Annotated in this window: 51 protein-coding genes and 1 tRNA gene (2 of these 52 only partly in view); 35 read left to right on the top strand and 17 right to left on the bottom strand. The window is 52.9% G+C overall.

What is annotated here, in order from left to right; translation table 11 throughout:
- On the top strand, positions 1 to 467 hold the end of the coding sequence (locus AC6I9Z_RS00525; RefSeq protein ID WP_461457988.1) for an alkene reductase. 631 nt of this gene lie to the left of the window's left edge; 467 of the gene's 1098 nt are visible here — the last part of the coding sequence; its start codon lies off the left edge, out of view; the stop codon is at positions 465 to 467.
- An 18-nt stretch (positions 468 to 485) separates the two neighbouring features.
- On the opposite strand, the gene AC6I9Z_RS00520 is transcribed toward AC6I9Z_RS00525, so the two are convergent.
- Together AC6I9Z_RS00520 and AC6I9Z_RS00515 are read right to left on the bottom strand one after the other, a co-directional pair.
- Positions 486 to 941: a DUF1465 family protein gene (locus AC6I9Z_RS00520; protein WP_461457990.1), complete on the bottom strand. Its 456-nt coding sequence runs from the start codon at positions 939 to 941 to the stop codon at positions 486 to 488.
- 161 nt (positions 942 to 1102) lie between these two features.
- Positions 1103 to 1306 carry a YdcH family protein gene (locus tag AC6I9Z_RS00515; RefSeq protein ID WP_461457992.1) on the bottom strand — a complete coding sequence of 68 codons (204 nt, stop codon included), beginning with the start codon at positions 1304 to 1306 and terminating at the stop codon, positions 1103 to 1105.
- A 191-nt stretch (positions 1307 to 1497) separates the two neighbouring features.
- Here AC6I9Z_RS00515 and AC6I9Z_RS00510 point away from each other — a divergent pair, with 191 nt between their 5' ends.
- The 8 genes from AC6I9Z_RS00510 to AC6I9Z_RS00475 all read left to right on the top strand — a co-directional run bounded on the left by AC6I9Z_RS00510 (position 1498) and on the right by AC6I9Z_RS00475 (position 10824).
- Positions 1498 to 1656 carry a YdcH family protein gene (locus tag AC6I9Z_RS00510; protein WP_109354217.1) on the top strand — a complete coding sequence of 53 codons (159 nt, stop codon included), beginning with the start codon at positions 1498 to 1500 and terminating at the stop codon, positions 1654 to 1656.
- 182 nt (positions 1657 to 1838) lie between these two features.
- The gene (locus AC6I9Z_RS00505; protein ID WP_461457995.1) at positions 1839 to 2858 is read left to right on the top strand and encodes an NADP-dependent oxidoreductase; all 1020 of its coding nucleotides are present in this window, start codon (positions 1839 to 1841) and stop codon (positions 2856 to 2858) included.
- 104 nt (positions 2859 to 2962) lie between these two features.
- Positions 2963 to 5245, top strand: a complete 2283-nt coding sequence (gene ptsP / locus AC6I9Z_RS00500; protein ID WP_461457997.1) for a phosphoenolpyruvate--protein phosphotransferase — start codon at positions 2963 to 2965, stop codon at positions 5243 to 5245.
- Between the two features lie 177 nt (positions 5246 to 5422).
- Positions 5423 to 6292, top strand: coding sequence for a helix-turn-helix domain-containing protein (locus tag AC6I9Z_RS00495; RefSeq protein WP_497811096.1), 870 nt, complete (start codon positions 5423 to 5425; stop codon positions 6290 to 6292).
- Positions 6293 to 6406: 114 nt separating this feature from the next.
- Positions 6407 to 7282, top strand: coding sequence for a tol-pal system YbgF family protein (locus AC6I9Z_RS00490; RefSeq protein WP_461458001.1), 876 nt, complete (start codon positions 6407 to 6409; stop codon positions 7280 to 7282).
- Between the two features lie 25 nt (positions 7283 to 7307).
- The gene (gene tilS / locus AC6I9Z_RS00485; RefSeq protein WP_461458003.1) at positions 7308 to 8255 is read left to right on the top strand and encodes a tRNA lysidine(34) synthetase TilS; all 948 of its coding nucleotides are present in this window, start codon (positions 7308 to 7310) and stop codon (positions 8253 to 8255) included.
- Between the two features lie 157 nt (positions 8256 to 8412).
- Positions 8413 to 10365 (top strand): ATP-dependent zinc metalloprotease FtsH, encoded by a 1953-nt coding sequence (ftsH, locus tag AC6I9Z_RS00480; protein WP_461458005.1) that lies wholly within the window; start codon positions 8413 to 8415, stop codon positions 10363 to 10365.
- An 87-nt stretch (positions 10366 to 10452) separates the two neighbouring features.
- Positions 10453 to 10824, top strand: coding sequence for a hypothetical protein (locus AC6I9Z_RS00475; RefSeq protein ID WP_461458007.1), 372 nt, complete (start codon positions 10453 to 10455; stop codon positions 10822 to 10824).
- Positions 10825 to 10907: 83 nt separating this feature from the next.
- Here the strand turns inward: AC6I9Z_RS00475 and AC6I9Z_RS00470 are convergent, their stop codons facing one another.
- Entirely contained in the window at positions 10908 to 12215 is a 1308-nt protein-coding gene (locus AC6I9Z_RS00470; RefSeq protein ID WP_461458009.1) for a hemolysin family protein, read from the bottom strand.
- A 182-nt stretch (positions 12216 to 12397) separates the two neighbouring features.
- On the opposite strand from AC6I9Z_RS00470, the gene AC6I9Z_RS00465 reads away from it, so the two are divergent.
- Both AC6I9Z_RS00465 and AC6I9Z_RS00460 read left to right on the top strand, forming a co-directional pair.
- Positions 12398 to 13072, top strand: coding sequence for a YiaD family glycine zipper/OmpA-like lipoprotein (locus tag AC6I9Z_RS00465; RefSeq protein WP_461458011.1), 675 nt, complete (start codon positions 12398 to 12400; stop codon positions 13070 to 13072).
- Positions 13073 to 13179: 107 nt separating this feature from the next.
- A complete protein-coding gene (locus AC6I9Z_RS00460; RefSeq protein WP_461458013.1) occupies positions 13180 to 13947 on the top strand; it encodes an SDR family NAD(P)-dependent oxidoreductase in 768 nt (255 codons plus the stop codon).
- Positions 13948 to 13951: 4 nt separating this feature from the next.
- Here the strand turns inward: AC6I9Z_RS00460 and AC6I9Z_RS00455 are convergent, their stop codons facing one another.
- Positions 13952 to 15184: a UbiH/UbiF/VisC/COQ6 family ubiquinone biosynthesis hydroxylase gene (locus tag AC6I9Z_RS00455; protein WP_461458015.1), complete on the bottom strand. Its 1233-nt coding sequence runs from the start codon at positions 15182 to 15184 to the stop codon at positions 13952 to 13954.
- A 194-nt stretch (positions 15185 to 15378) separates the two neighbouring features.
- Between AC6I9Z_RS00455 and AC6I9Z_RS00450 the strand changes: the two genes are divergently transcribed.
- The 7 genes from AC6I9Z_RS00450 to AC6I9Z_RS00420 all read left to right on the top strand — a co-directional run bounded on the left by AC6I9Z_RS00450 (position 15379) and on the right by AC6I9Z_RS00420 (position 24192).
- Complete coding sequence (locus AC6I9Z_RS00450; RefSeq protein WP_461458017.1) at positions 15379 to 17682, top strand: FtsK/SpoIIIE family DNA translocase; 2304 nt, start codon at positions 15379 to 15381, stop codon at positions 17680 to 17682.
- A 71-nt stretch (positions 17683 to 17753) separates the two neighbouring features.
- Positions 17754 to 18383, top strand: coding sequence for a LolA family protein (locus AC6I9Z_RS00445; protein ID WP_461458019.1), 630 nt, complete (start codon positions 17754 to 17756; stop codon positions 18381 to 18383).
- Between the two features lie 288 nt (positions 18384 to 18671).
- Complete coding sequence (gene xth / locus AC6I9Z_RS00440) at positions 18672 to 19466, top strand: exodeoxyribonuclease III (protein WP_461458021.1); 795 nt, start codon at positions 18672 to 18674, stop codon at positions 19464 to 19466.
- The gene (gene ribA / locus AC6I9Z_RS00435) at positions 19467 to 20543 is read left to right on the top strand and encodes a GTP cyclohydrolase II (protein ID WP_461458023.1); all 1077 of its coding nucleotides are present in this window, start codon (positions 19467 to 19469) and stop codon (positions 20541 to 20543) included.
- Entirely contained in the window at positions 20540 to 21046 is a 507-nt protein-coding gene (locus AC6I9Z_RS00430) for a L,D-transpeptidase family protein (protein ID WP_461458025.1), read from the top strand. Before ribA ends, AC6I9Z_RS00430 begins: the two co-directional genes overlap by 4 nt.
- 122 nt (positions 21047 to 21168) lie before the next feature.
- Positions 21169 to 21981: a universal stress protein gene (locus AC6I9Z_RS00425; RefSeq protein ID WP_461458027.1), complete on the top strand. Its 813-nt coding sequence runs from the start codon at positions 21169 to 21171 to the stop codon at positions 21979 to 21981.
- 132 nt (positions 21982 to 22113) lie between these two features.
- Positions 22114 to 24192 carry an EAL domain-containing protein gene (locus AC6I9Z_RS00420; RefSeq protein WP_461458029.1) on the top strand — a complete coding sequence of 693 codons (2079 nt, stop codon included), beginning with the start codon at positions 22114 to 22116 and terminating at the stop codon, positions 24190 to 24192.
- A 9-nt stretch (positions 24193 to 24201) separates the two neighbouring features.
- Here the strand turns inward: AC6I9Z_RS00420 and AC6I9Z_RS00415 are convergent, their stop codons facing one another.
- The 4 genes from AC6I9Z_RS00415 to AC6I9Z_RS00400 form a co-directional block, all read right to left on the bottom strand.
- The gene (locus tag AC6I9Z_RS00415; protein WP_461458031.1) at positions 24202 to 24840 is read right to left on the bottom strand and encodes a helix-hairpin-helix domain-containing protein; all 639 of its coding nucleotides are present in this window, start codon (positions 24838 to 24840) and stop codon (positions 24202 to 24204) included.
- A 192-nt stretch (positions 24841 to 25032) separates the two neighbouring features.
- The gene (locus tag AC6I9Z_RS00410; RefSeq protein WP_461458032.1) at positions 25033 to 25797 is read right to left on the bottom strand and encodes an OmpA family protein; all 765 of its coding nucleotides are present in this window, start codon (positions 25795 to 25797) and stop codon (positions 25033 to 25035) included.
- A gap of 207 nt (positions 25798 to 26004) precedes the next feature.
- Entirely contained in the window at positions 26005 to 27771 is a 1767-nt protein-coding gene (locus tag AC6I9Z_RS00405) for a vWA domain-containing protein (RefSeq protein WP_461458034.1), read from the bottom strand.
- A gap of 106 nt (positions 27772 to 27877) precedes the next feature.
- The gene (locus AC6I9Z_RS00400) at positions 27878 to 28681 is read right to left on the bottom strand and encodes a M48 family metalloprotease (protein ID WP_461458036.1); all 804 of its coding nucleotides are present in this window, start codon (positions 28679 to 28681) and stop codon (positions 27878 to 27880) included.
- 218 nt (positions 28682 to 28899) lie between these two features.
- On the opposite strand from AC6I9Z_RS00400, the gene AC6I9Z_RS00395 reads away from it, so the two are divergent.
- From AC6I9Z_RS00395 to AC6I9Z_RS00385, 3 genes are all read left to right on the top strand, one after another.
- A complete protein-coding gene (locus AC6I9Z_RS00395; RefSeq protein WP_461458038.1) occupies positions 28900 to 29538 on the top strand; it encodes an isochorismatase family protein in 639 nt (212 codons plus the stop codon).
- A gap of 4 nt (positions 29539 to 29542) precedes the next feature.
- Positions 29543 to 30724 carry an FAD-dependent monooxygenase gene (locus AC6I9Z_RS00390; protein ID WP_461458040.1) on the top strand — a complete coding sequence of 394 codons (1182 nt, stop codon included), beginning with the start codon at positions 29543 to 29545 and terminating at the stop codon, positions 30722 to 30724.
- A 147-nt stretch (positions 30725 to 30871) separates the two neighbouring features.
- Complete coding sequence (locus tag AC6I9Z_RS00385) at positions 30872 to 31279, top strand: hypothetical protein (protein WP_461458042.1); 408 nt, start codon at positions 30872 to 30874, stop codon at positions 31277 to 31279.
- A gap of 41 nt (positions 31280 to 31320) precedes the next feature.
- On the opposite strand, the gene purD is transcribed toward AC6I9Z_RS00385, so the two are convergent.
- Positions 31321 to 32601 carry a phosphoribosylamine--glycine ligase gene (purD, locus tag AC6I9Z_RS00380; RefSeq protein WP_461458044.1) on the bottom strand — a complete coding sequence of 427 codons (1281 nt, stop codon included), beginning with the start codon at positions 32599 to 32601 and terminating at the stop codon, positions 31321 to 31323.
- On the opposite strand from purD, the gene xseA reads away from it, so the two are divergent.
- The 3 genes from xseA (at position 32600) to AC6I9Z_RS00365 (ending at position 35261) form a co-directional block, all read left to right on the top strand.
- The gene (gene xseA / locus AC6I9Z_RS00375) at positions 32600 to 34078 is read left to right on the top strand and encodes an exodeoxyribonuclease VII large subunit (protein WP_461458046.1); all 1479 of its coding nucleotides are present in this window, start codon (positions 32600 to 32602) and stop codon (positions 34076 to 34078) included. The genes purD and xseA overlap by 2 nt on opposite strands.
- Before the next feature lie 92 nt (positions 34079 to 34170).
- Positions 34171 to 34380 (top strand): DUF2093 domain-containing protein, encoded by a 210-nt coding sequence (locus tag AC6I9Z_RS00370; protein ID WP_109354185.1) that lies wholly within the window; start codon positions 34171 to 34173, stop codon positions 34378 to 34380.
- The gene (locus tag AC6I9Z_RS00365) at positions 34380 to 35261 is read left to right on the top strand and encodes a M23 family metallopeptidase (protein ID WP_461458047.1); all 882 of its coding nucleotides are present in this window, start codon (positions 34380 to 34382) and stop codon (positions 35259 to 35261) included. The genes AC6I9Z_RS00370 and AC6I9Z_RS00365 overlap by 1 nt, the downstream gene beginning before the upstream one ends.
- 60 nt (positions 35262 to 35321) lie before the next feature.
- Here the strand turns inward: AC6I9Z_RS00365 and AC6I9Z_RS00360 are convergent, their stop codons facing one another.
- Positions 35322 to 35879 (bottom strand): hypothetical protein, encoded by a 558-nt coding sequence (locus AC6I9Z_RS00360; protein WP_461458049.1) that lies wholly within the window; start codon positions 35877 to 35879, stop codon positions 35322 to 35324.
- A gap of 388 nt (positions 35880 to 36267) precedes the next feature.
- Here AC6I9Z_RS00360 and AC6I9Z_RS00355 point away from each other — a divergent pair, with 388 nt between their 5' ends.
- Positions 36268 to 39276: a TonB-dependent receptor plug domain-containing protein gene (locus AC6I9Z_RS00355; RefSeq protein WP_461458051.1), complete on the top strand. Its 3009-nt coding sequence runs from the start codon at positions 36268 to 36270 to the stop codon at positions 39274 to 39276.
- 108 nt (positions 39277 to 39384) lie between these two features.
- Entirely contained in the window at positions 39385 to 39684 is a 300-nt protein-coding gene (locus AC6I9Z_RS00350; RefSeq protein ID WP_461458053.1) for a hypothetical protein, read from the top strand.
- A 75-nt stretch (positions 39685 to 39759) separates the two neighbouring features.
- Here AC6I9Z_RS00350 and AC6I9Z_RS00345 read toward each other — a convergent pair whose 3' ends face one another.
- From AC6I9Z_RS00345 to AC6I9Z_RS00335, 3 genes are all read right to left on the bottom strand, one after another.
- A complete protein-coding gene (locus AC6I9Z_RS00345) occupies positions 39760 to 40803 on the bottom strand; it encodes a hypothetical protein (protein ID WP_497811093.1) in 1044 nt (347 codons plus the stop codon).
- A gap of 37 nt (positions 40804 to 40840) precedes the next feature.
- Entirely contained in the window at positions 40841 to 43438 is a 2598-nt protein-coding gene (gene clpB, locus AC6I9Z_RS00340; protein ID WP_461458057.1) for an ATP-dependent chaperone ClpB, read from the bottom strand.
- 89 nt (positions 43439 to 43527) lie between these two features.
- A complete protein-coding gene (locus AC6I9Z_RS00335) occupies positions 43528 to 45126 on the bottom strand; it encodes a leucyl aminopeptidase (protein ID WP_461458059.1) in 1599 nt (532 codons plus the stop codon).
- A 114-nt stretch (positions 45127 to 45240) separates the two neighbouring features.
- On the opposite strand from AC6I9Z_RS00335, the gene AC6I9Z_RS00330 reads away from it, so the two are divergent.
- Positions 45241 to 47424, top strand: a complete 2184-nt coding sequence (locus AC6I9Z_RS00330; RefSeq protein WP_461458061.1) for an acylase — start codon at positions 45241 to 45243, stop codon at positions 47422 to 47424.
- Between the two features lie 19 nt (positions 47425 to 47443).
- Here the strand turns inward: AC6I9Z_RS00330 and AC6I9Z_RS00325 are convergent, their stop codons facing one another.
- Both AC6I9Z_RS00325 and AC6I9Z_RS00320 read right to left on the bottom strand, forming a co-directional pair.
- Positions 47444 to 49783, bottom strand: coding sequence for a thiamine pyrophosphate-binding protein (locus AC6I9Z_RS00325; protein ID WP_461458063.1), 2340 nt, complete (start codon positions 49781 to 49783; stop codon positions 47444 to 47446).
- A 99-nt stretch (positions 49784 to 49882) separates the two neighbouring features.
- Positions 49883 to 49959, bottom strand: a tRNA-Pro gene (locus AC6I9Z_RS00320).
- Between the two features lie 301 nt (positions 49960 to 50260).
- Between AC6I9Z_RS00320 and yajC the strand changes: the two genes are divergently transcribed.
- The 4 genes from yajC to AC6I9Z_RS00300 are packed head-to-tail and all read left to right on the top strand — an operon-like array spanning position 50261 to position 53613.
- The gene (yajC, locus tag AC6I9Z_RS00315) at positions 50261 to 50590 is read left to right on the top strand and encodes a preprotein translocase subunit YajC (protein WP_461458065.1); all 330 of its coding nucleotides are present in this window, start codon (positions 50261 to 50263) and stop codon (positions 50588 to 50590) included.
- Positions 50591 to 50618: 28 nt separating this feature from the next.
- Entirely contained in the window at positions 50619 to 52223 is a 1605-nt protein-coding gene (gene secD, locus AC6I9Z_RS00310; protein WP_461458067.1) for a protein translocase subunit SecD, read from the top strand.
- 12 nt (positions 52224 to 52235) lie between these two features.
- Entirely contained in the window at positions 52236 to 53219 is a 984-nt protein-coding gene (secF, locus tag AC6I9Z_RS00305; RefSeq protein ID WP_461458069.1) for a protein translocase subunit SecF, read from the top strand.
- Positions 53220 to 53232: 13 nt separating this feature from the next.
- Positions 53233 to 53613, top strand: coding sequence for an MTH938/NDUFAF3 family protein (locus AC6I9Z_RS00300; RefSeq protein WP_461458071.1), 381 nt, complete (start codon positions 53233 to 53235; stop codon positions 53611 to 53613).
- Here the strand turns inward: AC6I9Z_RS00300 and AC6I9Z_RS00295 are convergent.
- A complete protein-coding gene (locus AC6I9Z_RS00295; RefSeq protein ID WP_461458072.1) occupies positions 53610 to 54785 on the bottom strand; it encodes a glycosyltransferase in 1176 nt (391 codons plus the stop codon). The genes AC6I9Z_RS00300 and AC6I9Z_RS00295 overlap by 4 nt on opposite strands.
- Positions 54786 to 54808: 23 nt before the next feature.
- A complete protein-coding gene (locus AC6I9Z_RS00290) occupies positions 54809 to 55372 on the bottom strand; it encodes a helix-turn-helix domain-containing protein (RefSeq protein ID WP_461458074.1) in 564 nt (187 codons plus the stop codon).
- 102 nt (positions 55373 to 55474) lie between these two features.
- Here AC6I9Z_RS00290 and AC6I9Z_RS00285 point away from each other — a divergent pair, with 102 nt between their 5' ends.
- From AC6I9Z_RS00285 to fghA, 4 genes are all read left to right on the top strand, one after another.
- The gene (locus tag AC6I9Z_RS00285) at positions 55475 to 55996 is read left to right on the top strand and encodes a DUF6456 domain-containing protein (protein ID WP_461458076.1); all 522 of its coding nucleotides are present in this window, start codon (positions 55475 to 55477) and stop codon (positions 55994 to 55996) included.
- A 105-nt stretch (positions 55997 to 56101) separates the two neighbouring features.
- On the top strand, positions 56102 to 57211 hold the full coding sequence (locus AC6I9Z_RS00280; RefSeq protein WP_461458078.1) for an S-(hydroxymethyl)glutathione dehydrogenase/class III alcohol dehydrogenase: 1110 nt from the start codon (positions 56102 to 56104) through the stop codon (positions 57209 to 57211).
- A 23-nt stretch (positions 57212 to 57234) separates the two neighbouring features.
- Positions 57235 to 57627 (top strand): VOC family protein, encoded by a 393-nt coding sequence (locus AC6I9Z_RS00275; RefSeq protein WP_461458080.1) that lies wholly within the window; start codon positions 57235 to 57237, stop codon positions 57625 to 57627.
- Positions 57603 to 57671, top strand: the 5' end (the start) of a protein-coding gene (gene fghA, locus AC6I9Z_RS00270; protein ID WP_461458082.1) for an S-formylglutathione hydrolase. It continues 789 nt past the right edge of the window; the window shows 69 of its 858 coding nt (coding positions 1-69); its start codon is at positions 57603 to 57605; its stop codon lies beyond the right edge, outside the window. Before AC6I9Z_RS00275 ends, fghA begins: the two co-directional genes overlap by 25 nt.

Below are 57671 nucleotides of genomic sequence, written 5' to 3'. Positions count from 1 at the left end.
AGCGTCTGGTTGACGTCTGGGGCAGTGACCGGGTTTCCGTAAGGCTCTCTCCCAATGGCGATTCACAGGGCGCGGACGATGCGACACCGGTCGAGACCTTTACCGCTGCTGCCAAATTACTCGACGGCATTGGCATCGCGTTTCTTGAATTGCGTGAACCACCTGCACATGGCACTTATGGCAATACTGATGTGCCGGCGGTTAGCCCCGATATCCGTCCGGTATTCAGCAAACCTCTGGTGCTCAACAGCGATTATTTTTATGATAATGCGACAGAGGCTCTGGCAAATGACAAAGCCGATGCGATCAGCTTTGGCCGAACCTTCATGACCAATCCCGACCTGCCCGAACGTTTCCGCATTGGTGCAGAACTCAATCCGATCGATTTCACGCCGACATGGTATAGTCAGGGCGCGGAAGGTTATGTGGATTATCCAACAATGGAACAGGCCAAAGCAACCGCCTGACCAGATCAGATTATGAAATCAGAAGGAGCTTTTGAGTCGTCGGAACATATCATGGACCGGCGGCTCCGAGATATCCTCATACCCAAGCCGTGCCGAAAGACGTTGCAGGCGCTGAAACAGCTCTTCGCTTGAATCAATTATTTCACGTGCCTCGTCAGGAAACAGAGCGACCATTGGACCATCGCTGGCTGCAGCATAGCCCAGTTCGCGGTTATGGTTCCATGCCTCGCCATCCGTCATATCTTCGCCATGCAACGCTCGTTGGTTTAGCAGCCACGCGATGCAATGCATCAAACGCGTTGTGACCTTTAAAGACTCGCAGGAAAAAGATACAGACAGCGCTGCTTTGTCTTCGCACTGGTCATTAAAGCGGCCGGATTCAAAATAGGACCGCGCTTCGTCAGCAAGTACCATAGACTCGGTATAGAGCGCATCCAGTAATTTGGGCGTTATTAATGCTTCGCTGTCAGCCATGCCCGATGGTGTAGCAAATATTTTGTGAGCAGGGACAGTTAAAATTTGCTGGTCAAAGGGTTAATTTGCAAGATGTTTCAATGTGACACGCGGCCCACCCGCGGGTTAATGGGTAGACAGAAACAGTTAACATGGCCGAACCGGCGCAATTATGCGCCTGATCAGGCAATAATATCCGGTATCAGCTGATTTTCGATCTGGATGATGCGGTCCCGCAGGTGCAATTTGCGCTTCTTGAGACGTGCGGCGCGCAATTGATCATGACTGCCTGATTCCATGAGAGCCGTGATCGCATCGTCCAGATCACGGTGCTCTTGCCTCAGTAGTTCAAGCCGCTGCCGCAACTCCTGATCGCTTATCGCCATAATGGATCCATTCGCCCCTTGCATGCCTGCAACAAATTTGTAATCTTCACCCTATTCATGGTTCATGTCGAAACCAAGACATTAATATCCATGGTCATCGTCTCCGCTTGATGACAAGCGCAAGGCAAATGAAAAGGGACACCCGCAGCCACTTTCAACCCAGCAACACTATAAAAAATCAGGAGAATATTATGGATCAGAATCATCTGTCAGCCCTACGCGGAAAACACGAGGCCCTGGATCGCCAGATTAGCGAAGAAGAGGCCCGCCCGGTTCCAGATACGATTCGACTTCATGACCTGAAGAAACAAAAGCTGCGGTTGAAGGAAGAGTTGCTAACGGATGCCTGATCCAAATTTATGATCAGTTTTTGTGTTTCAGTCTGGTTCATCAGACCATATTTTCGATATGCCCCTGGCACCCGCAAGCCCGTCTGAATTGCATCGATCTATCCAGTTAAAACATTCAAGTCATTGACTTACTCCCTGGTTTCCCCAAGGTTTGGGAGATCGATAATGAGAGGATAAGTCCCATGACTACAAATCAGGTTTGGTATTTGCGCAAACGCCCCGTCGGCAAGATTGCCGATGGAGATCTTGAACTGGTCACGGAAGAAATGGGCCCGCTGGGACCGGACATGGTTCGGGTGCGCACTGTTTACCTGTCCCTTGATCCCACCAACCGTATTTGGATGAGTGATATGGATGGCTATTTGCCTCCGGTGCCGATCGATGATCCCATGCGCGGTGGCGGTATTGGTGTTGTGGAAGAAAGCAACTTCGACGCCATACCGGTCGGCGCACTGATCAACACAGGCCTGTCTACCTGGGCTATGTATAATGACATTCCCGGCGGCATGGCGAGCATGCTACCCGCGATTCCCGGCGTGCCACTGACCGCTTACATGGGGCCATTGGGTGCAACCGGCATGACCGCCTATTTTGGTCTGATGGATATCGGCAAACCAAAAGAAGGCGAAACGCTGGTTGTTTCTGCTGCCGCAGGCGCGGTTGGTTCTATGGTAGGGCAAATCGGTAAAATTCACGGATGCCATGTCGTTGGCATCGCAGGATCTGATGATAAATGCCAATGGCTTACGGAAGAAGCGGGATTTGACGCTGCGATCAACTACAAGACCGAAGACGTCGGTGCCGCATTGGACAAGCATTGTCCGAACGGGATTGATATTAACTTTGAAAGTGTCGGTGGTGAAATCATGGATGCGGTGATCGCGCGCCTGAATGATTTTTCACGCATGCCGCTCTGTGGACTGATATCCACCTACAATGATACAGACGGATCTCCCGGTCCATCCAATTTTGCCAATCTGTTAATGCGGCGAACCACGTTACGCGGATTCATTATCCTGGATTATTTTGACCGTTTTCCTGAAGGCGCACAGGCGATGGCCGGATGGCTGATGGAAGGACGTCTGAAATTCGAAACAGATGTGGTGCAGGGCCTTGAAAACGCACCCGCTTCTCTCGAACGGTTGTTCACGGGCGCCAATCTGGGCAAGCTTGCTGTACAAGTGGGTCCAGAACCGGACTAAACCGAGATAGTGGTTAACCACAAGTCATGGGATGACATACATTTTTTGGCCTTTTGACCGTTTTGCATGTCGCGCCTTCGGGAGGTTTCTGCTAGGTCATTCCTATGGCCACCAAACATACGTCCAGTCCTGTAACAGCCCGTAACATATTGACCGGGCTCAGGTCGATTATGGCCTCGCCGGGTAATGCGCAGACAAAACTGAATCATGTCGTCGAAACCATTGCGGAGGCGGTGAGCAGTGAGGTCTGTTCGATATATTTGCGCCGTGAAGGCGTGCTGGAATTATACGCCACACGCGGCCTTAATCAGGAAGCGGTACATGTCACGAAGCTGGCATTTGGTGAGGGACTAACGGGCTATATTGCCAAAAATGTCGAAACCTTGAATCTTGATGAAGCGGCCAGCCATCCGGATTTTCAATATCGCCCGGAAACAGGTGAAGAGAAATTCCACAGTTTTGCCGGCGTGCCGATTATCCGAAACCAACAGGCCGTCGGCGTGTTATGTGCCCAGCATATGGAACCGCGCAAATATTCCGAAGAAGAGATTGAGTCTTTTCAAACGGCTGCGATGGTGCTTTCTGAACTGATTGCCAATGCAGAACTGATCGATGTGGAGTCGGTGGATGCCCCGGAAGCCCGTAACAATGGGGCGGACCGGCTCAGTGGACTGCAACTGGTCAAGGGTAAGGCGAGCGGCTTCGCCGTCTTTCACCAGCCGCGCGTAAAAATCGAACATACTGTCGCTGAAGATATCGAAGCCGAAAGACACCGGGTCTATTCCGCCTTTGACAAGATGCGTAGCCAGATTGACCATATGACCAATCAGGCGGAATTCGGGGTCGGCGGTGAACATGAAGAGGTGCTGCAAACCTACAAGATGTTTGCTTATGACGAAGGCTGGAGCCGCCGGATCAACGAAGCGATTGACAGCGGCCTGACCGCCGAAGCCGCCATTGAGCGTGTGCAGCAACATACCCGTATGCGGATGCGGCAGATAGATGACCCGCTTTTGGCCGAACGGATGCATGATCTGGAAGATCTCGCAAATCGTTTGCTGAGAATAGTCTCCGGTCAAATGGGCACGGCGGCAACCATGGGCTTGCGGCAGGATACAATATTGATTGCCCGCAATCTCGGACCTGCGGAATTGCTCGAATATGATCGTCGGCGTTTGAAGGGTGTGGTGCTGGAAGAAGGATCACTAACCGCCCATGTCACCATCATCGCGCGGGCAATGGACATCCCGATATTGGGACAGGTTAAGAATATCCGCCAGATTGTTCGCGAAAATGATTATTTGTTGCTGAATGTCGATGACAATGCGCTGTTTGTACGGCCAGGCCAATCGATGCAGGATGCGTTTGAAGCACAGGTTGAACTGACCCAGAAAAAGCGGGCGGCTTATACCGCGCTTAAAGATGAAGAGCCGATAACCAAAGATGGCACGCGGATCACGTTGAATATCAACGCCGGCTTGCGTGACGATATGGGGATGCTGAATCTCACGGGCGCCGATGGCATTGGGTTGTTTCGGACAGAGTTTCAGTTTCTTGTCGCTGCCACTATGCCAGGCCGTGCTGGACAATTGCGCTTCTATCGCGATGTGCTGGATGCGGCAGGTGACAAGCAGGTTATTTTCCGCACCGTCGATATCGGCGGGGATAAGCCTTTGCCTTATTTCCAAACGAGTGAAGTCAAGGAAGAAAATCCGGCCATGGGCTGGCGCGCGTTACGCATTGGCCTAGAGCGGGACGCCTTGATGAAAGTGCAAGCGCGCGCGCTCATTGAGGCTGCCGCCGGACGGAAACTCAACGTGATGTTTCCGATGATTGCCGAGCCATGGGAATTCGACGAAGCCAAGACTGTGTTTGAAAAACAGCTGGAATTTTTGCGCAGCCGCAAGAAACAGTTACCACTGTCCATCCGTTACGGCGCTATGCTTGAAGTTCCGGCTTTGGCGGAGTGCCTGGACCAGATGGCACCACGGCTGGATTTTTTGTCAATTGGTACCAATGATCTTACACAATTTCTCTTTGCCGCCGATCGCAGCAACCCGAAATTGGCCGAGCGGTTCGACTGGTTGAGTCCGGCCATATTGCGCTTCATTGGCCGTGTTTCCAAGCAAGCCGATGAACTGGACATTGAGCTGGGCGTTTGCGGTGAAATGGGCGGACGGCCGATGGATGCGCTAGCGCTGTTGGGGCTCGGCATAAAGCGTTTGTCAATTACACCTGCATCTGTTGGCCCGATCAAGGCTATGGTTCGCTCGCTTGATCTGGGCGCAGCACAGGAACAGCTTAATGCGATGCTATCAGGTCCGCCAAGCGACCCCCGAACCACACTGCAAGAATGGGCCCTCGAGCATCAGGTGGACATCGGTTGACTGTCCATATGTAACAATTGGTATCGACGGTTTTCTTGAAAGCCCGGAGATCTCGTCATAATGGTGATATCAGTAGGCTGGAAATATTGATAATCATTGACTTTTCATCGCTCCAGTGGCTTTTTCTGAATCATCAGTGAAAATCGGGGTCGCACCGCGAACCGGCCAAAGGAGAGTATGATGGCCGAAGAAAATGATGCAGAAGAAATAGAGCAGGAAAATGCCGAGTTAAACTTGCACAGCGTGGGTGACATGTTGCGTCATGCGCGAGAGCAAAAAAATCTGAATATTGAAGATATTGCCAAGACAACGCGGATTCCGCAGCGGCACCTAGAGTCCATTGAAACTGGAGATTTCGCTGCTCTGCCTGGCCGCACCTATGCGATTGGTTTTGCCAAGTCCTACGCCCGAACCGTGGGCCTCAGTGAAGTGACAATCGGTAGTCAATTACGCGAAGAGATGGATGATCAGGGTCATAGTGCCTATGAACCGGAAACAAGCGGTTACGCGCCGGCTAATCCGAGTAATATTCCTCCCAAATATCTCGCGTGGACGGCTGGTGGCATCGCTGCAGTCTTGTTGATCGGGTTTTTGGTTTGGCGAACTTTGTTTTTGGAACCTGCCGATTTCATAGATGAAGGACCCGGAGCTGAATTTACCGAGAGCGAGACCATAGATGGCACGCTGGACGGTACGATTGATCCAGTTGGCCCAACACCGTCTGACACAGGTACGGTCACTTTGACTGCAACCGAGACTGTCTGGCTCAAGATATACGACGAAGATGGTGAGCGCCTGTTTGAAAAGGAAATGTCAGCCGGTGAACAATATTCGGTTCCCGCTGATGCCAAAGGCCCCCAAATTCTGACGGGACGACCTGATGCCTTGACCGTCACTATTGATGGCGCCGTAGTTGCGCCACTGGGCACAGCAGATCGTACGATTAAGGACGTCGGTATTAGCGCGGCCGCGCTACTCGCACGAACCGATCCCGGTGGATCAACTACGAACGGCGAACCCGCAAGTGAACTGGATACCACGCAATAGCAGGGTCATATGGCTGTGAAACATCAATCTCACTCAACGTAAATCTATTTACTTTTCCACGGCATCTATGGTTAACGTAAAACAAATCTTTGGCCATATGTTTGGAGGCTCCTTATGAAACCCGTCCTGTCATCGACGTTATTCGCCGCGCTATCGGCCAGCCTTTTGATTGCGGCTCCTGCTGCTGCGCAAAATAACAATGTCGACAAGCGTGTCGACCGGTTGGAACAGGAAATGCGGGCGGTTCAGCGTAAGGTATTTCCTGGTGGTTCCTCTCGGTTTTTCGAACCCGAAATCAGACCTGATGCTGATACCCCGACGACTCCATCGACAACAACAACTGCCGTTTCTGACCTGATCGCTAGAGTTGATACGCTCGAACGCAGTCTCGCAAACTTGACTGGTCAGGTTGAGCAGAATGATTTTCGTATCAGGCAGATAGAGGATAAAATGGCCGCTGCGGTGCCGCCGGTCAGCACCAATCCCGGCGCACTATCGACGACGCCATCGGGCGGATCTGTTACGGAAGATACGGGAAGCGCCAGCCCCGATCCTGAACGCGTAAGCGGCGTTGCATCCATCGTGATGCCTGATACCGGCGATGCCGGCGAAGACGCCTATATTTACGGCTATCGGCTGTGGGAAGCGAAATATTATCCTGAGGCCCAGACGCAGCTCAAGAAAGCGGCAGCCGATCATCCCAAGCACCGCCGTGCCAGTTTCGCCAAAAATCTGCTGGGCCGTGCTTATCTCGACGACGGTAAACCGGCCTTGGCCTCTGTTGCCCTTTATGAAAATTATCAGGAACTGCCTCGCGGTGAACGGGCACCTGACAGTCTTTATTTTCTCAGCACAGCCTTGGTCCAACTGGATAAAAAGGCCGACGCTTGCCGCGTGCTGTCAGAATTACAGGAAGTGTATCCCAGCGCAGCATCCGGTCGCCTCAGTGCGCGGGTTGCACGGGGCAAGGCAGCGGCGGATTGCAGCTAATAATGCGTCTCTTTCAGCGCACCCCATGATGGAGCAGGCTCTTGTTGATCGCTTCCGTGAAGCGGTGACGATGCTTGTGCCTGACTTCGAAAAAAGTGATGACAAGTTGGGTCTCGCCGTTTCGGGTGGACCTGATAGCCTTGCCTTGTTGCTGCTCGCCAATAGCTGCTTCCCGGGACGGATTGCTGCCGCAAGTGTCGACCATGGGCTGCGCCCGGAGGCTCATGCTGAATGCCAGTTTGTCACCGACATATGCGCTGACCGAGCGATTCCGCATCAGATATTGAAGCCATCTTTTCCCATTCGCGGCAGTATTCAGGCAGAAGCCCGAAAAGCGCGCTATGCCTTGCTCAACGCCTGGATAGAGAGTCGAGGTATCGCATGGCTCGCTACTGCCCACCATGCAGACGACCAGCTTGAAACGCTTGTTATGCGGATAATGCGCGGTAGCGGTATTGACGGTATGTCTGCAATCCGCGCCAAACGTGGTCCCATCATTCGCCCGTTACTTAGCTTCCCAAAAAATATGCTGACCCAGTTTGTGACGGCTCAAGGAATTACACCGGTTGATGATCCTTCCAACAAAGATCAGAGCTTTGACCGTGTCCGGGTAAGGGATGCATTGTCGCGGTTGTCAGGTTTTGATGTAAGCCTCGCTAACCAAAGCGCCGCTGCGCTGGATGATGCGCGGACCGCGATACATTGGATGGTCGACAAATTGGCGGCAACCCATATCCAGAAAAATGAAGATGGCTGCACACTCGACAATCATGACTTCCCCCATGAAATTGTGCGGCGATTGCTCCTGAGATGCTTGCATGTCTGCGATCCGGCATTGTCGCCGCGCGGCAGCCAGTTGGAGCCGCTGATCAAGGGGCTGGAACAAGGTGAAACCCAGACTATTGGAAATATATTGTGCAAGGGCGGAAAGGTCTGGACCTTCTCTGCTGCACCGGAACGCAATAATAGATAAACATTTCAGTATTTTAGCGGAAAATCACCATTTACGATCAGACTGATCAGCAAAAACATTCGGCCTTATATTGTCATCCTAGGCAAAACTCCTATCTTTAAGGGACAGATTCGGTTGGAATAACCGCTGACGATACCAAGACAGGACAGCAACTATCATGAATGACGAACAGGATCCCAAGGAAAATCCCTGGATGAAGAGTATGCTCATCTGGGCAGGCGTGATTGTCGCCCTGTTGCTCACTGTCTCCATGTTTGGTGCCGGTGCCGGTGCTGATTCTGGTGAAGCAATCAGCTATTCCTCGTTCCGTGCGAAAGTTGCCGAGGGCAGCGTCCAAAGCGTCGCGATTGCCCCGGACAAGATTACTGGTGAGCTGACCAACGGAGACAAGTTCGCCACAACGCCCGTTGGCAATGATCCCAGCCTGGTCAAATTGCTTGATGAAAAAGGTGTAGAGTATAGTGGCCAAGCCGAAGAAAGCCCAAGCATCTGGCAGTATCTTTTGATTCAGTCGCTACCGTTCCTGCTTATTCTCGGCATAGCGTTTTTCGTGTTGCGCCAAATGCAAAAAGGTAGCGGTTCTGGAGCAATGGGCTTTGGCAAATCCAAGGCCAAAATGCTGACCGAAAAGCAAGGCAAGGTTACCTTTGAAGATGTCGCCGGCATCGATGAAGCGCGCGAAGAACTGGAAGAAATCGTTGAATTCCTGAAAAATCCAGGTCGCTTTGCGAAACTGGGTGGGCAAATTCCAAAAGGCGCGTTGCTGGTAGGTTCACCGGGTACCGGTAAAACTCTGCTGGCCCGCGCAATTGCTGGTGAAGCTGGGGTGCCTTTTTTCACCATTTCCGGTTCAGATTTTGTGGAAATGTTTGTCGGCGTTGGTGCGAGCCGTGTTCGCGACATGTTTGAGCAGGCGAAGAAAAATGCACCTTGTATCGTTTTCATCGACGAAATTGATGCCGTTGGTCGCCATCGTGGTGCTGGCCTTGGCAATGGCAATGACGAGCGCGAACAGACGCTGAACCAGCTCTTGGTCGAAATGGATGGTTTTGAAGCGAATGAAGGTATCATTATCATCGCCGCGACCAACCGTCCTGACGTTCTCGACCCCGCATTGTTGCGTCCGGGCCGCTTTGATCGCCAGGTCGTCGTGCCGCGCCCAGATATTGAAGGTCGTGAAAAGATCCTCGAAGTGCACATGAAGAAAGTACCACTGGCACCCGATGTGAATGCACGCACGATTGCACGCGGTACGCCCGGTTTCTCCGGTGCTGACCTCGCGAACCTCGTCAACGAAGCCGCCTTGATGGCTGCTCGGCGCGGGAAGCGCCTCGTGGCTATGGACGAGTTTGAGACCGCTAAAGACAAGGTCATGATGGGCACCGAACGTAAATCCATGGTGATGACCGAGGATGAGAAGAAAATGACCGCTTATCATGAAGCCGGTCACGCGATTGTGGCGGTGCATGAGCCTGCCTCTGACCCGATCCATAAAGCCACGATCATTCCGCGCGGCCGTGCGCTTGGCATGGTTATGCGCTTGCCGGAGCGGGACAGCTACAGCTATCACCGTGACAAGATGCACGCCAATATGGCTGTGTCGATGGGCGGCCGTGTCGCGGAAGAAATCATCTTTGGCTACGACAAAGTGTCTTCCGGAGCATCAGGCGACATTCAATATGCGACGAAGCTCGCGCGCGATATGGTCACACAATGGGGTATGTCCGACGAAATGGGTCCGTTGCAATATGAAGAGGAGCAAGGCGAGACCTTCCTTGGCTATTCGCAATCCCAGCGCGTTCATATGTCCGACGAAACGGCAAAGAAAATCGATAGCGAAATTCGCGGTATCGTTGATGCAGGCTATGACCGGGCTAAGGACGTGTTGACCAAGCACGAAGATCAGCTGCATTTGCTGGCCAATGCGCTGCTTGAGTATGAAACCTTGTCGGGTGACGAGATTGACTCGCTGGTCGAGAATGGCAAGTTTGAACGGCCCGACGGCGATGTCGTGAAGCCATCTTCGGTTCCTACAATTGGTACATCCATCCCGAAAGCGGGCAAAAAGCGGAAAGGCCCATTTGGCGATCCGAAACCTCAGGGGGCTTGAATCATGATTGTATCAGGTGGGTAGTCACCTGCTATTCAGATAAACAGACACAAAAGGCCTCCTCAAGATTTGAAGGAGGCCTTTTTCATGAAGCAAGTAATTCCATTCATCGTTGGCGCGATGACTATGTCAATAACCGTCCCCGCATCCGCCATGCCCGTCTCCGAATTTCTGCCCAAAGCCGACAAGCTGATGAATGCTGGCATGGGGGGCATGTTCTCAAAGCATCGCAAACCAGTGATGGCGGAAATGAAAAAAGTCACCAATGGTTATCGCGCTGATATCAAGGCAGCCCGTGCGTCTGGTAAAACGCCCTCCAGCTGTCCGCCGTCCAAAGGCAAGGGGCGTCTCAACGGCAAGGAATTTCTTGCGCACCTCAAATCCATTCCGATGGAGCGGCGCGATATGGAAGTGAAGACCGCCTTTCGCGATTTCATGAAAATCAAATATCCATGCTGAAGGATGCAAAGCGGCATCGTCCGAAGCAATCGGCAACTATTACAGCGAGTTGATCTTCTCCGCTTCGATAGCTGTGCGCAGTCCTAGTCGATGTCTGGTTTAGAAGCCCGAACAATTAACTTGTCAATTTTGCGGCCGTCCATGTCAATTATTTCAAAAACCCAGCCCTGGTCCTCAAAATTCTCTCCTTCTTCCGGCAGGCGCCGTAGTTGGTTCAAAGCATGTCCGGCAACTGTGGCATAATCCCGGTCATCGGGCAGTTTAATACCGAGGCGATCCGCCAATGCATCCATAGACATCGCGCCAGATACAAGAAAACTGCCATCTGCGCGCTCAATCAGGCTGCGCTGAGTCTTTTCGTCTTGATCGGAGACAAATTCACCTGCGATCGAACGAAGCAGGTCATTGGGAGTTACAATCCCTTCAAAATGACCATATTCGTCATGAACCAAGACCATTGGTACGTCAGCTTCCCTAAGGATATCGAGCGCATCCAATGCATCGAGCTGATCCGGAACTTTTTCCAGCGGGCGCATCAATTTATGCAAATCGAGCATCTGCCCGCTAAACTGTGCGGCGACTATATCGCGCGCTACAACAACGCCCTTAATCTCATCCACTGAATCCTCCGCCACCGGCCAACGGCTATGTTGCGATTCAATCAACATCGCGTGAATTTCTTCAGTGGTCGCGCTGATATCCAACCAATCGACCTCTGTCCGCGGTGTCATCACTTCTCGGATTGGCCGGTCGGCCATGCGCACGACGCCCGCGATAACGGCTCGCTCATGTTCTTCGATAACACCCGACCGCGTGGCTTCAGCAAAAACCATCTGTAACTCATCTGCGGTCACGTGATTGGCCTGGTCCCGTTTGAGGCCGAGTACCCGAAAGATTAATGCACTTGTGCCATCAAGCAGCCACACCAATGGTGCGGCTACTCTGGCGAGTAAGTCCATTGGCGGTGCCATGACGACGGCAATTTTTTCGGCTGAACGGAGCGCAAATTGTTTGGGCACGAGTTCGCCAATAACTAGCGAAGCAAAAGTCGTCAGCCCGATAACCAAAGCGAAACCGATACTGACAGACAGTTCTTGGCCCATACCCAGAGCTTGCAAACGCTCCGCGACCGGTCCGCCGAGGCTGGCTCCGGAAAAGGCGCCGGCGACAATGCCGATCAATGTGATTCCAATTTGTACCGTGGACAAAAACTTACCGGGATCGCCGGCCAAACGTAGAGCAATTCTCGCGCCTCGGCTCCCTTGATCTGCTGCAGAATGGAGATATGCCTTACGCGCGGAAACAATGGCTAGTTCCGACATTGCGAAAACGCCATTAATCAGCACTAGTACGACAATGATCGCAACATCAAACCAAGGAAAAGCTGTCATATTGTCCAATAGAAAGGGAATAAGCCCGAAAGAAACCCTATAGCCATATGTTTTACAAAATATCAAATATGCTTTGATGCCGCCCTGATAATTTTGGGTTCATCTTATCTATGGTTAATTACGGCTATCGCGCCGGGAAGGGGAAGTATATCCCAACGGCGCTTCTATGAGGGACTAAAAATATGCGTAGCAAACAAGCATTTATTGCGGCACTTTCGTTAAGCGCACTCGCCTTTGCGAGCGGCTGTACAACCAACCCAGAGACCGGGAACCGGGTTCTGTCTAAAGCAGCCATTGGTGGTATTGGCGGCGCACTGGGCGGTTATCTGCTGGGCGATATTATCGGCGGTCGTAATGATCGTACAGAAAAGATCATAGGTGCTGGCCTTGGCGGCCTCGCTGGTGCGGGCGTGGGCTATTATATGGATGAGCAGGAAAAGAAACTGCGTCAGCAAACCGCTGGTAGCGGTGTCGATGTGACCCGTGACGGTGACAATCTGATCTTGAATATGCCGTCCAATGTTACTTTTCCGGTAAACAGCGCGGCCATTGAACCTGAGTTTCAACAGACTTTGGGTGATGTTGCCAATACGCTGTCACAATATGAGAAGAGCTATATCGACGTTTATGGTCATACCGACAGCACCGGCACGGATCAGTACAACCAATCGCTGTCCGAACGGCGCGCTTTGTCGGTCGCCAACTTCTTGAGCAATAGCGGCGTCCAGCGTGCACGAGTTGAAACCCGCGGATTTGGCGAAAGTCAGCCGATCGCGACCAACAGCACCGAGGAGGGGCGCTCTGCAAACCGCCGGGTCGAGCTGAAAATCGTACCGATCCGGGAGCAAGACCTCTAGCGCAGCGCACTATCCGCTTGCCATGACAACAAACATTAGGGCATCCCTTTCCTGAAAACAGGATGAGCCAAATAGTTATAGGCCAATAGTTTAAGGGATGCCCTAATATGACCACCCCAAATTTTTCCATCGACCTGACTGGACGTACTGCCATTGTTACCGGGGCGTCTGCTGGTCTGGGACGCCGTTTTGCAAATGTCTTGGCGGCTTGTGGAGCAAAGGTTGCTTGTACGGCCCGGCGCAGGGAAAAGCTGGATGAACTGGTGGACGAAATCACCCAAGATGGCGGCAATGCACAGGCTTTCGATCTGGATGTCCGGGACGCGGAGCAACTGAAAGCAATTATTCCGTCCGTCTCTGAAACACTCGGGCAACCTGATATACTGGTCAACAATGCTGGAATTGTGGACGCCGCTCGCGCGGTGAAGATGTCTACGGAATTGATCGATGACGTTCTCGATACCAACATGCGCGCCGCCTACATATTGTCCTGTGAGTTTGCGCGACCTTTGATCGAACAAAAGATGCCCGGGCGGATCGTTAATATCTCCTCGATAGCTGGCACGCATTATGATGGTCATGGCGCTGCACTTTATTCGACCACCAAGGCTGGAATATCAAGAATCACAGAGGCGCTGGCGGTCGAATGGTCCAGATTCTTCATCAACGTCAATGCGATTGCACCGGGGCTTTTTGCAACCGATATGTCGGATGGAATGACCAGTCGAATGGGTAATTTTTACGAGCATTTTCCCCGCAAACGTATATGCCAGCCGGATCAGATGGATAGCACATTGCTTTATCTATTATCGCCGGCATCAGAATGCGTGACTGGCACCATAATCAAAGTCGATGACGGCCAAGGGCCGCGATAAATAGCTAGATTAAATCACCCATAAGCAATTGCGGCAAATCACCACTTTCGCCGCGCGCTTCCGCCATGAACTGGTCTTTGAGGGGTGGGATGCGTTGCACTATGCCAATGCCAAAGCGGCGGATCGCTGAAGATGTATCGCCGGGCAATCCAAAAAGCCGCGTGAGGACGTCTGTAGCGGCTGACATCATAAGATTGTCCAGCCCGCGCCAGCGGTCATATCGAGCCAATATCTGTGCATCCCCCAGATCGAGGCCTGTACGGGCGCCATCGACAATGCACTCGGTTAATGCTGCCACATCGCGCAGACCCAGATTGAGTCCCTGACCAGCAATCGGGTGGATCCCATGTCCTGCATCGCCAACCAGGGCAAGACGCTGGGCGATGAGTTCTGCGCTGTGATGAAAACCGAGCGGATAGGCCGCGCGGTCGGATTGCAAGGTCATTTGACCTAAAAACCCACCAGTTTTCTTCATCAACTCTGCTTCAAAGGCCCGATTGTTGATCTTGGCCAAAGCCGGTCCGTCTTTGCGCGCAACCGTCCAGACAATGGCCGAGCGATGACTTCCATCCTGATTGTCGCGCATCGGCAAAACGGCGAACGGCCCGGAGGGATAGAAAATCTCATAAGCCGTATTTTCGTGCGGTTGCTCATGCGTCACTGTGCACACAATAGCGCTATGGTCATATTGCCATTTTGCCATGACGATACCGGCGTCGTCGCGTATCGCGCTTCCACGGCCATCGGCCGCGATCAGCAACGGAGCGACCAATTGTTCTCCACTTTCCAGAGTGACAGAAACATGATGATCACCACGGTTGCTTTGTTGCACTTGTGTCGAAAGATATAGATCAATCTGGTCGTGTGTCTGTGCAGCTTCAAACAATGTTCGCTGCAAAACCGCATTTTCAATCATCACGCCGAGCGGCCCGTCATTTTCATCAGGCGTAAAGTCAAGCTTTCCGGGTTTTAGGCCATCGTTGATCAGAATTCTGTCAATATCGCACCCATGTGGCTCCAGCTTCTCTGATAGGCCAATCGCTGCAAATATATTCCAGCTGGCGCTGTTGATAGATGAAACTCGCCCGTCATTTTGCGGATCCATTAAATGGGCCGGCGCTGCGCGATCAATCACAGTCACGCGCAATCCATGAGCCGCAAGAGTCAAAGCTTGGGTCAAACCAATCAGGCCAGCGCCCAATATGATTACATCGCTCCGCTTTTCACTACCGGTCATATTCGCGCCTCTATTTTGTCGTTCGCTGTCCATAGGATAAGCGCCAGCGGATCGAAAAGAAAGCTGTTCGGGTAAATTATCATCAACAAACTTGCCGGAAAACTTGACGCGGAGTCACCGATTCGCGCAAAGGAAACGATAGTTAATACGGGTTTGGCCATTTGTACCCAGATGGCAGACCCCGGGAGTAGAAAATGGCCGGAAAAGCAAAGGAAGCCAATTGGCGAGAAGTGATGCGGGCCAGCCTGCTACGCAGCGGCGCGCTGATCGGTGCCGTTTTCCTAAGCCTCGTGGCCGTTTTTCTGTTTCTTGCTTTTGTGAGCTATTCGCCCAGCGATCCTTCGTTGAATACTGCGGCTGGCAGCGTCGAGCATAACTGGATGGGCATTGCCGGATCTTACAGTTCTGACCTGCTTTTGTCTCTGATAGGTGTTCCGGTGATATTATTCCTGCCGCTGATATTGATTTTCGCCAATCGCTTGTGGCGCGATATTCCGCAGGTTGAGTGGAAAAAACAACTGCTTTGGTGTTTGATTGCTGCCTTTCTGATCGGAACGGGTTTGTCATTGTGGTTTCCTGACAGTCAGGCGGATTTGCCATCGGGCTGGGGCGGACTTGCCGGCATGGTTTCTGCCAAAGGTATCAATGCTGGTTTGACCGCTATTTCAGAGAGCTGGAGCGGCGTTGTTTCGGGTGTGTTGACAGCGATCACTGTAACCGGCGGTCTAGTGCTTGGTTATTTTAGCTTGCGGCTCGACAAGCCTCTGTTGTCCATGCCCCAGATCAAATTGCCGCGCTTCAAATCGGCTGAAGAAGATAGCGGCCTGGTTATCGAGCCTGAGGGCGCTGCCCCAGCGAAACCGAAAAAGCCGCCCGCTCCACGCAAAGAAGTCAAACCGGATAACCGGCCACCGCCGGAAATTAGCGACCGGGCGCTGCCTCCTAAAAAAGCGAGCCTATCGAGCGGTAAACAAGGCGATTTCTTTGGCCCCTACTCGCTGCCATCAATCGATCTTCTGACACCGCGGCCCGAAGAAGCCAATAATGTCATCGACAAGGCCGGACTGGAACGCAATGCGCGTTTGCTTGAATCCGTTCTCGACGATTTTCATGTGAAGGGCACAATCAACGCCGTGCGGCCGGGGCCTGTGGTGACTATGTATGAACTGGAGCCTGCTCCTGGCATCAAAGCAAGCCGCGTGATCCAGCTTGCCGAAGATATTGCACGAAATATGTCCGCGCTTTCCGCCCGTGTGGCCGCGATACCGGGCCGAACCGTCATGGGTATTGAACTACCTAACGCACAGCGTGAATCCGTTGTTCTGCATGAAATGATCGGCAGCGACAGTTTTCAGGATCAAACCGGTCAGCTTCCAATCATTCTCGGCAAGAATATCTCCGGTGACCCGGTAATTGCTGATCTTGCGCCGATGCCGCATCTGTTGATCGCGGGTACGACGGGTTCCGGTAAATCCGTTGGCCTTAACTGTATGATCGTATCGCTGCTTTACCGGATGACGCCGGATCAGTGCAAAATGATCATGATCGATCCGAAGATGCTGGAACTCAGCACCTATGACGATATCCCGCATTTGCTGTCGCCTGTTGTAACCGAACCGGCCAAGGCTGTCCGCGCACTAAAATGGGCGGTGGAGCAAATGGAGGAACGCTACCGGATGATGTCGTCCATCTCGGTGCGCAATCTTGCCAACTATAATGAGAAGGTCAAAGCTGCCAAAGCAAAGGGTGAGCCATTGGGTCGCAAGGTCCAGACCGGCTATGATCCGGAAACATCGCGGCCCATCTACGAAGAAGAACAGCTGGATTATGAAGTCCTGCCGCAAATAGTGATTATCGTGGATGAGCTTGCTGATTTGATGATGACCGCCGGTAAAGAGGTTGAATTCCTCATCCAGCGCCTTGCCCAAAAAGCGCGTGCAGCTGGTATCCACCTTATCATGGCAACCCAGCGTCCATCGGTCGACGTCATCACCGGTGTGATCAAGGCTAATCTGCCGACACGGATCAGTTTCCATGTGACGTCCAAGATCGATTCGCGTACTATCCTTGGCGAACAGGGCGCCGAACAGCTTCTCGGCAAAGGTGACATGCTTTATATGCCTGGTGGCAAACAGCTGACCCGTGTCCATGGCCCATTTGTGTCCGATGACGAAGTCCGCCTGATCGCCGATCATTGGCGCGCGCAAGGATCACCGGAATATATTCAGGCGGTAACCGAAGAGCCGGAAGATGGCAGCTATGCTCTGGATGGCGCAGATCTTTCCGACAGCAAGGAGGACCGGCAATATGCGCAGGCCTGCCAGATAGTCTTTGAAAGCCAGAAAGTCTCGACCAGCTGGCTCCAGCGGCAGCTTAGAATCGGTTATAATACAGCAGCGCGTATCATCGACCGGATGGAAGATGACCAGTTTATTAGCCCGCCCAACCATATTGGCCGCCGGGAAGTGCTGCGCGATCAAAATGGTGAAGTGATCTAAAAGGCGACAATTCAGGTGATGTTCAATCGCTTCTTGTTAGGCGTTGCGGAGATTTTTCAGGAGTTTTCAATATGTTGAGATTTGCTTTTCTGCTCGCAGCTGCGCCTTTGGCGTTTACCGCCAGCGTGCCAGCGACAGCCCAGCAAAGCCCCGCCGATGATATCAACGCGATTTCGGCCCATCTGCGCGCCATGACCACCATGACTGCCAGTTTCACGCAAACCGACCGCAGTGGGCGGCTATTGCCCGGGAAACTGACATTGAAACAGCCGGGCCGGATACGCTTTCAATATGGCAAGGAGGCGAATCTGCTGATTGTCGGCGATGGCAAGGCGTTGACGATGATAGATTATGAAGTGAATCAGGTTCAGCGCTGGCCGATAAGGAACAGCCCATTGGGCGCGCTGCTCAATCCTGAACGGGATTTATCCAAATATGGAAAAATCATCCCGACTCGTAATCCAGATGTGTTGAGCGTTGAGGTGCGTGACCCGAAACGGCCTGAATATGGCGTGATTACAATGGTTTTTACCAAGATCGCCGGCGCCCCTGCAGGTCTACGCCTGGATGGCTGGGTATCTCTCGATTCGAAGAATAATCGGACATCTATTCGGCTTTCCGATCAAAAATTCGGCGTTCCGGTAGCCAACAACGCTTTCAAATGGACTGATCCGCGCCGAAAAAGACGCGGTAGGCGATGAACGGAGGCGCGGCCTCGACCAGCGGAAGCCCTGACAGCTTTTGTTCATCTAAGCGACAGAAACGCGGTTCTATAACGGTTACAGGATGAGATGAGGCGATCAGGTTTTCCCCCTGTTACCTGATTATATAAACTTCGGACCATCCTATGCGTGACGAACGCGAGTTAGCCCTCACCTCCTAAATGCCCCCGGAGGTGAGGGTTTTTCGTCTCTAACCTATCAAAAAATATGAGAATTGGTCGGGCTTTTGGCTTGGGTTTTCTGGCTATCATGGCTAGGGATTTAGCGATGAGTGATACCCTGAAAGTCGTTAGCTGGAACATTAACAGCGTCCGCGCCCGAATCGAAATTGTTGAGCGATTCTTGAAGGAAGAAGCCCCCGATGTGCTTTGTCTGCAGGAAACCAAGGTCCGTGATGACCAGTTCCCGGAAGGTGTTTTTCGCCAGCTGGGCTATAATCACCTGATATTAAACGGTCAGCCTATGCATCATGGCGTTGCGATGATCAGCCGAGTGCCGCTCCATAAAGATGAACGATTTGACTGGCAGGCCAATGGCGAGGCTCGCCACGTCGGCGCGCGTCTGGAAAATGGCGTACGTATTGAGAATGTTTACATCCCGGCAGGCGGAGAGATTCCCGACCGTGATGAAAATCCGAAATTTGGTCAAAAACTGGATTTCTACCAGCGGATGACGGACTGGTCCGCAGCGCTTGACACACCAACGATTCTACTGGGTGATTTCAACGTGGCGCCGCTCGAAGCGGATGTCTGGAGCCACAAACAACTGATCAATGTGGTCAGTCATACGCAGATAGAAATTGACGTGATGGCCAAATTGCAGGCCGCTCATGACTGGGTTGATATCGGCCGTAAATTCATTCCCGATCCCGAGCGGCTTTATACATGGTGGAGTTACCGCGCCCGGGACTGGCGGGCCTCGGATAAGGGGCGCCGGTTGGATCATGTCTGGGTTAGCCCGGAGCTGGCCAACAAGGCGACCAGCCATATTGTTCATGAAGACGCTCGTGGCTGGACCAAACCGTCGGACCACGCGCCTCTCATAACGGAGTTCAAGTTTTGAATGACGTCCCCTGCTGCCTTTGACTCAACAGGCGCGAGGCGCGCTGCAAGAGCGATAGATGCGCTGCGCCGGGGTTGGCCAATAGGCATTGAAATAGAAGGCGGAATGCTGAACCTGCTTCCTGTCGAAACCACCGATCTTGATCAGTATCTATCTTCACAGGCCAATATTACGTTGCTGATCTCGTCAAGCCGGGCTGATACACTGAAGTTGCTGAACCAGCGTGCTGCTGCTGATCCAGCACTACCGGTTCAAATCAACCTGCCGGGGCCGGTCAATGCTGCAGAGATTATGGCGATAGTTGATCCCGTGCTCGATATGCAGCACCCAATGAAAGGCCCTTTCCGTAGCGAAGAATTAAACCATCCTAAAGCGGCCAAAGCGGCTATGGAGCTGGCGCGGCATGGTGGATTGCTGCCAGCCTTTTTAGTGGTAGACGAACCGGCGGAAGACCGGTTGCGTATCGAAGACGCAGAGACCTATGCCGACTCCAACGCGCTGGTCATCAGCGCTCATGCCAAATTACCCGTTGCCGCCAATACAAAGGCCCATATTTACGGGTTTCGCAGTGATGCTGATTCCACCGATCATGTTGCCTTGGTCGTCGGCGAACGCGATGATACGACGCCGATCGTGCGGCTGCATAGCGAATGCCTGACCGGTGATGTTCTGGGCAGTCTGAAATGCGATTGCGGACCTCAACTCCACACTGCACTGGCCCGGATGAGCGAAGCCAACTGGGGTGTGCTGCTATATTTACGCCAGGAAGGACGCGGAATCGGTTTGATCAACAAGCTGCGCGCCTATGCTTTGCAAGATCAAGGTTTTGATACGGTTGACGCCAACCAGCGGCTTGGCTTTGCCATAGATGCCCGGGATTTCTCGATCGCCGCACGGATGTTGGAATTGCTCAATATTCCCACGGTAAAGCTACTGACCAATAATCCGGAAAAGGTCGAAGGCCTGCAAGGTTGCGGAATAGCTGTTGATGAACGCCTGCCGGTGCAAATCACCGCCAATCCGCACAACGAATTCTATCTCGACACCAAAAGGGATCGTACAGGTCATAAGCTTTGAACGTCCTGCAAGTTGATACGCAGTCACGGAAGCTCACATTCCATGATGAGATAATGGATTGCGCCATTGGACGCTCGGGAGCCTGCCCTTCTGAACAGAAGCAAGAGGGTGATGGTTGCACACCGCTGGGGCGATGGCCCATTCGTACCGTTTTCTTTCGCCCCGGTCGAAGCTTTCCTTCATCGGCGGTCAAATTGCCCTGGCGCTGGATTGGCCGGCAGGATGGTTGGTCTGATGATCCGTCTGATCCATCTTATAATCGGCCGGTGCGATTGCCTCATGGCTTTAGCGCGGAAAACCTGGTCCGCGATGATCCACTTTATGATGTGATTGTTGCTTTGGGGCACAACGATGCGCCGCCCGACCCGGGCAAAGGCAGCGCAATTTTCCTCCATATCTGGAATGATGCCAAACCAACCGAAGGTTGTGTCGCAATTGCGCGTTCAGATATGGACCGTTTGTTGCCGCAGCTAATGCCGGATGATATGGTGGAAATCAGCTGAACGCCTGATTGGGTCAAAGCCGATAAATAATCCCAGGATATTTTGCGCCAGATCAATGCTGCGCCAAATGACAGGCCGATAATCGCTTTTTTCGTTGCAACGGAATGACCGGGAGAGAAGCCTTGAAAACGATATTATTGCATGTGTTTGAAGATAGCGGATTTGAATCGCGCTTGCAGGTCGCGCTCGACATCGCTCGCAGTAATGAAGGTCATCTGACCTGCGTGCAGCCGACGACGCAATTTGCGCCAATGTCTTTTGGGCCGATGGGCGGTGATTTTGTCACGGGCATCAATTTTGAAGATATGGATGCGGCAGAACGCGCTCATCGGGAAAAGATAGAAAAGCACCTGAAGGAGGAGGACGTGTCTTGGGACTGGCAAACCGGTCTCGGCGATCCGGCAACATTGCTCACTGAACGGAGTCGCCTTGCTGATCTGGTCGTCCTCAGTCAATCATATGGCAAACGGAATGCCGGTGATGAACCTCTGCCAATAGCAGGCGATGTCGCGGTGCACGCTCATTGTGCTGTCTTGGTTGTTCCCACTGAAAATATGTCCTTCGACTGTCAGGGGCCGATAGTGGTGGCATGGAACGGGTCTGCTGAAGCCGCCAAGGCTTTGCGATTAGCCTTGCCGATGCTAAAAATGGCTAACGATGTCCATATCGTCACCGTTGGCGATGAAGACGTAGACTTCCCGCACACTGCCGCTTCGACTTTTTTGGCGAGACATGGTGTTTCGACCACATTGCATGAACTAAAGGGAAAAGGGAGTGAAGCTTCTGACATCATTGGGGGTTTCGCCATGGGTCAGAATGCAGTTGCCCTCATCATGGGGGCCTATGGACATAGCCGATTGCGGGAGACCTTATTCGGCGGTGTGACGAAAAATCTGCTCAATGATACGAAAATCCCTTTGCTGATGGGGCATTAGCGCATCGCTCTGACTTGGTTGGGCGCCCCTTTGAAGCCATGTCACGCAAATGAAAATTCGGACTTCCCGAGAGCAGTGAAAAGCTGGCCATAGATACTTAAGCAAAGCGCGGAATAACCGTTCAATTGCTATATGGACAATATTGACATTCAAAGGGACGGACTGCGTTTCAAGAGCCTGGCAGATATCTCTCCGGCCGGCATTTTTCTGACAGATTGTTCGGGCAGTTGTACATATGTCAATCAGTCTTGGATGGCGCTTTCCGGACTGAGCGCTGCAGAAGCTCATGAATATGGTTGGGCAAATGCCCTTCATCCCGACGACAGGGAGCATGTGTTGGCGGAATGGGACAGGGCGGTTCGAAATGACCAGGTGTTTAGCCTGGAGTTTCGGTTCCAAAAACCAAATGGTGAATCAGTCTGGATTTCCGCTCTTAGCAGCCCCTATGGAGACGAAGATGATACCCCGCTAGGTTTTGTCGGCTTGTGTTTCGATGTAAGCGGGCAAAAGGCAATGCAGATCGAAATCGACAACGCCAATCGCTTGTTCCGCAAAGCAGAACAGATTGCTCAAATTGGTACATGGCGGCTCGACGTACATAGCTATCAGCTTTTCTGGTCTGAGCAGATTTTCGCCATCCATGACCTTCCAGAGGGTCCGGTCCCTCCTTTGGGCAAAATGCTGGAATTTTATCCGGGTCATGAAAAATCGCGTCTGACCGAGACGATCAAGCAAGCCATAGAAAGTCAGACGGCATTTGATTTGGAAACTGGTTTTGTGACAGCCAACAATCAACAGAAGAGGGTTCGCAATATCGGAGAGCCCCAGTTCGAGAATGGCAAACTGACATCGATTATTGGTGTTTGCCAGGATGTGACCGATAAGTTCCAACTGGAAGAAAAATTGCGTTTGGCGGCCCAGCTTGATGATTTGACAGGGATCGCAAACCGAAAAATGTTTGTCGAAACAATATACCGGATGACAAATCAAAAGGATCGCTCGGAGGATGGGGATGGCGGCATTGTATTGATGCTAATCGATCTTGATGATTTTAAACGGGTGAACGATGATCTTGGCCATCCGGCTGGCGATGAACTGTTGATACAGGTTGCCGATCGGCTATCAGCCGTTGCCGGTACCGAGCTTGTGGCGAGGATTGGTGGCGATGAATTTGCTGTCGTCAAGCGCGTTGAGGGAGACACCCTAAATTGCGATAAAACGGTACAAGAAATTCAATCATGCTTCTCGCGTGCTTTTGCCATCGGCTCGCGGCAAGTGAAATGTTCAGCCAGTATCGGCTGGACAGCTGGCAAAGCTGGCAAAAAATCGGAAGAGATATTGTCCAAAGAGGCCGATATCGCGCTTTACTGCTCAAAAAAGACGCATCCCAAAATCCCGGTTATGTTCAACCAGGACATCGGCTTAAGGCATAAGCGGCATACGAAACTCGCTGGCGATCTGAAATCGGCTTTAGCCAATGGTGAGATGTATCTCCTGTTCCAGCCACAATTGAATATCGAAAGCAATCAGATCAAATCGTTTGAAGCTTTGTTGCGGTGGGACCATCCTGATCTTGGTGAAGTTTCTCCTACCGAACTCATACCTATTGCGGAAGAAACCGGGACTATCGGGTCACTCGGTGATTGGGTCGTTGCAGAAGCTTGCCGCCATGCGGCACTCTGGCCGGATGAAATTAATGTCTCTGTAAATGTCTCGGCTACACAGTTGATTGATCCGGATTTCATCTCCAAAATAATGCGCACCATTGCGAAGTACCAAATGGACCCCAACCGTTTGGAACTGGAAATCACCGAATCCGTTTTCATTGAGAATATTGACCAGACAAAGGCGATGCTGGAGAAATTGAGCAGCATCGGGGTGAGAATTGCGCTGGACGATTTCGGTACCGGATTTTCATCCTTGAGTTATCTGTGCGCTATTCCATTCGATACCGTGAAGATCGACCGAAGTTTTGTTGCACAGATAGGCGAGCTGGAAGGAGCGGCACCGATAATAAGTGCGGTTACTGGTTTGGGTGCTGCACTAAATTTTCAAACTGTTGCGGAGGGCGTCGAGAATTCAAGCCAGTTGGCTTTTCTGAAAGAGAAGGGATGTAACCACATACAGGGATTCTTGATCAGTGAGCCAATTTCCAGTCGCGATGTTCAGGAATTTTTCGGTTTGAAAAAATACCAAGCCAGTAACGGTTAGTGCAAACTGTTAAAGCTTGCCGTATTTCTTTTCAAAGCCGGCAATATCGTCTTTCGCAAGATATTTGGCCTGATCAATCCATGAATCGCGGGTAATTCGGCCGCTGAAGCTCTCCAGATACTGATCGACTTCCTGAATCTCTGCCTCTTTCCATTCGGCAATCTGGTCAAAGCGCGTAATGCCCAGATTGTTGAGCAGACTATTCAGCTTCGGTCCGACGCCTTTGATCAGTCGTAAATTGTCGGGGTCGCCCTTTGCTGGCGCGATTTTCGGTTTGCCAGGAGGTGGCGGCGGTGCTGGCGTTTCGGTGGCCGCGGGACGTTTGCGAGGACGCGGCGTAGGGGCCGGTTTGACCGTCTTGGCTGCCGGTGCGGCTGCAGCCGCTGGCGCTGCGGCAGGTTTTGGTGCCGGAGCAGGAGTTGGCGCAGGAGCAACTTTTGGAGCCGGTGCCGGTGCAGGGGGAGGTACAACGGGTTCAGGTGCCGGAACAACAGCGTCGCCTGCTTTTTCCAGTAATCCATCATCGGCGTCAAAATGATCGTCCGCATTTTCGCGCCCGGATACAGCCCAGGCCCAAAATGCAGTTGCTACGCCAATCAGCAAAGCGATCAAGAAAAACAGCCAATTTTCGGAAATCAGCGATATCATTATATTAAACCCCTATATTCAAGCCAATTATGGTTGGCTGCGCGGCTATATATCTGCGCTGCAAGCCAGTCCCATTCAAAACTGCAGTTAAATTTCGTCGCGATTGCGACCCCAGATGAGCCATCCAATCCCGAGGCCAATTGCAAAAGTCACCAGCAGGAGCAACAGATTTTCGATTAATAGTGGCATGGTTCATTCCCCCTGTTGCGAATTCGCATCATTTGTCGCTTTTTTATTGGCCGCCTGTACTTTGAATTCAATCCGCCGGTTTCGTGCATCTGCTTCTGGACCTGTTTCGGTCGCCAGCGGTTGTTCTGCCCCAAAGCCGGTTGCCGTAACCATATTTTCGGCGATGCCGCGCTCGATCAGACCCGCTCGAACCCGGTCGGCGCGTTCTTGTGACAGGATTTTGTTCACTTCGGCATTACCATTGTCGTCGGTATGACCACCAACAGCTATCGCGAGACCGGAACACGGTTCCAGCGCCGCAGTTACGTCATCGAGTATCTGGTTTGAGGCGGGAGAGATATAGGCACTTCCTGATCGGAAACTAAGTTTCTTTCCGTCCATCGCCTGATCCACCGCAGTCTGGCATTTTGTTATGGCTGGATCGGCATTTGCGCCACCACCGCTGGTTTCAGATCCGTCACCGCCGTCCGTTCCGCCGACCAGACCGCTACCGGCCCAGACAGCGTCAGATACGCCGGGGATGGCAGCAACGGCGTTAAGTGCTTTCTGTTTCATATCGTCAGAAACATCTCCATCCAGCACGGCTTTGCGCGACAAAGGATCGCGGCCAAATGCGACCTCGACACCCTCCATGCCCTGCGCAGTCATTTCTGTTTGAGCGGCCTTTTCAAGACCGGAGATATACCCATCACTAGTGGCATAGTGCCCGACGACTGCCAGTAATGCTGTGGCAACGGCACCCGTTAATATCTTACCCCCAACTTCCATCACGGAACCCCTCACTCAATGCATGTCATGTTACTAATCAGCTAAAATGGAGGATAATTGGGGGCAAGTCTAGTTTCGCTGTGGGGCGCAAATGCCAAATATCCGACGAGACGGGCTGAATTTGTCCCCATATGAGACAATTGCTTAGCAAAGATGGTTAATGGTCTGCTGCCTTGGTGCCACAGCGCAGCGGAGTTCGAATCATCATCAGCTCTGACTGCGGGCTAAATCATTCAGTTTGCGGAATTCCTGACGCCAGAAATTACCACCGTTACCGGATAACTGCTGAATGTTCCGGAATTCGTAATCACCAAGATATTTGTCGCCACGCAGCTTTTGACCGAAAGCAGCCACTGCTACGGCGAAGGCCATATCACCGCTCGGCGCAGATGTGTTTTTCAATCCATCTGCGGAAATTTGCCGCTGGATGAGCCGGGATTTTGTCCCGCCAGGTAGTTTGTAGCGCAATTTTATCTGCGCCATTTCGCCATCAAAATCCGGTTGTGGTTGGGCAGTGCGATTGCCGGCATAACGGCGTTTGGGTAGCCAGCCAGATGATCGGGCTGGCATGATTTCATAGAGGGCGGTGACCTGATGACCGGCGCCAATGTCACCCGCATCAATTTTGTCATTGTCAAAATCTTCTTCCGCGAGCAGCCTGTTCTCATAACCGATCAGGCGATATTCCTTCACGTGGGCTGGGTTAAATTCGATCTGGATTTTCACATCTTTGGCAATGGTGAAAAGGGTGGAGCTCAGCTCGTCGCCAAGTACCTTCTGGGCTTCCATCGCGCTATCTATATAGGCGTAATTGCCATTGCCGACATTGGCTATGCCTTCCATTAGCTCGTCCCGGATATTACCGGTGCCATAACCAAGCATCGTCAAGTTGACGCCGGACTCCCGTTCTTTCGCAACAATTTTTTTCAACTCGTCGGTATTGGAGGTGCCGACATTGAAATCACCATCGGTCGCCATGATGATGCGGTTGATACCGCCTTTCAGAAAGTTTTTGCGGGCTGTGGAATAGGCGAGTTTGAGCGCGTCACCACCGGCCGTTGATCCTCTGGCATAAAGGCAGTCTACTGCTTCTTTGATATGCTCTTTGTTGGACGTCGGCGCGAGCAGCAAACCGACTGTACCGGAATAGACAACAATGGATACGCGGTCATCGTCTCGCAGTTCGCCGGCAAGCGCGGTCAGTGTTGATTTGACCAATGGCAATTTGTCTTTGCTATTCATCGAGCCGGATACATCAACCAGGAAAACCAGATTGGCGCGAGGCCGTTCGCTGCTATCCACATCATAGCCGCGCAGGCCAATCCGCAGCAGGCGGCTGGAATCATTCCATGGTGTGGTCGAAAGATCGGTAGACACGCTAAAGGGTGTTTCCCGGCTGGACGGCGCAGGATAGTCATAGCGGAAATAGTTGATCAACTCCTCCGTCCGCACTGCCGCCTCCGGCGGCATTTTCCCGTCGTTCAGGAACCGGCGGACATTGGAGTAGCTGCCGGTGTCAACATCCACGGCAAAGGTCGATACTGGTTCATCGGCGACCCGCTTTATGCTCGCTACGGCTTCACCGGCATATTTTTCTCGATCCTGTGATTGCGGTGGACGAGGATAGGGATACGGGTACGGCCCGGATGGTCGGATAACTGCAGCTCTGCGGTTCACACTCTTTGCAGGAGCGCCGGAAATAGATCTGCTGACAGGCGAAGATGCCACGACAGGCGGGGGAGGTGGAGGCGAAACACCTTTTGTCCCGCGCCTTGGTACCCTTACCGATATGCGCTCGCGGTCCTGATACCCAAAAATGCTGCAGTTGACGGGGTGGGCCGGCGGTAATCGCACCAGATCAGGGCGTTTGCCTTGCCTGGATTGCGCTTCAAGCGGTGCGGTGGCGGGCGTACCGATCAGGCCAAGCGCGGCCAATCCACATAAGGCTTTGGAAATATTTGAAAAACGTCGCATGTCACCCTCTTCCCACATGTTCGACCCGGGACAGAAGGTGCCAAGAGCAAGCTGACTGGACTATGAACACATGATATGGTGTTACATAATCCAGTCAGACAAATCGTCAGCCGAGCTGCATATCCGGCATGGCAAGAGCGAGCTGCTTGCGCATCCGTTTGGACCGGGCTTCCGGGCTCGGATGGGTTTGCAGCCACGGCAGGCCGCCACCTCCGCCACCCATGCCAGCGAGCTTGTCGAGCGCAGTCACGCAGGCCATCGGATCGTATTTTTTCTGCTTCATGAAAGCCATGGCGTAGTCGTCCGCCTCTTTCTCATGTTTTTGCGAGTGCTGTGAACTGATCACATCGCCGAACAGCTTGCCGAGTTTGGAATTGGCAATTTTACCGACCTTGCCGCCTGCTGCGTCGGCAACGCCGAGAGCGGCTTCTTTCTGCAAAGCGCCCTGCATACGTTTCTTGGTATGGCCTTCTTTGACATGACCGATTTCATGACCGATCACATAGCGGATCTCGTCATCGGTAAATTCATCCATAAGTCCGGCAAAAACCCGGATTGTGCCATTGGCCATGGCAAAGGCGTTCACATCGCGGACCAGATAGGCTTTTATATCAAGATCAAGCCCATCATGATTTTTCAGACCTTTCGACAAATTGGCTATGCGTTTGCCATATGGGTCATTAGCCTTCGCAACTGGATTACGGCTATCCATATCGGCCGCCATCTGGTCAAAATAGACCGCCATTTCCTCATCATTATAAGAGCCAGCTTTGGCAACTTTGCCGGCCGCTCCCAGGCCTTTTTTCAGATTGAACTGAGCGTGCAAGGGCGCGGTTGCGCTAATACCGCCAGCAAGAGTGGCGATGACCATGATCTGCCGCCGTGTGAGTAAAGTATCGTCGTTTTTCAAATCCAAATGCTCCCGTAAATTTGAACTGCCCCGGTCACTCTATGCAAAGTCGGAGCGTTGCTGGCAATCGACTAAGCGACGAAAAGATGTAAAATTCGCAGTGCCATCGCCCGCCACAACTGCTTTTTTATGGCTGCGTTCCAGCTCGATGAAAATGGAATGACCATTTGCAGGGAACCAGGCTTGCACTTAAGCTGGCGCAAATAGGGAGCAAAAAAGTGTCTGACCTTCAAGATGATTATAGCGCTGCTGGCTTCGGCGGAGAACTAGGTTTCGGGATGAAGCCAGCGATTCTCCTGATCGACGCGGCAAAGGCATATATAGAGCCAGATGCTCCGCTTTATGTGGGCTCCGAGGATGCATTTCAGGCGATGATCTCACTTGCGGATTTGGCGCGCAACCACGGTATTCCGATCATTTTTACGCGCGTTGAATATATGCGCGGCGGGGCTGATGGCGGCCTGTTTTACCAGAAAGTCAAAGCGTTGTCGCTGTTCCAAAAAGGCGAGCGACTGGCGGAATTTGACGACCGATTGCAACCGCAGCAGGGTGATATTGTCATCACTAAACAATATCCCAGCGCCTTCTTTGGTACCAGCCTGGCCTCGACACTTAACAAGCTACGAGTGGACACATGTCTGCTGGCCGGTTTCTCCACATCCGGATGTGTCCGCGCCTCGACGCTGGATGCACTGCAATATGGATTTCGTCCAATCGTCGCGACAGAGGCTTGCGGTGATCGTGATTCGCAAGTGCAGTCTGCCAATCTTTTTGATCTCAGCCAAAAATATGCCGATCTCAAAAGTCTGGTGGAAATAGAAAGCTACTTCCAGACACTATCCGCACACGGGGGCTAGGTCCATGAGGGTGGTGATTGCAGGGGGCGGGATCGGCGGACTGAATGCCGCGCTGTGCTTCCATAAATTTGGCTGGGACGTCACAATTTGTGAACAAGCCTCTACACTAGGCGAAATTGGTGCGGGCATCCAGATCAGCCCGAACGGTATGAAGGTGCTGCGCGCTCTTGATATAGACAAGCAGATCGAAGCTGCGGGTTTTCGCCCAAGAGCAACCCAGTTTCGTTTGGGCCAGTCCGGTCAACCGATTCTTACAGCCTCGATGGCTGACTATGAAGAAACATTTGGGGCGCCCTATCTGCACATCCACCGGGCCGATCTGATTGGCGCGTTGCAGGAAGCTGTCGATGATCGCTTGCCGGGAGCTGTCAGGACAGGTGCCGCGGTGGCGGGTTACGGGCAGAATGAAAGTGACGCTTGGGCCGTGCTGGCAGACGGGTCGAGGATCGCAGGCGATATAGTTATTGGCGCGGATGGGATCCGATCGACAATTCGGGCGCAGATGATTGGCTCGGACGATCCCGATTTTACAGGAAACGTAGCTTGGCGCGCTGTGGTTCCGGTTGAAAAACTGGGCCGCAATGCCCCGCTACCAGTGTCCAGCGCATGGTTCGGTGAAGGTAAGCATGCCGTTACCTATCTATTGCGCGGCGGCAAGCTGGCCAATTTTGTTGGTGTGGTTGAGCGCGATGACTGGACCAACGAAAGCTGGACTGAGCAGGGCAGCCGCGCCGATGCCCTAGCTGATTTTGCGGGCTGGCACCCGACTATCACCACCCTACTTGAGCAAGCTGAAGACCATTATCGCTGGGCGCTCTTTGATCGTGCACCGCTGGACCGGTGGGTTGATGGCCGGGTTGCCCTGTTGGGAGATGCTTGCCATCCGATGCTGCCCTTCATGGCGCAGGGCGCGGTACAGGCGATTGAGGATGGTTATGTTCTCGCGCACCATCTGGCTCAACATGATGGTTATGTCGCGGCGTTGACAGCCTATTTTGACGCGCGCCATGATCGCACAGCAAGGGTACAGGCCGCTGCCCGGGCGAATATGGACCTGTTCCATCAGCGCACCACTAGAGGAAAGCTGACGACCTACGGCCCAATGTGGGTAGCAGACAAGATCAAACCCAACTTGGCTGCCCAGAAGCTTGCGTGGCTCTACGGGCATGATGTGACGGCGGTCTGAAAACGGCGACTTAAGACTTCGTTTTTCTCCGATCTTTGGGAATTTGGACATTTTGTTCAGATGGCCGACAGCAAAGTGCTGCCAAACACATGAAGAGCAACTGGTGAAGTAAACCAAAATCTTCCCGGTTTAGAGAAAGGCAACGCAATGTTTCGAAGCATGGTTTCAAGACGTATTGCCCTTTTCATGACCTTGAACATTCTGGCCTTTGGGTCCGTTTCGGCGGCACCCGAGACACAGAAGATGCCGGAAAGGCTTTCGGTGCTTGTGACCTTTGGTGAAGAAGAATGTCCGGAGCCGGAAAGTGAGGACGAGATTGTTGTCTGCGCGAAACAACCGGAATCTGAGAGATATCGAATACCCAAAGATCTACGCAAAACTGAAGAGGAGTTGGCGGTCGATCACAGCTGGTCTTCGACGGTTGCGCTTCATGAAGATGCAGCCCGCGCCGGTCGACCAAATAGCTGCTCAGTGGTCGGTACAAACGGTTTTACCGGCTGTCAGTCGGCGCGTATCCGGCAATGGTTTGCAGAGCGCCGTGAGGTAGAGGATTGATAGTTATAAGAACAGCGATCCCGCGACCGCAACGCGGTTGATTATAGTGACTTTTCTCTGGCGACTTCTCGCCAACCGATATCGCGGCGGCAAAACCCGCTTTCAAAGTCAATCTGGTCCACAGCGGCATAGGCTTTGGTTTGTGCTTCGGTTGTGTTGTGACCCAGCGCGGTGACGTTGAGCACCCGACCACCATTGGCGACCAGCTTGCCGTCAACTTCGGCGGTTCCTGCATGAAAGATTTTTGTGCCTTCGCGCTCGGCACGGGCAAGGTTCTGGATTTTTCCGCCTTTTTCCGGGGTGCTGGGGTAGCCCTTCGCTGCCATCACAACGGTTAGGGCCGATCGCGTATCAAATTCTGGCGCACTGATCTGGCCAAGCTGACCTTTGGCAGTCGCCAGCATGATCGCGGCGAGATCGGACTGGAGCCGCATCATCAGCACCTGACATTCAGGATCGCCAAAACGGGCGTTATATTCAATCAACTGTGGACCTGTTTCAGTTAGCATGAGGCCGGCAAACAGGACGCCGCTATATGGCTTGCCCTCAGCCGCAAGAGTATCAACCGTGGGTTGGATGATCTCGTCCATGACCTGTTTTTGCAACGCTGTGGTCAAAACGGGCGCAGGGCTATAGGCGCCCATGCCACCGGTATTCGGACCGATATCGCCTTCGCCTACGCGTTTATGATCTTGTGCGGTGCCGAATGGTATGACGTTTTTGCCATCAGTAATCGCAAAGAAGCTTGCTTCCTCGCCTGTGAGGAATTCCTCGATCACGACCTCCGCGCCAGCATCGCCAAATCCGCCCTCAAACATCATCTCAATGGCTTCTTCGGCTTGGGCACGGGTTTCGGCAATGATAACGCCTTTTCCTGCGGCAAGGCCATCAGCTTTGATAACTACCGGAATTGCAAATTTTTCAAGGGCCGCCAAAGCGTCAGATTGGTTGGTGGTACGAACATAACCAGCGGTCGGAATGTTGGCGCGGGCGCATAGATCTTTTGTGAAGCCCTTGGACCCTTCCAGTTGAGCGGGGGCTTTGTCTGGCCCGAACACCAATATGTCCGCACTACGAAGGCTTTCAGCCAAGCCGTCAACCAGCGGCGCTTCCGGACCGACAACGACCAGATCAATCCTGTTTCGCCTGCAGAACTGGATTACCGCCGCGTGATCCAATACATCCAGTTTCACGCATTCCGCATGGTGCCCGATGCCGGGATTGCCTGGGCTGGCGTAAAATTTCTCTACAGACGGGGATTGCGCCAGCTTCCATGCCAAGGCATGTTCACGGCCACCGGACCCGAGCAACAGGATATTCATGGACGACTCTCTTTCTTTAGACGCGAAGCTGTTAGCCGAGAGCGGCGCTGGCGACAATGCTGCTCCTTTATCCGTGTCAGAAATATCCGGTACGCTGAAACGGGTTGTCGAAGATCGCTTTGGTTACGTAAGGATCAAAGGCGAGATTTCGGGCTACAAACGGGCGGCGTCCGGCCACGTTTATCTGGCGCTGAAAGATGACAAGGCGGTGCTCGATGGCGTGATGTGGAAGGGCAATGCGGGGCGTCTGCCTTTCCAGCCGGAGGACGGGATCGAAGTTGTCGTGTCCGGCAAGCTGACCACCTACCCCGGCCGTTCCAAATATCAGGTCGTAATTGATAAAATGGAATTGGCGGGTGAGGGAGCGCTGATGCAGCTTTTCGAAAAGCTCAAGGCCAAATTGCGGGCCGAGGGGTTGTTCGATCAGGACCGCAAGCGCTCGATTCCATTTTTGCCGAAAACTATCGGCGTCGTGACATCACCGACCGGCTCAGTCATTCGGGACATATTGCACCGGCTGGCAGATCGCTGCCCCAGTCACGTCATTGTCTGGCCGGTGCTGGTGCAAGGCGAGGGTGCATCCAAACAAATTGCCGGCGCAGTTAACGGCTTTTCAAACATGCAAACCGATAGCGGTATGACCAAGCCCGATCTGGTTATAGTCGCGCGGGGTGGCGGGTCGATTGAAGACCTGTGGAGCTTCAACGAAGAGGAAGTGGTGCGGGCGATTGCGGATTGTTCCATTCCGGTTATCTCTGCTGTTGGCCATGAAACCGATACGACATTAAGTGACTTTGCGGCGGACCTGCGCGCGCCAACCCCTACGGCGGCGGCGGAAATGGCCGTCCCAGTCAGGGCCGAGTGGCTGGCATCACTAAGTGAATCGAAAGCGCGTATGGGGCGATCGATGCAGCGTAGTTTTGCAACGGCATCGGAAAGGCTGGAGGCACAGCGCCGCCTGATGCCCGAGCTCACGGATTTGCTCCGCCCGCACCAGCAAAGGCTGGACGAGCTATCCGATGGCATGAGATATGCCATGGGGCAGAATGTTGCCCAGGCGCGCAGCCGTTTTTCTGCATCGGAAGGCGCCCTTCGCCCTGCAATTCTTAACCAACGGCTCAAAGCGGCAAAAAGCCGGCTAGAACGGCTTGATTTGCCGGTAGTGCTGGTCAAGCGGCCTTTGGATGATGCAAGGCGGCGATTGGACAGCCTTTGGCGGTTGGCGCAGCAAGTGTCGCCGGATGGTCCGCTAAAGCGAGGATATGCAAGGATATCTTCGTTGGATGGAACATTTGTTGGTAGTCGCAAAGCGGCGATAAGTGCCGGCGCTGTAAATCTGCACTTTCAAGATGGTGAAGTTGGTGCTCAGATCATTGAGGAGGCGACTGCAAAACCGCAGCGACCGGCAAAAAAGGCGAAGCCGAAGCCTGGCAAAATCAAAAAACCGGCGGATGACAGGCAACAGGATTTGTTCTAGGCGGATTTTTTGTTATGAAAGTCGTAAATATTTACCTGTAAATAACTGTTGGTAAATCGCGGGTAAATGGCACGGAAGGTAAGGTTTTTCTTATGTTAATGTCCAATCGCAACAAAGTGGCAAAGCTATATTATATGCCCAACGGCTTTCGTCCGCTGTCATCCGGCGACCATGTTCTATGTGCGATCACCAGCGAACAGATTCCGCTCGAAGATCTGCGCTATTGGAGCGTGGAGAAACAGGAAGCCTATGCGACAGCACAAATCTCTGCTCAGGCGCATTTGCCGGAAGAGGAAAAATAATGAGATTTAGGAAGACCGTAATTTTTGGTTCTGCGGCGCTAGCCGCCATTGCAGCTATCCCGTTGCCTCTGTCTTCGACATTGGCAGAAACAGCTGAAGCGGAAGAATCCGCTTTTCTGCAGGCCGTCAAATTTGGTTTTTCCGGGCAGGAGATTCAGGGCGGCGTGATGCTGGGCGATGCACCTGCCGGTACACAGAGCCTGTCTTTCGATGGGCAGCCGGTTCCGGTTGATGAGGATGGCAAGTTCATCATAGCCTTTAACCGGGATGCCGGGCAGTCAGCGCAAATGGTCGCGACGCTGGAAAATGGCCAGACCGTCAAGAAATTTTTCAACATCGCTCCTCGCAAATGGAAGATTGAGCATGTTAATGTCGCCCGGCGTAGCGGTGGGCCAAGCGCTGCGTTCATGGCTCGGCGGAAACCGGAGCTGGCTCAAATCAACGCGGCGCGTCAGGTAAGAAGCAACAGCAAGGGCTGGCGTCAAACCTTCGTCTGGCCAGCCAAAGGTCGTATCTCCGGTATGTTCGGGTCCCAGCGCATCTATAAAGGCGAGCCAGGAAGTTATCATAGCGGCGTAGATATTGCCGGAGGCACAGGCACTTATTTTGTCGCGCCGGCCGATGGTGTCGTGACGCTGGCTGCGAAAAAGCCATTTTCGCTCGAAGGCAATTTGCTAATGATCGATCATGGCATGGGCTTGAACAGCGCATTTCTTCATGCCTCTCAGATACTTGTTAAAGAAGGTCAGGAAGTGAAGCGCGGTGAACCCATTGGCCGCATAGGAGCTACAGGTCGTGCAACGGGCCCTCATTTGCATTGGTCGATGAAATGGAACAATGCGCGCATTGACCCGATACTGCTGACCGGACCAATGAATTGAATTATGGCCGTCAAGTGAGCCGATACGCCCGGATTGATCAGTAGCTAAAGCCAGTTCGGGCTAGTTTACGATCCGCTTTACTTTAAACGCCCGACCGTCATTCACCTTGGCGACAAAACTACCCAAAGAGCCGCGCTTCACAACAATGGAATCTCCTGATTTCGGTCTCCGCATGCTTTTTACCTCGGTTTGTTGCCAAAGGGCGCCGTCATCAAGCTTGATAAGCCATTTGCCACTGCGTAATTTTTGGGCCGATGCAATATTTGCTTCTATCTGATTAACATTATCATCTTTATCGCCATCGCCGCCGAAAAGCTTTATCCTCGGCAGAGACAAACCAAATAAACCACGCCGTGCTTCACGCACCTGTTTCCTGTCAGCTATGACCACCTCATTGTTGGTCTGCGCGGTTTCAAGAGCTGCCACTTTGGCATCGAAGCAAGCCAGCCGTTGTTCGGCATCTGCTATGTTTTTGCACGCTACTAGTTCCGTGTAGATAGCAGGCGGCGCAGCGATTGCTCCATCCTCTTTCGCGGCGACGGCCGGCGCGTTCAGTACAAGCGCGATACCCAACGATAATGCGAGTGCTGGGCGTTTTCCAATGATCTGAATGCTCATTTCTTTACTCCTCGGCCGAAAAATGCACGGTTATGTGTTGTGACGGTGACGCTTTTACATCTTTCGTTTTCCTAGCATAACAAGGCGGCTACGCAACAGCATGCGTGGGCATTCAAGAAAATGATTTTAAATCAGCGCATAAAACCGGTCTATTGTATAGGATGCTTCAATCCCTCAGTGCTGATATGACTGTGACAAAATAGTTACATTCTCTACAAAACTGCCCCTCAAACCTGAACAGCGGCTTTACACTATTGCGCAATTACGGCATCTGCCAGCCATTCCGATGGAATATTGCGCGTGTCCAAAGCGGGTATGATTCGATTGGACAACTAAAGAAGCGGGCCATTGGGGGCCCTGCTCCTCCAGAATAAGGGACTGGAATAACATGAAAAAATTTACGAAGCTGAAAAGCGGCGCAGCACCTTTGGTGCTCGGTCTTGCTATGGTTTCAGCACCTGCCTACGCGCAGGACCAAGACGTACAAGACGCGGATGCAGTCGATGAGGAAGTCATCGTTGTTACCGGTTCTCGTATTACTAACCCTAACCTTGAGCTTTCAAGCCCGGTTGGTGTTGTAACCTCCGAAGAACTTGAACTGCGTCAGACCAACGTTGCTGAGCAATTCCTTCGCGAACTGCCTAGCTCGGTTCCAAGCATCGGTTCTGCGGTGAACAATGGTAACGGCGGTTCGTCCTTCGTTAACTTGCGTAACCTTGGTTCTCAACGTAACCTCGTTCTTCTGGACGGACGCCGTTATGTACCTGCCGATACAACTGGCCGTGTTGACCTTAATAACATTCCGCTGGCTGTCATCGAGCGTACAGACATTTTGACCGGTGGTGCTACAACCACTTATGGTGCGGATGCGATCTCCGGTGTTGTTAACTTCATCACCAAGCAAGATTTTGCTGGTGTTGAGCTGAACCTCAGCGAGCAAATCACTGAGCAGGGCGACGGTAACGTCTTCCGCGGTGACCTGACAATCGGTGCTAACTTCGACGATGGCCGCGGTAACGTGGTATTGAGCGTTGGCTATCAGGATCAGGATGCTGTTTTCCAGGGTGATCGTGAGTTTTCCGAATTCAACATCGGTTCTTTCACCGGTAATGCTGGTGGTTCTTCGAACTCTGTTCCTGCCAACCTTCGTGGTCCGGTAAGCGCTCAGATTAATGCTGACGGTAGCGGTCTTGACCCAGCGTCTTCGAACTTGTTCAACTTTAACCCGTTCAACATTTTCCAGACACCGTTTGAGCGTTTCAACCTGTTCAGTCAGGGACGCTATGAAGTTAGCGATGCTGTAGAAGTATATGCTCAGGCATCTTTCTCTAAGCAGACTGTTTCAACGATCATCGCGCCAGGCGGCTCGTTCTTTAACACATACGCTTTGAACTATGGTAACCCGTTCTTGAACGATGTTATCGGCAACGCGATTTGTGCTGGCGACGATATTGATCCTAACACTGCTGGTGTTCAAGCTCGTACGGCTGCTCAGTGTCAGACACTTCTGGACGATACAACAGGTCCATTGTTGGCTGACGGTTCGCCAAACCCGAACTATGCAACTGTAAACCTCGGCATCCGTCGTCGTTCGGTTGAAGCGGGTACGCGTAACTCTGACTTCACCAGCACCGTGTTCAACTTTGTTGTTGGCGCACGTGGCAACATCACCGACAGCATCACTTGGGATCTTTCCGGTGGCTATGGTGAAAGTGAGCGTATTCAGCGTCAGTCTGGTTTTGCACGCTTCGCTCGTTTGCAAAATGCTTTGATTGCTACCGACGTTAATACCTGTGTGGCTGATGCAAATGTTGGTGCTACTGCTGAAGCAGGCTGTGTGCCAATTAACCTTCTTGGACCACTTGGTAGCCTTACCCAAGAGCAGATTGACTACACGTTCTCTCTGACTCAGCAGGTTATTACCGCTACTTCATTGGCTCAGGTTAACGCATTGGTTGCCGGTGACTTCGGTTGGGGTATCGCGGAAACACCAATCAGCTTTGCTGTTGGCGGTGAGTATCGTGAGTTTGGTGCGACCCGTCGTAGTGACGAAGCATCTCAGACTCCTGGCGCTGTTGTCGGTGGTGGCGGTGCTGCTCCTGACATCACAGGTAGCTATGATGTTTATGATGCGTTCGGCGAGCTGGTTATTCCAGTGCTCGAAGGCGTGCCATTTGCTGAAAGCCTGACCGTTGAGCTCGGTGCACGTTATTCCGATTATTCGACTGCTGGTACCGAGTTTACTTGGAAAGCAGGCGGTGCTTGGGAGCCAATTATCGGCCTGAAAATCCGTGGTAACTATCAGCGTTCTTCACGCGCACCAAATATTGGTGAGCTGTTCACGCCGGTTACAACGGGCCTCAGTAACTTGGGTCAAGATCCATGTGCAGGCGCTGCGCCTCTTACAGATGCTAACCTTAGCGCGATTTGTATCGCTCAAGGCGCGCCTGCAGGAAGCATCGGCATCATCAACAACCCAGTTGCTGGTCAGGTTAACGTTACCACCGGTGGTAACTTGAACCTTGGTACGGAAACTGCAAAAACTTGGACCGTCGGGTTCTTGGCTGAGCCAGCTGCCGTTCCAGGTTTGGCTGTAACCCTTGACTACTGGAATATCGAAATAACCGATGCTATCACCACCCCAACTCCGGGTGATGCCAGCGACGCTTGTTTCGTATTCAATGCTTCGCCAACGAGCGCTGAGTGTCTTGCGATCCGTCGTAATCCACTCGATGGTAGTCTCTCCGGTTCTGCGGCGGATACACCTGGTCTTCCTTTGAACCTGACCAACTTGGGTACACTGGAAACCGATGGTATCGATCTTTCGATCAACTATGGCACGGACATTACCGACAACATCGGTCTGAACCTGTCCTTTAACGGAACCTGGACGAACAAAAACTTGTTCCAGGCTACGCCGGGCAGCTTGAACCGTGAATGTGTTGGCTTCTACAGTGTAAACTGTCTGTCTCCGCAGTCTGAGTTCACCTTTAGTCAGCGGACTTCGGTGACCTTCAACGATGAATTCCGGATTTCGCTCTTGTGGCGCTATCTTGATGGTATCGAATATGAGCCAGAGCAGTTTGCTGCTGAACTAGCTGCTGCGCAAGCTGACCCTGCCGGTTGCCCTGATCCACTTGGAGCAGATACTGGCGGCTGTTTGGTTGAGCCTGAATTCCTCAACATCGGTGCAGAGCATTATTTTGACCTCACCGGTCAGTGGGAAATCAGCGACAATGTTCAGCTGACTCTGACAATCCGTAACCTGTTCGACAACCAGCCAACAAGTGTTGGTTCCGACGTTGGCGCGACAGCGTTTAACAGCGGTAACGTTTACCCATCGTCTTACGATGCTCTGGGTCGTCGTTTCGCAGCTGCGGTTAAATTCAGCTTCTAATCTTTCAGGATTAGAACGAATAAAAGAGGGCGGGCCGCAAGGCTCGCCCTTTTTTGTTGAAAGACTTGTACAGTGCAGTATAATTTCTTTGAATTTCTGGAGATGGTTATGAAATTACGTAAATATGCTGCCATATTGGCGGGTGCCTCCATGATGACTCTACCCAGTATGGCATCTGCTGAAGTCGCTTCCGATAACGTGTCTGAAAAGGCTCAAAAGCCGAAGAAGATAACGGACAGACGCGATCCTGAATATGTACGCTGCCGTTCGGAGCCGGTTATCGGGTCTCGGGTGAAGAAAAAGCGCATCTGCATGACCAATCGGGAATGGAAGCGTTTTAATGCTGAGGGCAATAGGCGCGCCAATGAATTGGTAAAGGACCATCAATCAGGTCTGGGAGGTGGTTAGCTTCGAGGCCAACTAATCGGTTGGTTCTGTTTGCTGATATTACCGGTCAGGCGCTTATTTCTTGATCACGGGCCACTAGATTAGTGTCTGATTTAAATTCATTGCTATCTTCTGACTCTCTGCCACTGCTTTCGTCCAAGTCGCGACCATTTCAATTTCGGCGCCATGCAATTCTGCAACTTTTTGCTGTTCCTGCTGTCGCGCGTTCGCGTCGAACACTTCGCCTGGCTTGGTTTGATCCAGTTTTGAATGGCTGTTAAAGGCGGGACCTTGTAGGACCGAAGAGATTTGTTCATGGGCGAGGTCAAGCTCATATAAGTCTGCTAGAGCCTTAATAGTGTCTTGTGAGCGCGACAGAAATGTTTCGCTATCCAGTGTTCTTACTCGATCGCGGCCAATAGCTTCGATTATTCTCGAAAATAGTGCATGCTGGGATAGCCAACCGATAGCAGCAACTTGCAAATCCGTTAACTGCAGCAGCTCATCTTGCGAAAATCCGCCTACTGCATAACCGTCCTTCAGAGTGCCGATTAGCACATCGCGTACCCAGATGCGGCCCCACATCTCCTTTTTTGCAATGGATTTAAGGAAGCTTTCAATCGGTGCGTAAAGAAGCAGTGCCTTGGCATCGGGTCGCATGCGCAGCATTTCAATCGCCAGTGGGTTGCAGATATTGGAAGGCTTGATGATCACAGCGTGATCGTCGCCAAAGGGCCGGGCGAGGAGGTTCAGGCTTTGCTTGATGACTTGATGTTGTTTGGCGGGATCGGCACCGCGCCGTCGCCATCCGATCATGTCATTCAGGACGACGGGCTCTTTGAGCCCCATGGACACTCCCTCAATGTCAAAGGCCCGCGCCAACATGGTTGAGCAACAGTAGGCCGAATGGAATATGAAGTGGATCGGTGCTGTATTCGGAAGCATCTCGGGAAGCTGGGAACGGTCAAACGCCTTGAACTGGTCAATATTGGGCAGATGTTCGTCGGTGATGAAAGTGCATTGGCGATGTACATCACGCGGGACCGAGAGGAACCGGAAAGCGTCATTCACTTCATCATAGCGGTGGGCCAAATAACTGGCATCGCCCAATATTTCATCTTGTTGCACAGCGCTGATCATGATCATTGTCTGCCTAAGATCGGCAGCGCGCGCAAGATCAACCTTCTGTCGCTGTCGCCACCGGTACCATTTCCAGTGCCCCGTCGCCTTCGTCAATCTGCAATGTGCTGTTATCCGGCACATTGCCGCGCAAGATCATGTCTGCCAGCGGATCTTGCAGATATTTCTGGATCGCGCGTTTCAGCGGCCTTGCGCCGTATACGGGATCATAGCCGACGCGGCCGAGCCAGCGCTTGGCTGCATCGGTCAATTCGAGAACAATCTTACGATCCTTAAGCAGTTTCTGAACCCTGGCGACCTGAATCTCGACAATCGGTGCCATATGTTCTTCGGCGAGGCGATGGAACAGGATGATCTCGTCAAGCCGATTGAGAAATTCCGGCCGAAAATGTGCACGGACGACTTCCATGACTTGCGGCTCAACATCCTTGACTTTTTCGTCATCTTTTAGGTTTGCCATATACTGGCTGCCGAGATTTGAAGTGAGAATGATCAACGTGTTAGAGAAGTCCACGACCCGGCCCTGGCCATCGGTCAAACGGCCGTCATCAAGTACTTGCAACAGAACGTTGAACACGTCCCCATGCGCTTTCTCAACCTCGTCAAACAAAATGACCTGATAAGGTCGGCGTCTTACTGCCTCGGTTAGCACACCGCCTTCTTCATAACCGACATAGCCGGGAGGCGCGCCGATCAGGCGAGCGACGCTGTGCTTCTCCATAAATTCAGACATGTCGATGCGAACCATCGCCTGATCATCATCGAACAGGAATCCGGCTAGTGCCTTCGTAAGCTCTGTCTTGCCGACACCGGTGGGGCCGAGGAAGAGGAAGCTTCCGAGTGGGCGATTGGGGTCTTGCAAGCCGGCACGGGAACGGCGGACAGCGGCAGATACAGCGTCTATCGCATCTTTCTGACCAATGACCCGCTTACCGATCAACTCTTCCATGGCGAGTAGTTTTTCGCGCTCACCTTCGAGCATCTTGTCAACGGGGATACCGGTCCAGCGGGACACGACTGATGCGATGTCTTCACTTACCACTTCCTCACGCAGCATAGCGCCTTCAGTGGCGTCTGCCGCCTGTTCCAGTTTTTTCTCCAGATCGGGGATCTTGCCGTAACTCAGCTCGCCAGCCTTGGCGAGATCACCGGCCCGTTCCGCCTGTTCGAGCTCTAGACGGGCCGCATCCAGCTCTTCCTTCAGATGCGCTTCGGCGTGGATTTTGTCCTTCTCGCCCTGCCAACGGGTCGTAAGCTCCGTGGATTTCTGTTCAAGTTCCGCCAGTTCCTTTTCCAGGGCTTCCAGACGGCTTTTAGACGCGTCATCGCTTTCCTTGGACAGCGCTTCACGCTCAATTTTCATCTGGATAATCCGCCGGTCGAGGGTTTCGATTTCCTCCGGCTTGGACTCGACCTCCATACGGATGCGCGATGCCGCTTCGTCCATCAGATCGATGGCTTTATCCGGCAGGAAACGGTCGGAAATATAACGGTGCGACAGGGTTGCGGCGCTCACCAGTGCCCCATCGGTAATCCGCACGCCATGGTGCAGCTCATATTTTTCCTTTAGTCCGCGCAGGATCGAGATGGTATCTTCCACCGTTGGTTCGCCAATAACAACGGGTTGGAAGCGCCGTTGCAGGGCAGGGTCTTTTTCGACATGTTTCTGATATTCATCCAGCGTAGTCGCACCAATACAATGCAGTTCGCCGCGCGCCAGAGCAGGCTTTAACAGATTGCTTGCATCCATCGCCCCTTCAGAAGCACCTGCGCCAATCAGCGTATGCATCTCGTCAATGAACAATATGATTTCACCATCAGCCCCTCGCACTTCGTCCAGGACACCTTTAAGCCGTTCTTCAAATTCGCCTCGGTATTTCGCGCCTGCAATCAGCGAACCCATATCGAGTGCCATCAAGCGCCGATCCTTCAGGCTATCTGGGACATCGCCATTGGCAATGCGCAGTGCTAATCCCTCGGCGATAGCGGTTTTACCCACACCCGGTTCACCGATCAGTACAGGATTATTCTTGGTTCGACGCGCCAAAATCTGAATGGTACGACGGATTTCTTCATCCCGACCGATGACTGGGTCCATCTTGCCTTCGCGGGCGGCTTCGGTCAGGTCGCGCGCGAATTTCTTCATCGCTTCATAGCGATCTTCGGCTGAAGCCGTGTCCGCTGTGCGCCCGCCGCGTAGCTCGTTGATCGCGCTGTTCAGTGCATCTGGTGTCACACCTGCATTGGTGAGGGCTTTTCCCGCTGCGGTGTCTTTGGACAGGGTCAGAGCAAGCAATAGCCGCTCGACAGTGACAAAGCTGTCACCCGCTTTCTCGGCAACCTGTTCGGCCTGATCCAGTACTCGCACCGCATCATTGTTCAGGCCCGGTGTTTGCTGTGCGCCGCTGCCGGATACCGCTGGGATTTTTGCCAGCACATCGTCTGTTTCGAGATGAGCCTGTTTGGCATTGCCGCCTGCTTTTGCAATCAGACCAGCCGCCATGCCCTGATCATCTTCAAGCAGCGCCTTCAACAGATGTGCTGCAGTGATCTGCTGGTGGTTCATACGAATGGCCACTGTCTGCGCCGATTGCAAAAAACCTTTGGCGCGATCTGTAAACTTCTCGAGATTCATTGTCCCGTTCCCTCATCTCTGGTTCTCACCAGATATGGAGTGATAATTTTATCACACAAGGGAGCGGGACAAATAATTGTTACAAAAGCTTATTTGGCAGTCCAGTCGCGTGCTAGTTGATCGAGCAAGCGGACGCCAAAGCCGGATGCCCCTTTTGGCGTCAGCGGCTTTGCCGAATTGTTCCAGTCGACACCGGCAATATCCAGATGAGCCCAAGGCATTGATTCATCGATAAAATAACCGATAAAATGAGCCCCGGCACTCGCGCCTGGCGCGTCTGTGACACCCGAATTTTTTACATCGGCAATATCCGAACGGATGGCCTTGGCATAAGCAGGATGCAGAGGCAGCCGCCATAGATGTTCGCCGCTATCCTCTGCAGCTTTCAGCAAACGATCAGCAATCTCATCCTCCCGCGCAAATAGCCCGGCATATTGATCGCCCACCGCGCGTCCAACTGATCCGGTCAAGGTTGCGATATCAACCAGCGCAAATGGCTTGTAGCGATCTGCTACATATTGCACGGCATCGGCGAGCACCAACCGGCCCTCCGCATCCGTGCTGAGGATTTCGATGGTCTTTCCGCCATAGGTTCGCACCACATCGCCGGGGCGCTGGGCATTGGCACCGGGCATATTTTCGGCCAGCGCGGCTACTGCTACAATGTTAACTGGTGCACGGCTCTTGGCCAGCGACAATGTCGTACCCATCACGGCGGCGGCTCCCGACATGTCGGCCTTCATCGCCCACATGCCCTTGTTTGGCTTGATCGAGATGCCGCCCGTGTCAAAGGTAATCCCTTTGCCAGCCAAAGCCAGTGGGGCGCCGGTTCCGCCTGTATAGCTAACCACCATCATCCGTGAACCGCGCGGGCTGCCCTGACCCACGCCGACAATTGCTCCCATATTCATCTTGCGCATCGCCGCTTCGTCCAGAACTTCGATGCGGATATTGGGGACGCCCTTGAACGCCGCGCTCACCCGTTCAACAAAGCTTTGCGGATAAAGCGTATTGGCCGGTTCGCTCTGCAGGTCACGGACCATTCTAACACTGTCCGCAAGATGTTTGTAACGATTGTTCCACAGAGCTTGAGCTGCCGATGCTGATGGGCCGGCTATTGTAACGCTCTGCGCGGCGGGTGCTGTTTCGACATCTGTCTGATAACGATCAAAACGATATTGACCGAGGTCCAAGCCAAGTGCAGCTTCAGCCATTGCGGCGGCATCTGGAGCCCCGACAATCGCCAGCTCCGAACCTTCCTTCATCAGTTTTTGCACGGCGCTACCAGCGGCTGATTTCCAGTCCAGTCCTGCATCTTCCGGCCCCGCTTTATCTGGTTGGGCTGCTCCAGCGAGCATGATAAGCGGACGATTGCCAATGCCGCGCAGCTTTAAGTTGGTGCCGGTTTTTCCCTTGAACTCGGCAGAGGCTATAGCTGCTTCTACGGCGCTGCGTTCAGCGGGGGAAAGGGCCGGAATATCCGGCAACTCAGCGCTTTGCATTAGAATGATTAAGCCGGCATCGGCAGGGGCCTGAACAGCAAAGGCAATTGGACGTTCGGCGCTGTTGGAAACAGTACTAGCCGGAACACCGGATCCAACTACAGATTGTGCCGATGTCGGGGCGGCAAAGGCGAGTGTGGACAGAGCTGAGAACATGGCAAGGCGAGAGATTTTTGATTTCGGCATGAGTTATCCTTTGTGGCTTTGACGATGGGGAGGCTACCCGGTTGACCAATGTCACAACATTGCGCAAGAACGATGCAAAGGGCAAGGTCGATTGCCATAGAAAAAGGAAATGAAATGAAGGTGATCAGGCGAATTGGAATAGGATTGTTGATCCTGATTTTGCTGGTTGCCATCGCGCTGGCGGTTTGGGAACCGATGAGCGTCTCACCTGCATCTCCGCCGCCCAAAAAAGATTATGAAGCGCGTATCGTTCGCGATAATTTCGGCGTGCCGCATATTTTCGGCAAGACCGATGCCGATGTCGCTTATGGCGTTGCATATGCCCATGCCGAGGATGATTTCATAACGCTGCAAGAGGTTACCGCGATGACCCGCGGACGCCTCGCAACACTTAACGGTGCGGATGGTGCGCCGATTGATTTTGTCGCGGCGCTACTTGATGTCGATGGTACGGTGAAGCGCAAATATGACGATCTGCCAGAGGATGTACGCGCAGTGCTGGACGGCTATGCTTCGGGCCTGAATGCTTATGCTGAAGAGCATCCAGATGAGGTCAGCTTGTCCAAGTTATTCCCGGTCAATGGACGTGATATTGCTGCTGGATTCGCATTGCGTTCGCCGTTTTTCTTCGGGCTTAATGGCCCTATACAAGCGCTAACCGAGGGTAAGCCGCTGCGCCGAGAAGGTGGACCCAGCCTGGCTGTGCCGATTGAAAATCGCACCGTTCACCCGCTTAGCGAGGACAAGATAATTACGCCAGTCGGTCCGGATCCTGATGAAAATGGATCCAATGCTTATGCGATTGCACCGGAGCGTTCGACCGATGATAAAACCCGGCTGATTTCTAACTCGCATCAGCCTTTGCGCGGTAACGTCGCGTGGTATGAGCTAGTTGTCCATAGCGATGAAGGTTGGGACTTTGCAGGGGCCAATTTCCCGGGATCACCTTTCCCGTTTCTGGGGCATAACAAGAATCTGGGCTGGACCAACACGGTCAACCGGCCCGATCTCATCGATATCTATAAGCTTACGCTCAACGAAAAGGGTAATGCCTATAAATTTGATGGCGAATGGTTGCCGCTGGAGAAAAAGCGAGTCTGGCTGAAAATCAAATATGGACCGTTCGTGATTCCATATCCGCAGATGATCTACCGGTCGGTCCATGGTCCGGTAATCATGAACGGTAACGGCGCCTATGCGCTGCGCTATGCGGGCATGGATCAACTCGACATGCTGACCCAATATTATCGCATCAACAAGGCGCAGGATTTTGATGAGTGGCAAGCGGCAATGGCTGGGCAGGGCGTGCCGGCGACCAATTTCATCTATGCCGATGCCAAGGGTAACATCGGAATGTTCTACAACGCCATGTTCCCCGATCGCGCGCCCGGCTTTGATTGGCGCACCGTTTTACCCGGCGATAATCCCAATGCGGTCTGGCAGAATAGTTTGCCGTTCACGCGGGTTCCGGCGTTGATCAATCCCGGTTCCGGCTATGTTATGAACGCGAATAATACACCCTATGTCGCGGCCGGACCAGGCGATGAACTGAACCCGGAAACCTTTTCTCCGCTGATGGGGATAGAGGATGACCAGACGAACCGGTCGCGCCGCTCGATCGAATTGCTGGAAGCCAATGGCAAGATCGGTGAAGAAGAAATTCGCCGGATCAAGTACGATACCGCCTATGTTCGGGCTGGCTATGCCAAGGATTGGCTCGACAAGATTGCCGCACTGGACCTAAAAGACGATCCCGAACTTGCCAAGGCCCAAGCCTTGCTCGCCAAATGGGACTGGGACCTTGATGGTAAGGGACCTGCCGACGCTCTGGCGCTAAAAATATTGCGACCTGCAAACAAGGCGCATTATCAACGCGGTGAAGTCCCTGATCCCCGGGAAATCTTGCAGGAAACGGTCGACCATCTGAACCAATATTTCGATCGCATCGACCCGCCCATGCTCGAGGTCCTGCGCCTGCGGCAAGGCGACGTCGACCTTCCCATTGATGGTGGCAATGACACCATCCGTGCGTCTACTTTGTGGGACATTGATGACGACGGCCGTCTGTCGGTGCGCCATGGCGACAGTTTCATCATGTTTGTTGAATGGGACAAGGCAGGGGCTGTCACGTCCCGTTCGATCCAGCCGTTTGGGGCCGCGACAACCCGTCCCGATAGTCCGCACTATACAGACCAGATGCAGCTATTTGTGGATAAGAAGCTGAAGCCCGTATGGTTTGATCCGGCGGAGTTGGAGAAGAACAAAGCCAGCGAGAAGGTAATCGGATCAGCAAGATAATGGCACGACAGGCAGCTGGCTAAGCTAGGAAAAGCTCTGCTGCTGCATCAATAATCGCGCTCTCGTTTATACGGTAGGCATTGTAAAGGTCTGGCAAGTCTCCCGTTTGGCCAAACCGATCTGTGCCGAGGGGGCTGACCTTCATCCCATTTACGGCGCCTAGCCAGGACAAAGCCGACGGAGAGCCATCGAGAACCGTTATCAGGCCTGCATCAGGGGATAATTGGTCCAGCAAGCGTTTGGCATGGCACGGACTGTCATCCCTGCCTTCCCATCGAGAAGCCCGCTGTTCTGACCATCCGCGATGTAGCAAATCCGGTGAAGTTACGTTCATCAAGCCCAACCCGGGGATGTCGGTCACCAGACTGTCATAAGCCTGCAATACTTCGGGCGCGATGGCCCCTGTAAACGCAATAGCCGCTTCTGCTCCTTCGGCAGGTTGTCGCAGCCAATAGGCGCCTTTGAGCGCATCGGCTTCCCAATCATCATTGTCCCGTTCAATCTGTGCAATTGATCGCGTGCTGAGACGTAAGTAGGTGGAGCTACCGTCTTTCTGTTGCATGTGATCAAAGGCCCAGCGCATCATCAACGCCACTTCATCGGCCCATGCCGGTTCAAAATAGACGAGCCCAGGCTGTCCAATCCCGATCAGCGGCGTGTTGATCGATTGATGGGCACCGCCTTCCGGCCCTAGCGTGAGGCCGGACGGAGTGCCTACGAGAAGAAAGCGTGCATCCTGATAACAGCCATAGTTAAGTGCATCGAGGCCGCGGGCAATGAAGGGATCATAGACCGTTCCCACCGGTAGTAGCCGGGTTCCGAAATGAGGTGCCGTCAGTCCCATGGATGTAAGCATGAGGAAGAAATTATTCTCCGCTATGCCCAATTCGATATGCTGACCCGCGCCATGCGCTGACCATTTTTGTGCAGACGGAATTTGGGCTTGTTGGAAAACGTCAGCCACTTCCTGCCGCCGAAACAGGCCGCGCTGGTTCACAAAGGCACCCAGATTGGTTGTCTGGGTAACGTCGGGAGCCGTGGTGACGATCCGGTTACCAATTTCTTCCCCCGATTTGGCTAGATTCAAAAGAATTTTACCGAACGCAGCTTGGGTTGACTGTTCATCACCAGCGGGCACCGCAAAACGCTCCGGGATGGCTACTGTCGGGGCCGTCGCCTCCGATCTGTGCTGCGCCAATGCACTGTCCTCGACGAAGGCCTTCAGCTGCGCCGCCGCATTGTCGCCCATGCCGCCATAGGCTTCCCATTCCGAACCTCTTTTGATCCCGAGGCTTTTGCGATAACCATCCATTTGCGTCGGGTTCATCATGCCGGAATGATTGTCCTTGTGGCCAGCCAAAGGCAGACCAAATCCCTTGACGGTATAAGCAATGAACAAGGTTGGTCGGTCGTCATCGCAGGCATCAAAGGCGTCTGACAGCGTTTCGACACAATGGCCGCCGAGATTGGTCATCAGATCGGCGAGGGTATCATCATCGAAGCCGGCGAGCAGCTTTTTCACATTGGGCTTGTTGCCGATATCTTTGACTAGCCGTTTGCGCCATGCCTTGCCGCCTTGATATGTAAGTGCGGCAAAATCGGCATTGGGGCAATTCTCGATCCATTGTTCCAGTGTCTTGCCACCGGGTTTGTTGAACGCCGCCTGCTGCCGCTTGCCGTATTTTAAGGTTACCACACGCCAGCCGCAGGTTTCGAAAATATCGTCAAAACGGCGGAACATCCGGTCTGCTGTCGTGCTGTCCAGTGATTGCCGGTTATAATCCACCACCCACCAGCAGTTTCTAATGTCATGTTTATAAGCTTCGATCAGGCATTCATAGATATTGCCTTCGTCCAGCTCGGCATCGCCCATCAAGGCGATCATCCGGCCGGCATCGCTTTCTTCCAGTTGCCCATGGGCGATCAGATAGTCCTGCATCAAACTGGAAAACGCGGTTACCGCGACGCCGAGGCCGACCGATCCTGTCGAAAAGTCAACCGGAATGCTGTCTTTGGTTCGCGATGGGTAACTTTGAACACCGCCGAGACCGCGAAAGCGCTCCAGCTTTTCCTGTGTCTGATTGCCGAGCAAATAGTGAATGGCATGGAGGACGGGGCCGGCATGCGGTTTCACCGCAACTTTGTCTTGCGGCCTCAGCGCATGAAAATAGAGCGCGGCCATGATCGCTGTCATGGAGGAGCAACTTGCTTGATGGCCACCGACTTTAAGCCCGTCACGCTTTTCCCGGATATGGTTGGCATTGTGGACGGTCCACGAAGACAGCCACCGCAACCGTGACTCCAACAGCTCCAGCATCTGCATTTCATTTGATGTGTTGTTGTTTGTTTTGGTGGTCATGATCATGGCGTCCCAGATGAAGCTACAGTCATTCCATAGACATCATGATCAATGTGTACCAGCTTCCGAATCAAGCCAAAACCGGTAAAACTTTGAAATTGGTCGGGACGAGAGGATTCGAACCTCCGACCCCCACACCCCCAGTGTGATGCGCTACCAGGCTGCGCTACGTCCCGACCGTCAGTGCGGCGTTGCCGACCGAGCCAGCGCGTATATGGTGGTCCTGCATCCTTGGCAAGTTTTTTGGGCATAGGATTTGACCCTTTATGTTTGGCACACTTGATCTCCCGGATTGCTGCTCCCATCTACGGTTGGTATTTTATCAGCTGTCCAATTTGATTGTTTTGGCATAGCTAAAGATTGCTTTCACTGGGGGTGCATGATAGGCGCGCGCAGCATTGATGTCCGGCATTTTGTGCAAACAATAATGGCGGTCAACCAGCCTGGGAATAGGGCTGTTACATTGGGGATATTAATATGACTTCACTACTAATCACGGCACAGGCAGCTTCCGGCGGAGCGGGTGGATTTCTTGTTTCAATTATGCCGTTAGTCCTGATTTTTGCCGTTTTCTATTTTCTGCTGATCCGTCCACAGCAAAAGAAGATGAAAGAGCATCAGGGTAAAATCTCTGCCGTTCAGAAAAACGATGAAGTCATTACCGGCGGCGGTCTGGTTGGCAAGGCGATGAAAGTCGATGACGAATATGTTGAGGTTGAGATCGCCAAAGGTATTCGCGTTAAAGCGGTTAAGGCTACGTTATCTGACGTGGTGCCACGTGGTAGCGGCAAACCAGCCAACGATTGAACCTGTTTAGGGAACGGATAATTTTACGATGTTAGATTTCCCGCGCTGGAAAGTCATTTCCATATCTTTGCTGCTGGCTTTTGGCGTTTTGATGTCACTTCCCAGCCTGTTTTTTGGCGAAAGTCATAAATATTGGCCAGCTTTCCTGCCGGATGAAACCATCAATCTCGGTCTCGATTTATCCGGTGGCAGTCATATTCTCCTGGAAGCGGAACCTGCTGACGTGGCGGAAACCCGCTTGCAGACAATGGAAGAGTCCGTTCGGGCCGAAATGCGCCGCGCCAATCCCCGCATCAATATCGGTGATATTTCAAGAAGGGATGGCGTGCTCTCTTTCATGGTACGCGATTCCACACAAGTCGACGCCGCACGCGATGTCTTGGAGCCGCTGACTACCGGTGCTGGCCTGACGGGTCAGCGAGACTGGGATATTGAAGTACGTGATGATACACGCTTCGTTGTCTCTCCGACATCTGCCGGGCTTGAAAATGCCGTTGATAACGCAATGGATACTGCGACTGATGTGATCCGGCGGCGTATCGATGAAATGGGTACACGCGAACCTACTATCATCCGGCAAGGCGATACACGGATCGTTGTTCAGGTGCCTGGTCTCGAGGATCCGGAGGCTTTGAAGGAGCTGCTTGGCAAAACTGCCAAATTGGAATTTAAACTGGTTGATTTTGAAGCTGACCCCAACGCCATCGCCGAAGGGCGTGCGCCGGTCGGTAGCCAGGTTTTCCCTTATCCGGACAATCCTTCGGGTCTGCCGAATATTGCGGTGAAGCGTCTTGGCGGTATTTCCGGCGACAAGTTGACCGATGCCGGGCAGGGATTTGATCCGGATACGAATGCACCGGTTGTGAACATTACATTCGACACCGAAGGCGGAGCAAAATTCGCCCGGTTGACCCAAAATAATGTCGGTCGCCCCTTTGCCATAATATTGGATGGCGTGGTTCTTTCTGCGCCAAATATCAATGAACCGATTTTGGGTGGCTCAGCCCAGATCTCCGGCAATTTTACTGTCGAAGAAGCGAACCAGCTTTCTATCGCTCTGCGCTCGGGCGCCCTGCCAGTTGAGCTGCAGGTCGTGGAAGAACGGACGGTTGGCCCCGATCTTGGTGCCGATTCCATCCGCAAGGGCATGATTGCCGCTATTATTGGTACAGCGGCGGTGCTGGCATTCATGGTCGTTACTTATGGTCGCTTTGGTTTTTATGCTAATTTTGCACTGGCGCTGAACCTCTTCCTGATCCTCGGAGTCATGGCGATTTTCAATGCAACCCTAACATTGCCGGGCATTGCCGGTTTCATTCTGACCGTCGGCTCGGCCGTCGATGCGAATGTGCTGATCAATGAACGGATACGCGAAGAAAGACGGCGCGGCAGACGCGTGGTGCAAGCGGTGGAGGTTGGTTACAAGGAAGCCTCTAGAGCGATATTTGACGCCAACATCACCAACGTCATCGCCGGCTTGTTGCTGTTTATTTTCGGTTCCGGCCCGGTTCGCGGTTTTGCCGTGGTTCTGATTATCGGAATTGTTACATCGGTCTTTACCGCTGTTGTTGTGACACGGATGCTGGTCGCACTGTGGTTGCGTCGTACCCGTCCACAAGAGCTGGTTATATAGGAGGGAATGGTCATGAAACTTCTCAAACTCGTTCCCGATAATACCAATATCGCATTCCTTAAATGGCGAAATATTGCCGTTGCCATAAGCATCTTGATGATCATTGGTTCCATGGCATTGGTTGCACAACGTGGGCTGAACTTCGGTGTTGATTTCGTCGGCGGTCAGATGATCCGTACCACCTTTACTCAGACCGCTGATGCACCGATTACGGAGCTGCGCGAAAAAGTTGGCGCGTTAGGATATGGTGACCCAACCATCCAACGCTTTGGTCAGCCTAATGAGGTATCGATCCGCATGAAGCTGCCCGAAGGCGCGGATCAGGATCCGGAATTGGCCAATACAATGGCCGATCAGATTACCGGCATGTTGAAGGCCGATTATCCCGACGTCCGCATTGATGGCGTAGATTCTGTTTCCGGCAAGGTGTCAGAAGAGCTCTTATCGAAAGGCGTTTGGTCGCTGGTTGGAGCGATGTTGGCAATTACGCTCTACATCTGGATCCGGTTTGAGTGGCAATTCGGTGCCGGAGCGCTGTTTGCTTTGTTTCACGATGTTTCACTGACCTTCGGGTTTTTCGCGCTCACACAGCTCGAGTTCAACCTCAATATCGTGGCGGCGTTACTAACCATTATCGGCTATTCGTTAAACGATACGATTGTCGTTTACGACCGGATCAGGGAGAATCTGAAGAAATATCGCAAAATGGATATTATTGCATTGCTTGACCTATCGGTGAACGAGACATTGGCACGCACGGTGATGACCAGTCTGACCATGTTGGTTGCGCTGATTGCGTTGATCATCTGGGGCCCCGATGTAATCTTCGGTTTTGCAGCGGCAATGTTCCTAGGTGTGTTCATTGGTACTTATTCTTCGGTTTATATGGCTGCGCCCATATTGATCTGGCTGAAAGTCGGACCTGATAGTTTCGTGCCACCGGAAGCTGCCGGTGGGCAGGCTGAAAAAATCGGTGGGCCTGAAGAAGTCGGTTGATTGTTGAAGGCTGATGGTTGAGCTCAGGCGAGATGTTGAATTTGCCGGGCCGGTTGTCACCGGTTTTACTCCCAATGGCTTTAAAGTTGGAGACCGGCGGTTTGACAATGGCTTGTTGCTTTCGCCGGAACAGGCGCTGCCCTGGGCCGCGCCCGCACGCGATGAGCTGAATCTGAAGGAGATTATGGCTGCTCTGAACTTATCGCCAAATCCTGAGTTTCTGCTTTTTGGTAGCGGTACAAAGATGGAGCAGCCACCGGCGGCTTTTCGCCGGGCGGCGGATGCCGCAAAACTGGGTATTGAAGTCATGGATAGTCGAGCGGCGGCGCGGGCCTGGGGTGTGTTGCGGGCAGAAGAGCGCTGGATTATTGGTGCGTTCATGCCGCTCGGTTAACGGCCGACAATCTCCAAGAACAGCTTTACCAACGCATCGCCGTTATTTTTCCAGCTGAATTGGCTGACGCTAGCGCGTACATCGCTCGGTGCCGGTGGATGAGCTAAAATGGCTTTGATAGCGTCGGCAATTGCCGGGCTATTTTGTTTCACAATCCTCCCCGCAGTATCTGATCGCACCAGTTCCCGAGCTCCACCAGCTTCGCTGATGATGATCGGTGTGCCGCAGGATAGAGATTCTACCCAGGCGTTGGCCAGCCCTTCGGATTTTGACGGCAGAATAGAAATGTCGGCCGCTGCGATTAATCCCGGTAACTCATCGTGGGGGACGTTGCCGAGGAAGCGAACGCGGTCTTTGACACCCAGCTTGTCTGCCAGTGCCCAATAAGCCTTTTCTTCCTCACCCTTGCCCGCCAGCATCAAGGTGGCATCGGGGAAAGACTGTATCGCCTCGATCACCAGCGCTTGGTTCTTCCTCTGAATGAGCGCGCCAACGCAGATGAACAATGGCCCAGGAACATCCAGTTCCTTCTTCATAGCAGCGCGGTCAACTGGCACGAATTTCTGAGAATCAAGACCGGTATAGTGGACCGAGATCTTGTCACCCTCCATGCCAAGATCAACCATATCCTGTTTCAGTGCTTTGGACACCGCCAGTAAGCCAGAAGCTTTGTCGGCCGCGTGTAATATCTGTGGCAGGCATTTGGCAATGCTTCCCCAATGATGAATGTCCGCCCCGCGCGCCTTCACGGTAAAAGGAATGCCAAGCTCGTTAGACAGGCGCATTGCCGCAGGGCCATCCGGATAGAAAAACTCCGTATCAATCAGGTCAAACGGTTTTGCATGATGCAGCTTCCTGACCAGCGGCATGATGGCTTGTGCAATCCGCACCGGATTTTTGGAGCCACCAATTTTTGGGATCAGGCGGAAGCGAGGACGATGGACATTAAGCCCGTGCCAGTGTTCGTGCTCTGGCAGATCCGCAAGCGCGCGATAGGGCGGAAGACTTCGTAGTGGCAGTGGCGGGATCCCGATGGGGTTGATGATCGTGACATCGGCTTCGGCTCTGCTCGCCAACTCTGCTGTTTGCCGTTCGACAAATATCCCGAAATTGGGCGAGGCTTCATTGGGGAACAATGTCGATAGCGTTAATATGTTGAGCGGGCGGGGCATCGGATTGCCTTAGCGGAGAGCCCTTAAAGCGCTCTTACCAGCCTAACGGCGACACCAATCCACTCCGGATCTTTGACGACTTGTTGCCTTGCACCGCTGCCCAGCGGTAAAATCTGGATCATATCGCCTTCTCGGCCGATCAGGCGGCCGAAAAGAAAGCGTCCAGCAGGACGCGGCACCAATATATCGCGGTTCAGGGCGGCGCCATATTGATCCGGGACCCGGCGTGACAGCCAGACATCATCACCGGAGCGATAGTCGCCTATGCTGCTTTTGACACGCAGAGCGACCATATCTGCCTCTATCGTCGGCTGTAAAATAGTTTCGGTCTTCCTAAGGGCATGAGCGCCCTTGTGATCCAGTATCGCCGCTACCGGCAATTCATCCTGATCGGGAAGCGCGAGCAATTCCGCACTGTCGACGTCAAGCGCATCCGCGATCCGGTTAAGCCACGCTAGCGACAGCGTTCGCATTCCGGTTTCGAGCCGGCCGATGGTTTGCGCAGTTGTAGGCGGCTCGCAGCGTTTTGCGATATCATCGAGCGTCAAACCCTTGGCTTTGCGAACATCTCTTATGCGGCTAATCATGGTTGACTCCAGCTGGCAAAATGAAACCTATATGGTTTCTTCTTTCCTACATATTCTCCAAAATGGCAAGGGATATCCGGATCATTTGAAAAGGAGTGTATCTTGCCATCAATCAGAACAGATAAATTGAAAGACCCTCGTATATTGGCGGAACGGCCTTTGCCCCAAGATGGCAGGGATTGCGCCAACGCTGGTGCCCGAAAACGTCCGGCACGCAGCGTGACGGTTAACCTGTCAGAATCACCCTTGGGCTGGCTCCATGCAAGGGGACATCTGACGGATCGCCAGTTTGATGGCGGTGAAAAACTCCGGGCAGACTGGGAGCGGGCCAATTTACCGCCCAATACCACTATGAGTTGGAACATGGTGCCACCTACCGGAGGGCGACGCGCTGCGGCGGAAATGCTGAACGCGACCGAAGCGCAAATTGCGGCCAGGCAGCGTTTTGATAGTGCCATCTTGCATCTCGGCACTGATTTGTCCGACATTGCCTGGCGGATCATCTGCGCAGGGGAAGGGGTTCCTGCGGCGGAAAAAAATCTCGGTTGGCCCGCACGATCAGGAAAGCTGGTCTTGAAAATTGCGCTAGATCGGCTCGCCAATTTTTACCGTTTGCCGGAATAGAAATTGGTCGGCCTGATAATATGATGGAACGCTTGAATCCGGTTGATTGCGCGCGATGATAAGATAAGGTTGCAGGCAGACCAAACTGTCAGGAAACACCGCCTTATGAAAACCCGCGCTGCCGTTGCCTTTGAAGCCAAGAAACCGCTGGAAATTGTCGAGCTGGATCTGGAAGGTCCAAAGGCAGGTGAAGTTCTGGTCGAGATCATGGCGACCGGCATCTGTCATACGGACGCATACACGCTAGATGGGCTCGATAGCGAAGGAAAATTCCCCAGTGTATTGGGCCATGAAGGGGCTGGCATAGTCCGCGAAGTGGGTGCCGGTGTGACATCGGTTGCACCAGATGATCATGTGATCCCGCTTTACACTCCGGAATGCCGGCAATGTAAATCCTGCCTCTCCGGTAAGACCAACCTGTGTACAGCAATCCGGTCAACACAGGGACAGGGCCTCATGCCTGATGGGACTAGCCGGATGTCCTATAAGGGCGAGGCGATTTATCATTATATGGGATGTTCCACTTTTTCCAATTTCATCGTGCTGCCTGAAATTGCCGTGGCCAAAATTCGTACCGATGCACCATTTGACAAGAGCTGTTATATCGGTTGCGGTGTAACCACCGGCGTTGGCGCAGTCACCAACACAGCGAAGGTGGAACCCGGCGCGAATGTGATCGTTTTCGGTCTCGGCGGCATTGGCCTGAACGTTATTCAGGGTGCCCGGATGGTCGGGGCGGACAAGATTATTGGCGTCGATTTAAACGCCGACAAGGAAGAATGGGGTCGCAAATTTGGCATGACCCATTTCGTTAATCCCAAAGATGTCAGCGGGGACATAGTCGAACATCTTGTCGCTTTGACCGATGGCGGCGCCGATTACACTTTTGATTGCACTGGTAACACCGATGTGATGCGCCAAGCGCTTGAGGCCTGTCACCGCGGCTGGGGCGAGAGCATCATCATTGGCGTGGCCGAAGCAGGCAAGGAGATCACCACCCGGCCATTTCAGTTGGTTACCGGCCGCGTCTGGAAGGGTACGGCCTTTGGCGGTGCCCGCGGGCGGACGGATGTTCCGAAAATCGTGGACTGGTATGTGAACGGCAAGATTGAGATTGATCCGATGATCACACACACGTTGACGCTCGAAGAAATCAACCAAGGCTTTGACCTGATGCATGCAGGTGAAAGTATCCGAAGCGTCGTAGTTTTTTAAGAAATTCAATAAAGGAGAGAGTTATGTTCAGTCACGTCATGGTGGGTTCTAATGACATTGAAAGATCAAAGTCATTTTACAACGCGGTGCTTGCCACGCTGGGTGCTGGTGAACCGATGGTGGACGTCAAAGAAGATGGGACGACCCGACTTTTCTATATCCACAACGGTAATATTTTCAGCGTCAGCCAGCCGATTGACGGTCAGTCTGCTACTGTCGCCAACGGCGCTACAATCGGTTTCGCCTGCACTTCACCGGAACAAGTCAAAGAATTTCATGATGTTGCGGTTGATAATGGCGCAACGTCAATTGAAGATCCTCCGGGACCAAGGGATTCGACGATGGGTCAGATGCATCTATCTTATGTGCGCGACCCCGATGGCCATAAATTATGCGCTATGTATCGACCCGGATGAGTGCACTAAAAACAATATCTGAAAACCGAGCATTTGGCGGAGTG

Source organism: Parasphingorhabdus sp. (genome assembly GCF_059726685.1).
Note: the sequence above shows the minus strand (reverse complement) of the source record. Positions and strands in the feature narration are given on the sequence as shown.

Excerpts from the sequence above, each read along its gene's own strand:
- AC6I9Z_RS00520 (WP_461457990.1), bottom strand. The coding sequence starts at position 941 with ATGGCTGACAGCGAAGCATTAATAACGCCCAAATTACTGGATGCGCTC.
- AC6I9Z_RS00515 (WP_461457992.1), bottom strand. The coding sequence starts at position 1,306 with ATGGCGATAAGCGATCAGGAGTTGCGGCAGCGGCTTGAACTACTGAGG.
- AC6I9Z_RS00510 (WP_109354217.1), top strand. The coding sequence starts at position 1,498 with ATGGATCAGAATCATCTGTCAGCCCTACGCGGAAAACACGAGGCCCTG.
- AC6I9Z_RS00505 (WP_461457995.1), top strand. The coding sequence starts at position 1,839 with ATGACTACAAATCAGGTTTGGTATTTGCGCAAACGCCCCGTCGGCAAG.
- ptsP (WP_461457997.1), top strand. The coding sequence starts at position 2,963 with ATGGCCACCAAACATACGTCCAGTCCTGTAACAGCCCGTAACATATTG.
- AC6I9Z_RS00495 (WP_497811096.1), top strand. The coding sequence starts at position 5,423 with ATGATGGCCGAAGAAAATGATGCAGAAGAAATAGAGCAGGAAAATGCC.
- AC6I9Z_RS00490 (WP_461458001.1), top strand. The coding sequence starts at position 6,407 with ATGAAACCCGTCCTGTCATCGACGTTATTCGCCGCGCTATCGGCCAGC.
- tilS (WP_461458003.1), top strand. The coding sequence starts at position 7,308 with ATGATGGAGCAGGCTCTTGTTGATCGCTTCCGTGAAGCGGTGACGATG.
- ftsH (WP_461458005.1), top strand. The coding sequence starts at position 8,413 with ATGAATGACGAACAGGATCCCAAGGAAAATCCCTGGATGAAGAGTATG.
- AC6I9Z_RS00475 (WP_461458007.1), top strand. The coding sequence starts at position 10,453 with ATGAAGCAAGTAATTCCATTCATCGTTGGCGCGATGACTATGTCAATA.
- AC6I9Z_RS00470 (WP_461458009.1), bottom strand. The coding sequence starts at position 12,215 with ATGACAGCTTTTCCTTGGTTTGATGTTGCGATCATTGTCGTACTAGTG.
- AC6I9Z_RS00465 (WP_461458011.1), top strand. The coding sequence starts at position 12,398 with ATGCGTAGCAAACAAGCATTTATTGCGGCACTTTCGTTAAGCGCACTC.
- AC6I9Z_RS00460 (WP_461458013.1), top strand. The coding sequence starts at position 13,180 with ATGACCACCCCAAATTTTTCCATCGACCTGACTGGACGTACTGCCATT.
- AC6I9Z_RS00455 (WP_461458015.1), bottom strand. The coding sequence starts at position 15,184 with ATGACCGGTAGTGAAAAGCGGAGCGATGTAATCATATTGGGCGCTGGC.
- AC6I9Z_RS00450 (WP_461458017.1), top strand. The coding sequence starts at position 15,379 with ATGGCCGGAAAAGCAAAGGAAGCCAATTGGCGAGAAGTGATGCGGGCC.
- AC6I9Z_RS00445 (WP_461458019.1), top strand. The coding sequence starts at position 17,754 with ATGTTGAGATTTGCTTTTCTGCTCGCAGCTGCGCCTTTGGCGTTTACC.
- xth (WP_461458021.1), top strand. The coding sequence starts at position 18,672 with ATGAGTGATACCCTGAAAGTCGTTAGCTGGAACATTAACAGCGTCCGC.
- ribA (WP_461458023.1), top strand. The coding sequence starts at position 19,467 with ATGACGTCCCCTGCTGCCTTTGACTCAACAGGCGCGAGGCGCGCTGCA.
- AC6I9Z_RS00420 (WP_461458029.1), top strand. The coding sequence starts at position 22,114 with ATGGACAATATTGACATTCAAAGGGACGGACTGCGTTTCAAGAGCCTG.
- AC6I9Z_RS00415 (WP_461458031.1), bottom strand. The coding sequence starts at position 24,840 with ATGATATCGCTGATTTCCGAAAATTGGCTGTTTTTCTTGATCGCTTTG.
- AC6I9Z_RS00410 (WP_461458032.1), bottom strand. The coding sequence starts at position 25,797 with ATGGAAGTTGGGGGTAAGATATTAACGGGTGCCGTTGCCACAGCATTA.
- AC6I9Z_RS00405 (WP_461458034.1), bottom strand. The coding sequence starts at position 27,771 with ATGCGACGTTTTTCAAATATTTCCAAAGCCTTATGTGGATTGGCCGCG.
- AC6I9Z_RS00390 (WP_461458040.1), top strand. The coding sequence starts at position 29,543 with ATGAGGGTGGTGATTGCAGGGGGCGGGATCGGCGGACTGAATGCCGCG.
- AC6I9Z_RS00385 (WP_461458042.1), top strand. The coding sequence starts at position 30,872 with ATGTTTCGAAGCATGGTTTCAAGACGTATTGCCCTTTTCATGACCTTG.
- xseA (WP_461458046.1), top strand. The coding sequence starts at position 32,600 with ATGGACGACTCTCTTTCTTTAGACGCGAAGCTGTTAGCCGAGAGCGGC.
- purD (WP_461458044.1), bottom strand. The coding sequence starts at position 32,601 with ATGAATATCCTGTTGCTCGGGTCCGGTGGCCGTGAACATGCCTTGGCA.
- AC6I9Z_RS00370 (WP_109354185.1), top strand. The coding sequence starts at position 34,171 with ATGTTAATGTCCAATCGCAACAAAGTGGCAAAGCTATATTATATGCCC.
- AC6I9Z_RS00365 (WP_461458047.1), top strand. The coding sequence starts at position 34,380 with ATGAGATTTAGGAAGACCGTAATTTTTGGTTCTGCGGCGCTAGCCGCC.
- AC6I9Z_RS00360 (WP_461458049.1), bottom strand. The coding sequence starts at position 35,879 with ATGAGCATTCAGATCATTGGAAAACGCCCAGCACTCGCATTATCGTTG.
- AC6I9Z_RS00355 (WP_461458051.1), top strand. The coding sequence starts at position 36,268 with ATGAAAAAATTTACGAAGCTGAAAAGCGGCGCAGCACCTTTGGTGCTC.
- AC6I9Z_RS00350 (WP_461458053.1), top strand. The coding sequence starts at position 39,385 with ATGAAATTACGTAAATATGCTGCCATATTGGCGGGTGCCTCCATGATG.
- AC6I9Z_RS00345 (WP_497811093.1), bottom strand. The coding sequence starts at position 40,803 with ATGATCAGCGCTGTGCAACAAGATGAAATATTGGGCGATGCCAGTTAT.
- clpB (WP_461458057.1), bottom strand. The coding sequence starts at position 43,438 with ATGAATCTCGAGAAGTTTACAGATCGCGCCAAAGGTTTTTTGCAATCG.
- AC6I9Z_RS00335 (WP_461458059.1), bottom strand. The coding sequence starts at position 45,126 with ATGCCGAAATCAAAAATCTCTCGCCTTGCCATGTTCTCAGCTCTGTCC.
- AC6I9Z_RS00330 (WP_461458061.1), top strand. The coding sequence starts at position 45,241 with ATGAAGGTGATCAGGCGAATTGGAATAGGATTGTTGATCCTGATTTTG.
- AC6I9Z_RS00325 (WP_461458063.1), bottom strand. The coding sequence starts at position 49,783 with ATGACCACCAAAACAAACAACAACACATCAAATGAAATGCAGATGCTG.
- yajC (WP_461458065.1), top strand. The coding sequence starts at position 50,261 with ATGACTTCACTACTAATCACGGCACAGGCAGCTTCCGGCGGAGCGGGT.
- secD (WP_461458067.1), top strand. The coding sequence starts at position 50,619 with ATGTTAGATTTCCCGCGCTGGAAAGTCATTTCCATATCTTTGCTGCTG.
- secF (WP_461458069.1), top strand. The coding sequence starts at position 52,236 with ATGAAACTTCTCAAACTCGTTCCCGATAATACCAATATCGCATTCCTT.
- AC6I9Z_RS00300 (WP_461458071.1), top strand. The coding sequence starts at position 53,233 with ATGGTTGAGCTCAGGCGAGATGTTGAATTTGCCGGGCCGGTTGTCACC.
- AC6I9Z_RS00295 (WP_461458072.1), bottom strand. The coding sequence starts at position 54,785 with ATGCCCCGCCCGCTCAACATATTAACGCTATCGACATTGTTCCCCAAT.
- AC6I9Z_RS00290 (WP_461458074.1), bottom strand. The coding sequence starts at position 55,372 with ATGATTAGCCGCATAAGAGATGTTCGCAAAGCCAAGGGTTTGACGCTC.
- AC6I9Z_RS00280 (WP_461458078.1), top strand. The coding sequence starts at position 56,102 with ATGAAAACCCGCGCTGCCGTTGCCTTTGAAGCCAAGAAACCGCTGGAA.
- AC6I9Z_RS00275 (WP_461458080.1), top strand. The coding sequence starts at position 57,235 with ATGTTCAGTCACGTCATGGTGGGTTCTAATGACATTGAAAGATCAAAG.